This is a genomic window from Streptomyces sp. NPDC004721, from assembly GCF_053601495.1.
On sequence record NZ_JBSGBZ010000009.1, the window covers coordinates 72,071 to 128,595 of the forward strand.

Sequence of the window (56,525 nt, forward strand, 5' to 3'; positions counted from 1 at the left end):
GGGGAACCGAATGCGCATTCGACGAATCCTCGCCGCCGTCAGCGCCACGGCAGCCCTCGCCGGGCTCGGCCTCACAGGCGCCGCCACCGCCACCGCACAGGGTGGTGGCTTCACCACCCCTTCTCAGTGCAGGGAGGGCGGCGGACAGCCCTATCTGCACAACACCGTCAAATGCTGGGGCGGTAAATACGACGGGCTGACTGTCGACTAAACCCCACAAGGCGCCCCGCAGCCACGCGCCGCGGGGCGCTCCCGCGCGAGCGTAGCCGGGAGAGTCGCAGGGACTGTGCCGACCCGTCGGACACACCAGGTCCGAGTCGGCCCGGAAGCACTCGGCGGGCGGGGAGCACCCGAACGCCGTCGCGCGTGAGCGCAATGGGTGGTCTCTTCGTTCCAGGGCCTGTCCGACGGGTCGCGTCACCGACCCCGCACCTGCCAGCCATGTCACCTGAATGGCGCAACATGACGTGCCACCCACATGAGTGAGGATCAAGCTGACTAGTGCACCAACCGAGGTAATCCGTGAAAGGGGAACCGAATGCGCATTCGACGAATCCTCGCCGCCGTCAGCGCCACGGCAGCCCTCGCCGGGCTCGGCCTCACAGGCGCCGCCACCGCCACCGCCGCCACACCCAGCCCCAGCCCTGGTCAACGGTTTGTCACCTCTGAACAGTGCAGGGAGGGCGGCGGAACGGTAGAGGGCTTCGACTGCAAGGGCGGTACATACAACGGCCGGGGGGTCGACTAAACCCCACAAGGCGCCCCGCAGCCACGCGCCGCGGGGCGCTCCCGCGCGAGCGTAGCCGGGAGAGTCGCAGGGACTGTGCCGACCCGTCGGGCACGCTAAGACGTACCCCGGGCCGTCTCTGGGCCGTCAGCGGGTGCTCAACGACGACCAACGCTGACAACCACCGACAGCTAAGTCGCAGGTCTCAGCGTTGATCGATTACGCGGCCGCGGGTCAGAAACCCGGCCCTTCACTTCTTCGGGTACTAGTGCCGCGGCACCAGCTCGGGCACGGGCGGGACCCGTCCGGCGGATCGTCAGGTGGCGCTGACTCCTGGTTAGCGCCACCTGACGGTTAGCGCTGTGCGCGCGTACGCTTGGGTCATGAGCACCCCGCAGACCCAGGACGACCTCCCTTACAGCGTGTTCGCCAGGGCCTGCCCTTCGCGCGGCACGCTGGAGCATGTGACGGGGCGCTGGGGCGGGCTCGCGCTGAGCGCTCTGCACGAGGGCTCGTTCCGCTTCAACGAGCTGCGCCGCCGTGTCGACGGTGTGAGCGAGAAGATGCTGTCCCAGACCCTCCAGGCGCTGGAGCGGGACGGCCTGGTGCATCGCGAGGCCCAGCCGACCAACCCGCCCCGGGTGGACTACGAGCTCACGGCGCTGGGCCGCGAGGTCGCCGAGCGGCTGCTGGCCCTCATCCACTGCGTGGAGGGGCGCATGGACGACGTCCTGGCGGCGCGCGAGCGTTACGACGCCACGCGCGGCGCCCGCTGACACTTCGGGCAGTAGTAGCTGGAGCGGTTCATCCACGGGCGGCGGCGCAGCGGGGTGGCACAGCGGCGGCAGGGCAGGCCCTCGCGGCCGTAGGCGTCCAGGGAGCGGTCGAAGTAGCCGGACTCCCCGTTGACGTTGACGTAGAGGCTGTCGAAGCTGGTGCCGCCGACGGCGAGGGCCTCGTTCATCACGTCCCGGACGTGGGCGAGGAGTTCGGCCGTGCGGGGGCGGGTGAAGGTCGCGGTGGGGCGTTCGTAGTGGACGCGGGTGCGCCACAGGGCCTCGTCCGCGTAGATGTTGCCGACGCCGCTGATCAAGGACTGGTCGAGCAGGGCCCGTTTGATGGTGGTCCGCTTGCGGCGCAGGGCCTGGTGGAAGGCCTCGTCGTCGAACAGCGGGTCGAGGGGGTCGCGGGCGATGTGCGCGATGACGTCGGGCAGTCCGTCGGGGGTGGTGTCGTGCAGCGACAGGCCGCCGAAGGTGCGCTGGTCGACGAAGCGGAGTTCGGTGGCCTCCGCCGCGGAAGCGGCTGATGTCGGCGTGTCGGCGAAGCGGACCCGGATGCGCAGGTGCTTCTCGGTGGGCGCGCTCAGCGGCTGCACCAGCAGCTGGCCGCTCATGCCGAGGTGGGCCAGGATCGCCTGGCCGCTGTCCTGGAGGGGCAGCCACAGGTACTTGCCGCGGCGGCTGGGCAGACCGAGCCGGTGGCCCTGGACGCGGTGCGCGAAGTCCTCCGCGCCGGCCGGGTGGCGGCGTACGGCACGCGGGTGCAGCACCTCGACGCCGGCGACCATCCGGTGCGCGACCCACCGTTCCAGTCCGCGCCGTACGACCTCGACCTCGGGCAGCTCGGGCATGACTCCCCCGTTCACACATCGCGGCCGGTGCGGCCGTCACGGGCCGAGCGCCCGCCCCGGGGCGGGGACGGGCGCTCGGTCGCGTTCTGCTGGGCGCGGCCTGGCGGAGGACCGCCGGACAGCCGTGCTCGGTTTCCCGGTTCTCAGGCGGAGGCCGGCGCCTCATCGGCGCCGTCGGCGGACCCCACCGCCTTGGCGCGCTCGTCCGCTGCGGCCCGGATGGCCCGCCACGCGGACTCCGCGGCCTGCTGCTCCGCCTCCTTCTTGCTGCGGCCGGTGCCGGTGCCGTACGAGACGCCTCCGACGCGGGCGGCAGCAGTGAAGGTCTTCTCATGATCGGGGCCGGTCTCCGTGACCAGGTACTCGGGGACGCCGAGCCCCTCGGTCGCGGTGAGCTCCTGGAGACTGGTCTTCCAGTCCAGGCCGGCTCCGAGGTTGGAGGACTTCTCGATCAGCGGGTCGAACAGGCGGTGCACCAGTTCGGAGGCCGCGTCGAGGCCCTGGTCGAGGTAGACCGCGCCGATCACCGCTTCCAGGGTGTCGGCGAGGATGGACGCCTTGTCCCGGCCGCCCGTGCCCTCTTCACCACGGCCGAGCCGGATGAAGGCGCCCAGGTCGAGGCCACGGCCGACCTCCGCCAGCGCACGCGAGTTGACCACCGCGGCCCGCAGCTTGGCCAGCTGGCCTTCGGGCAGGTCGGGGTGGGTGCGGTACAGCGTGTCCGTGACGACCAGGCCGAGGACGGAGTCACCGAGGAACTCCAGCCGCTCGTTCGTCGGCAGACCGCCGTTCTCGTACGCGTAGGAACGGTGGGTCAGCGCGCGCACCAGAAGGGCGGACTCGAGCTGGTAGCCGAGCCGCCCTTCCAGAAGCGTGTGGGACGAGGCCGTGTTGTCCGACGGAGCACCTGCGCGTCGGCGATTGCCCGCTTCGGCGCCTTCCGCCTTCTTGGCAGTGGACACAGTGCCTCTCACCAGCCGCTCAGACCTCGAGGACCTGGCGCTTGTTGTAGGTGCCGCACGACGGGCACGCGATGTGCTGCTGCTTGGGCTCGTGGCAGCGCTCGCACGCAACCAGGGTGGGGACCGCAGCCTTCCACTGCGACCGGCGGTGGCGCGTGTTGCTGCGCGACATCTTCCGCTTCGGAACAGCCACGGCTACTTCTCCTGCTTCTCGTCGGCGCGTGCTGATCGAGGCGCGCCGCCGCTCATCTCGTCCTTCTCGCCGTCCTTCATGGTGCCGGCGAGTCCCTGCAAAGCCGCCCAACGGATGTCGACGGCGTCGTGGTGGTGGTCCGGGTCGTCCACCAGCCGCGCTCCGCACTCGGAGCACAGACCAGCGCAGTCTTCCTGGCACACCGGCTGCATCGGCAGTGCGAGCACCACCGCATCCCGCAGCAGAGGTTCGAGGTCGAAGAGTCCGTCCTCGAGGAAGAGCCTGTCCTCGTCGTCCTCGTCGTCGGCGGCGTCTTCGTCGGACCGTGCGATCGCACGGCCCCGCTCGTCGGCGTCGGGGTACGAGAACAGCTCCTGGAAGTCCGCGTCGAGTTCGAGCTCGAGCGGCTCCAGACACCTTACGCACTCCCCCTCGGCCTGTGCACGGGCGGTGCCTGTGACGAGCACCCCTTCCATGACCGACTCGAGCCGGAGTTCGAGCTCCACCGGGGCGCCTTCCGGCACTCCGACGACGCCCTGGAGACCGAGGTCCCTGGGGGCGGGGACCGTACGGGTCTGGCGCTGCAGCGCGCCGGGCCGCCGCCCCAGCTCGTGTGTGTCGAACACAAGAGGGTTGCGGTGGTCGAGGCGGGCGTTCTGAGCCATTCCTGCTTTCGGTTTCCGAACTCGGGGGGTCGCTTTCCCGGTGGCGTTCCGGGCAGCGCTGATCGCGGACGTATGCACGACCGAAGAGCCAGGATACTTGACCTTTCGCTCTCGGCCCAATCGGGCGGCCCGCCTAGTGCTGCGATCGGAAAGGTTCACCGGCTCGCGACGCCCGGCACGGCTCCCCCCAAGCTCTTCGAGCAGGGGGACCCCCAGCCGCGTTGTCGCATCACCCGAGTACATCCAGTACGCGGGCGATGCTCCGCCTTGCGATACTCCCCCGCTGCCTGAAGGGCGTGGGAGCTACCCCCAGCACCGGACGCCGCGAGCTTTCCGGCAAACCTTTCCGGTCACAGCACTAGAGGCCGCGGCCCTGTTCGTAGGCGCGCAGCTGCTCGGCGCTGATCATGCTGGTGTCGAAGAGGCTGGTCTCGTCGAGGGCGTGGGTCTGCGGTTGCGCGTACCCGTGGTGGTCCTGGGGGTCCTGCTGCCCCTGCTGGGCCTGGTTCGGGTCGTAGCCGGCCGGCTGCTGGGCGTCGTAGGCCTGGAAGGGGGCGCCTCCCGCCTGGGCGTAGCCGGAGGTGCCGGCGGTGGGGGCGTAGGGGTCGGGCTGCTGGTAGCCGTACTGGTCCTGCTGGCCGTAGCCCTGCTGATAGCCGCCGTACGGATCGCCCTGCTCGGGCTGCTGGTAGCCGTAGGCCGGCTGCGGCTCGTACTGCGGCGAGATGGGCCGCTCGGCGGGCGGGGCCGCCGGGGAGCGCGGGGCCGCCGGGGCGTCGGCCAGGGCCGCGAGGTCGGCGAGGTAGTCGGCGTCGCTGGAGTGCTGGACGGTGGTGGTGTCGTCGGCGAGGGCGCCGAGGTCGTCGGTGGCGATGCGGCCGTGCAGCTTCTGGCGGCCGCGGCCGACGGCCTCCAGGGTCTTGGCGAGGACCGCCTCGAAGGCACCGAGCTTGGCGTCGACGTACGCGTCGGCGTTGCGGCGCAGGGTCTCGGGGTCGTGGCTGCGCTCGGGGGCGTCCTCGTCCTCGTAGCCGTCCTCGTCGAGGCCGGGGCCGGTGCCGAGCAGCTTCTCTCGGCCGCGGCCGACCGAGCCGAGGGTCTTGGTGAGGACGACCTCGAAGTTGGCGAGCTTGGAGTCGACGTAGTCGTCGGCCTCGGCGCGGACCTCCTCGGCCTCCTGCCGGGCCTCGCCGAGGATCCGGTCGGCCTCGGCCTGGGAGCGGCGGGCGACCTCGGTGCCGGAGACCAGCGAGCCGCGCTCGGCGTGGGCGCCCTCGATGATCCGCTCGGCCTCGCGCCGGGCCTCCTGCACCATCTGGTCGCGGTCGCCGATCAGCTCCTGGGCCTGCGCGAGGGAACCGGGCAGGGCCTGGCGCACCTCGTCGAGCAGCGCGAGCAGGTCGGCGCGGTTGACCACGCACGACGCCGACATGGGCATGGACCGGGCGCCGGAGACCGTGGCCACGATCTCGTCGAGCTTCTTCTGCACGTCCACCGTGTGCTCGCCACTCTCTACAGGTGTGTTGGACTACCGATGTGTCGGAGACGGACGGGACGACTGTACGTCCATGAGGTGATCGCCGGACACCGGGTGACGGGCCGTCAGCCGCCTCAGTCCTTCTTCAGCCGCTGGGTGAGGGCCTCGAGGACCAGCGGCGGCACCAGGTGGGAGACGTCTCCACCCCATGCCGCGACCTCCTTGACCAGGGAGGACGACAGGAAGCTGTAGGTGGGGTTGGTGGGCACGAACAGCGTCTCGACGCCGGAGAGGCCGTTGTTCATCTGGGCCATCTGCAGCTCGTAGTCGAAGTCGCTGACGGCGCGCAGGCCCTTGACGATGGCCGGGATGTCGCGCTGCTTGCAGAAGTCGACGAGGAGGCCGTGGAAGGCCTCGACGCGGACGTTTCCGTACTCGGCGGTGACCTGCTGGATGAGGTCGATCCGCTCGTCGATCTCGAACAGGCCCTTCTTCGACTGGTTGATCATCACCGCGACGTAGACCTCGTCGTAGAGACGGGAGGCGCGGGCGATGATGTCCAGGTGTCCGTTGGTGATGGGGTCGAACGACCCGGGGCAGACGGCGCGGCGCACTTGAGATCCCTCGCTCTCCGGTCCGGTCATCGTGCGTCTTCGCACGTAGAGGCGGCGCGACCGTACCAAAACGTCCCTTCGCCGTAGCGACGGGCCCTGATCGCGTCGAACCCTCGCGGCCACGTGAACTCGCCGCCCCTGGTGCTGCGCTCCACGGTGACGAGGGCGCCCTCCGCGAGCCACCCCTCGGTGCGGAGTGTGAGCAGAATCTCGCGAAGATCGTCGTCGGAGACCGCGTACGGCGGGTCGAGGAAGACTATGTCGTACGGCTCCGCCGGGGGCGGCGTGTGGACGATCTGTTCCGCTCTGCCCGCCCGTACGTCGGCGCCGGGGAGGCCGAGCGCCTTGACGTTCTCCCGGACGGTGCGCACCGCTCGCGCGTCGGCCTCCACGAGCAGGGTGTGCCCGGCGCCCCGGGACAGCGCCTCCAGGCCGACGGCGCCCGAGCCGGCGTACAGGTCCAGGACGCGTTCGCCGTCCAGCGGGCCGCCCAGGAGGGACTGCCAGGTGGAGAACAGGCCTTCGCGCGCCCGGTCCGAGGTGGGGCGGGTTCCGTTGCCCGGCGGTACGGCGAGACGGCGTCCGCCGGCCCGGCCGGCGATCACGCGGGTCATGTCTGGTCCTTGCTTGTCGGTGGCGGCCTTGTCGGTGGCGGCTCGGGTGCGGCCGGTCCCAGTCTGTCAGCCCTTCTCCAGGTATTGCTCCCGCTCCTCGTCCAGCAACGCGTCCAGCGCCGTGCGCAGTCCGGGCAGGTGCTCCAGGTCCGGGTCGGCGGCCACCACCGCGGCGGCCTCCTCGCGGGCCTCGGCGATGATCTCCTCGTCGTCGATGACGGCGAGCACCCGCAGGCTGGAGCGGGCGCCGGACTGGGCCTGGCCGAGTACGTCGCCCTCGCGGCGCTGTTCGAGGTCGATGCGGGAGAGCTCGAAGCCGTCGAGGGTGGAGGCCACCGCGTTCAGCCGCTGCCGGGCGGCGCTCGCCTCCGGCATCTCGGTGACCAGCAGGCACAGGCCGGGCGCCGCGCCACGGCCGACGCGGCCGCGCAGCTGGTGCAGTTGGGAGACGCCGAAGCGGTCGGCGTCCATGATCACCATCACTGTGGCGTTCGGCACGTTCACGCCGACCTCGATGACCGTGGTGGCGACCAGGACGTCGGTCTCGCCGGCGGCGAAGCGGCGCATGACCGCGTCCTTGTCGTCGGGCTGCATCCGCCCGTGCAGCACCTCGACCTTCAGGCCGTGCAGGGGGCCCTCGGCGAGCCGGCCCGCGATGTCCAGCACGGCGAGCGGCGGTCGCTTCTCCGCCTCGTCCTCGGCGGACTTCTTCGCGGCGGCCTTCTTCGGGTCGTCCTCCTCGTCCCCGATGCGCGGGCAGACCACGTACGCCTGGTGGCCCTTCGCCACCTCCTCGCGTACCCGCTCCCAGGCCCGGGCGAGGAAGTGCGGTTTGTCGGCGGCCGGGACGACATGGCTGGCGATGGGCGAGCGGCCCGCCGGGAGCTGGTCGAGGACGGACGTCTCCAGGTCGCCGAAGACGGTCATCGCGACCGTGCGCGGAATGGGCGTGGCGGTCATGACCAGCAGGTGCGGGGGTTGCCTGCCCTTGCCGCGCAGGGCGTCGCGCTGCTCGACGCCGAACCGGTGCTGCTCGTCCACCACGACCAGCCCCAGGTCGTGGAACTGGACCTTGTCCTCGATCAGCGCGTGTGTGCCGATGACGATGCCCGCCTCGCCGGTGGCCAGGTCGAGCAGGGCCTGCCGGCGCGCCGCGGCGCCCATGGATCCGGTGAGGAGGACCACCTTGGTGCCAAGCTCGGCACCGCCCAGCATGCCTCCCTCGGCGAGCTCCCCCATCATCTCGGTGACCGACCTGTGGTGCTGCTGTGCCAGCACCTCGGTGGGCGCGAGCATCGCGGCCTGCCCGCCCGCGTCGACGACGGCGAGCATGGCGCGCAGGGCGACGAGGGTCTTGCCGCTGCCGACCTCGCCCTGGAGCAGGCGGTGCATCGGGTGCTCGGTGGCCAGGTCGGCGAAGATCTCGCGGGAGACGTTCCGCTGCCCCTCGGTGAGGGTGAAGGGGAGGCGGTCGTCGAAGGCCGCCAGGAGTCCGTCCGGGACGGCTACGCGGGCGACGGCGGGGAGTTGAGTGTCCGCGTGGCGGCGGCGGGCGAGGGCGACCTGGAGGACGAAGGCCTCGTCCCACTTCAGGCGGGCGTGGGCGTCGGCGATGTCCGCCTTGGTGTGCGGGCGGTGGATCTTGAGCAGGGCCTCGGGGAGGGTGATCAGGCCGCGGCCCGCGCGCAGCGACTCGGGCAGCGGGTCGAGCGCCTCCTGGGCACTGGGCAGGACTGTCTGGACCGCCTTGCCGATCTTCCAGGACTCCAGCTTGGCGGTGGCCGGATACATCGGGATGAGGGCGCCGGCCCAGTTCTCGACCGCTTCTCCGTCCTCGCCCTTCAGCAACTCGTACGCCGGGTGGGCCAGTTGCAGCCGTCGGTTGAAGACCGAGACCTTGCCCGCGAACATCGCGCGCGTGCCCGGCAGGAGTTCCTTGTGCGGCTTGTGCACGCCGTTGCCGAAGAAGACCAGTTGGAGCCGGCCGCTGCCGTCCGTGATCGTCACCTCCAGGCGCTGGCCCTTGCCGCGGGGCGCGCGGGTGGAGGCGAACGTGTGCAGGCGGGCGTCGGCGACCTGGGCGACCACCGTGACGTGCTCGTCCATGGGCAGGTCCGCGAGGTGCGTGAGCTGGCCGCGCTCCTCGTACCGGCGCGGGTAGTGGTGCAGGAGGTCGCCGACGGTGTGCAGGCCGAGGTGCTCGGCCATCACCTTCGCGGTGGCGGGGCCGAGCACTGACTTCAGTGGCTGTTTCAGTGGTTCTTGCAGTGCGGGCACGAGATCCATTGCACACCACGGCACCGACAATCCCGTAGACCTCCCGGGAAACCCCTGGTCAGCCGGTCCGTCCGGGCCTAGGATGACGTGCTCCGGCCATCCCCGCGGCAGCCGCCTCACAGGTGCCGCCCTACCCCGCGCCGACGCGAAGTCCCCCCACCGGCGCTGCGACGATGGACTTCCAGATCTCACAGTCAGCACAGGCATCCCACTCACCACAGTCGTCCCGCCGGCCCGACTCGGCCCATATGTTCCAGGTCGATCTGCGGGGTCTGGTGGACCTGCTCTCGCACCACCTGTACTCCAGTCCCAAGGTCTACCTGCGCGAACTGCTCCAGAACGCCGTGGACGCCATCACCGCCCGGCGCGCGGAGGAGCCCGGCGCCCCCGCGCGCGTACGGCTGTTCGCGGACGGCGACACCCTGCGGGTGGAGGACACCGGCGTCGGTCTCACCGAGTCCGACGTGCACGAACTGCTGGCCACCATCGGCCGCAGCTCCAAGCGGGCCGACGGCCTGCGGGAGGCGCGCTCGGACTTCCTCGGCCAGTTCGGCATCGGCCTGCTGGCCTGCTTCGTGGTGGCCGAGCGGATCCGGGTGGTCAGCCGCAGCACCCGTACGCCCGACGCCCCGCCCGTGGAGTGGACGGCACGCGACGACGGCTCGTACACCGTGCGGACCCTCCCGGACTCCGCCCGCCCGGAACCCGGCACCACCGTGCACCTCCAGGCCCGGGCCGGGGCGGGCCAGTGGCTCACCGAGCAGCGTGTGCTCGCGCTGGCACGGGACTTCGGGTCGCTGCTGCCGTACGACGTCCGGGTGGGCGAGGAGCCGGTCACCGACCTGCCGGCGCCCTGGGACCGGGCGTACCCCTCCCCCGCGGCCCGCCGGGTCGCCCTGGCCCGGTCCTGCCACGAGGCGTTCGGGTTCACCCCGCTGGACACCATCGGCCTGGACGTACCGCTGGCCGGGATCCGCGGGGTGGCGTACGTGCTTCCGTCGGCGGTCAGCCCGGCGCAGCGGGCGGGTCACCGCGTGCACCTGAAGGGCATGCTGCTGACCGAGCGGGCCGAACAGCTGCTGCCCGACTGGGCGTTCTTCGTACGCTGCGTGCTCGACACCGACAGCCTGCGGCCCACCGCCTCGCGGGAGTCGCTGTACGAGGACGAGACGCTGGCCGCCGTGCGCGAGGCGCTCGGGGAGCGGATCCGGTCCTGGCTGACCTCCCTCGCGGCCGGCGATCCGGAGCGGCTGGCGGCGTTCCTCTCGGTGCACTTCCTGGGCGTGAAGTCCCTGGCCCGGCACGACACGGAGATGCTGCGCACGATGCTGCCGTGGCTGCCCTTCGAGACGACCGACGGGCGGCTCTCTCTGGAGGAGTTCGCGCAGCGGCACCCCGTCGTGCACTTCACGCGCACGGTCGAGGAGTACCGGCAGGTCGCGCCGATCGCCTCCGCGCAGGGCATCGGCGTCGTCAACGGCGGCTACACCTACGACAGCGAGCTGCTCGAGGCGCTGCCGTCGGTCCGTCCGGGGACGGTGGTCGCCGAGCTGGACGCGGACACCGTGACCGCGCACCTGGACTCCGTCGATCCGGCCGGGGAGCTGGCCCTGTCGGGCTTCCTGGCCGCCGCGCGGGACCGGCTGGACCCGCTGGGCTGCGACGTCGTACTGCGCGCCTTCCACCCGCTGTCCGTGCCGGCGCTGCACCTGGACGACCGGGCGGCCCGGCACGAGCAGGCCCGTGCCGAGGCCGAGGCGCAGGCCGACGACCTGTGGGCGGGCATCCTGGGCTCGCTGCGGGGCGGCGCCCCGCGCGCGCGTCTGGTGCTCAACCACCTCAACCCGCTGATCCGCCGGATCGGTTCGCTGGGCGACCCGGAGCTGATCGGCACGGCGACCGAGTCGCTGTACGGGCAGGCGCTGCTGATGGCGCAGCGCCCGCTGCGGCCGGCGGACTCGGCGCTGCTGAACCGGGCGTTCATCGGCCTGCTGGAGTGGGCCACGCACAGCGGCACCGACGCGACGGGGACGGCCACCGATGAGTGAGATCACCGACTTCGACTCGCTGCGCCGGGAGATGGCGGCCAACGGCGCGCGGCCGGAGGGCCCGGCCCGCAACGCGCGCGCGGAGCGGCTGCTCGCCGAGGCCGAGAGGCTGAACATCCCGCTCGCCGTGATCGAGGCGCTCGGACACCAGCTGAAGGTCTACAACTACAGCTCCGAGAGGGACAGGATGTTCGTCCCGTTCGCGCGGCTGCTGCGCATGTGGGACGAACGCCCGGAGGACTTCGACGAGTACGAGACCCACTCGCTGCACTGGGTCTTCAAGTGGATGTCGGCGGGCATGCTGCGCCAGCCGCACATCCCGCTGGCCGCCGTCGAGAAGTGGCTCGGCGAGATGGAGCACCGCTACCGGCTCGCAGGCCACTCCGAACGCGCCGTGCGCAGCGCCGAGTTCAGTGTCGCCCGGCACATCGGGGACCTCGCGCGGGCGGAACGGGCGTACGCGGAGTGGCTGGCCGCCGACCGGGACAGCATGGCCGACTGCCACGCCTGCGAACTGCACGACCAGGGCCAGTGGCAGGCCGAGTGCGGCCGGGACGCGGAGGCGGTCGAGCTGTGGCGGCCGGTGCTGGACGGCGAGTTCTCCTGCGCCCACGAGCCGCACGGCGTCCTCGCCTCCTCGCTGCTGCCGCTGCTGCGGCTCGGTCGCCTCGACGAGGCACGCGCCCACCATCTGCGGGGCCTGAGGCTGGTGCGGCCGATGGAGAGCATGCGCGACGCCTACGCCGACCATGTGGAGTTCTGCGCGCTGACCGGCAACGAGGCGCGGGCCCTGGAGCTGCTGGCCGAGCGGCCGGCGTACTTCACGGACGACGGCAACCCGCTCGGCAGGCTGGACTTCCTGGCGGTGGCGGCCCTGCTGATGGACCGGCTGGTCGAGCTGAGGCGGGACGGGCAGGCGGTGCCCGGTCCGGCGGGGCGTGCCTGGACGGCCGGCGAACTCGCCGTGCACGCGCGCGCGGAGGCGTCGGCCCTGGCGGCCTGCTTCGACGAGCGCAACGGCACGTCCCGGGTCGGCGAGTGGGCACGCGCGCGCATGGCGCGGCGCCCGCTGGTGGACCGGCTGCCGCTGGGCGTGCGCACGGCTCGGACCGCCGGCATCGCTCCCGCTCCCGCCGTGCGCGCCCCCGTTGAGGCGGCGGCCGAAGCGGCGGCGCCCGAAGAAGCCGACCTGCCCGCGCTGATCGCGAAGGCGCGGCGGCTGTCGGACACCCTGCGGCCGCACGCCGTGGAGGCGTGGGCGGCGGTCGCGCGGGCCGCGGAGGGCGCCGAGCTGGAGGCCCGGGACCTGGCCGAGATCGCCGACCACGAGGCGATGGACCGGGGCCCCGAGGGCGACGCGCTGTTCGAGCGGGCGGCCGAGCTGTACGCGCGGGCGGGCGATCCGGGCGAGGCGCTGGCGGCACGCTCGCGTGCGGCCTACGTCAGGGCGCTGACCGGCGACGTGGACGGGGCGCTCGCCGCGGTCGCCGAACCCTACGAGCGGGTCCTCGCGCTGTACGCCGAGGAGGCCACCGGCGTACGGCAGGCCGCGTCCGTGGTGATGGGACGGGCGCGGATCCTGATGCGGCCGGTGTACGAGGCCGGAGGGCCCGTGGACCCGGGGACGCTGTCCGCCGCCGAGGAGGCCGCGCGCGAGGTCCTGGCCCTCGTGGAGGGGCACGCCGGGGACGATGTGCGGCTCGCGTCCCGGGCGGCCGAGGCGCGGGCGATGCTCGCCGAGACCGCCGCGCGCACCGGGGACCTCCGGGGGGCCGCGGAGCTGTTCGCGCGGGCGGCGGCCGAGTACGTCGGGGCGGGCCTGCCGTGGTTCGCGGTGGAGTACGAGGCCCGGCTGGCGGCGCTCGCGCACCACCTGGGCGATCCCGAGGGCGCCGAGCGGGCGCTGCGGGCGGCCCTGGAGCACGGCGGGACGCATCTGGAGGCCGTGGGCCGGGCACAGCTGCACCTTCAGCTCGCCGAGGTGCTCGGCGGCCTGGACCGGACCGAGGAGGCGGCGGAACACGCCCTGGAGGCGGCGCACTGGGCCGACGAGGCGGACGAGGGGCCGGCGCTCGGGGCCTGGGCCCGGCAGCAGCTCGGTGGTCTGCTGCTGCGGCTGGGGCGGTGGGCGGAGGCCGCCGAGGTGCTGGAGTCCGCGCTGCCCGACCTGTCCGCCGAGACGCACGGCGACGGGGCCGTCGTACAGACGCAGTGGTGGCTCGGCGACTGTCTGAGCGAGCTCGGAGAGCACCGTGCGGCGGCCGAACGCAGGCTCCAGGCCGCCGAGACCGCCCGGCACTGGCCCGAGCAGCAGGACCACGCGACCCTCGCCCATCTGGCCGCCGAGTCGCTGAGCCGGGCCGGGCTGCACGACGAGGCGGACCGTGCCTACACGCGCGCGGGCGACCTGTGGCGCTCCCTGGGCGACGTGCACGGTCTGGTCCGCGCCCTGCGCGCACGCGCGTGGCTGGCACTGGGCACCGAGGCCGGCTTGGACGCGGCGCGGGAGCTGATGGGGGCCGCCGTCACCGAGTGCGAGGCGGCGCTGGACGCGGTGGACGACACGGCGGCGCGGCAGCGGCTCGTCGTCGAACTCGGGGACACCCACCGGCAGTTCGGTGAGCTGCTCGCGGACAGCGCGGAGGACGAAGGGGACGGGGCCGCGTCCGAGGAGGCCCTGTCCAGGCTGGAGCAGGCGATCGCCGCCTTCGCCCTGCTGGGTCCGGCCGCCCTGCACGACCGGACCGGAGCGGAACTCGCCGCGGGCCGGCTGGCGGCCGACCTGGGCCGCCCCGCAGAGGCCACCGCACGCGCGCGTGCCGTGCTGGCGGCCTACGAGGACGCCGACGAGGAGGACGACCGGACGCCTTCCCGCCGCACGGAAGCCGAAAGACTCCTGCGAGCCCTCGAGGAGGGATCCGAGAACTGAGGCTCACTCCACCCCGATGAGCAGCAGCGCCCCCTGCCGGCCGCCCTGGTAGACCACCGTGTCGACGGCGAGGTAGGTCTCGCGGACGCGGGTCTGGAGGCGGTCCGCGATCGAGTCGGGGGCCTCGTCGCCGAGGACCAGGGTGACCAGTTCGCCGCCGGCCGAGAGCATGCGGTCCAGGACGGTCTCGGCGGTGGCCGCGACGTCCGAGCCGATCACGGCCACGTCGCCGTCGATGAGGCCGAGGACGTCACCGGCCTGGCAGATGCCGGCCGTGGTCCAGGACTGGCGTTCCGCGACGGCGACCTCGGCGTGCCGGGTCGCCCCTGCCGCCGAGGTCATGGCGACGACGTCCTCGTCGAAGCGGCGCCCCGGCTCGTGCACGGCGAGGGCGGCGATGCCCTGCACGGCCGAGCGGGTCGGGATCAGGGCGACGCGGACGCCCTCCCCGCGGGCCTGCTCGGCCGCGGCGGACGCGGTGTGGCGCAGTTCGGGGTCGTTGGGCAGCAGGACCACCTCGCGCGCGTGTGCCCGCCGTACGGCCTCGACGAGTTCTCCACTCGCGAGCTGCTCCCCGGGCCGGGCGAGCACCGCGGTCGCCCCGGCCTCGGTGTAGAGCCCGGCCAGGCCCTCGCCGGGCACGACGGCCACCACGGCGCGCTGGGCCCGTTCCCGGTGCGGCCGCCCGGACCCGCCGGTGTGCGCGTCACCGGCGCCGAAGTGCGTGATCCGGATCCGGTGCGGCCGTCCGGCCTCCACGCCCGCCTCCACGGCGGCTCCGGCGTCGTCGACGTGCACGTGCACGTTCCACAGGCCGTCGCCGCCGACCACGACGAGGGAGTCCCCGAGCCCGTCGAGCCGCTCGCGCAGCCGGGCGACGGCCGCGTCCTCGGCGTCCAGCAGGTAGATCACCTCGAAGGCGGGACCGCTCGCGGGCGGCGCGCAGGCGCCGGGCCCGTCGTCCTCGGCGGCGCACCCGCGCGCGTGGGGCACGACCGGCCGGCCGTCAGCCGTCACTGCGGCTGCCGAGGGGGACGCGCCCTGCTCCGGCGTCCGTCCCGTGAACGTCTCCACCAGGGCCGCGAGGACCGCCACCAGCCCCTGCCCGCCCGCGTCGACCACCCCGGCGCGCTCCAGGACCGCCAGCTGGCCGGGGGTCGCGGCGAGGGCCGCGCACGCTCCCTCGTAGGCGGCCAGCGCGACCGTCCCGCAGTCTCCCTCCGCCCCGGTGACCGCGTCCGCGGCTGCCGAGGCCACGGACAGGACCGTGCCCTCCATCGGATGCGCCACGGCCTGCCGGGCGGAGTCGGCCGCGCGCCGCAGGGCCAGGCACAGGCCGCGCCCGTCGGTGTGCGCGCGGTCACCGTCGGCGGCGAACACCTGGGCCATGCCGCGCAACAGCTGGGCGAGGATCGTCCCGGAGTTGCCGCGGGCCCCGATCAGCGCGCCGTGCGCCATCGCCCGCGCGGCGTCGGCCAGGGAGGGGCCGGAGGAAGTCCCGTCGGTCCCGCCGCCCACCTCGTACGCGGCGAACACGGCCTCCACCGCCGCCGCGGCGGACTCCACGGTCAGATACAGGTTGGTGCCGGTGTCCCCGTCGGCCACGGGGTAGACGTTGATCGCGTCGATCTCCTCGCGCGCGCGCCCCAGCGCCCGCAGCGCCAGTCCGCACCAGGCGCGCACCGCCGGCGCGTCGAACGTCTGCGGCACCTGCGCCACCTGCGCCTCCCTGAGCTGCTGGACTGGACGCAGCGTAGACCCCGGGGCGGTGTCGGACGGAAGAGGGCCCGCGCGGACCCCGGAGCCACCATGGTAGTTTCGCCCTACGGACGCAGCCGTTGTATGCTGCTCCGGTTGCCCGATCCTGATCGGGCTCTCCCCCTGGCAACGCCACTCGGATTTCAAGTTTCAAGAGCATTTTCTGAGCCTGAGATCTTGATCCCGGCATGCCGGGATCAACCGTAAGTGCATCTGAAGTCTTTGGAGTGACCCGTGGCTGCCAACTGCGACGTCTGCGGCAAGGGGCCGGGCTTCGGCAACAACATCTCGCACTCGCACCGCCGTACGTCCCGTCGCTGGAACCCGAACATCCAGCGTGTGCGTACCGTGGTCGGCGGGACGCCGAAGCGCGTGAACGCCTGCACCTCGTGCATCAAGGCCGGCAAGGTCTCGCGCTGACGCACAGCAACAGCTAAGCGCGCGGCCACCGCTGGTTCGCTGCACTGAGCCGGTCCACCTCGGTGGACCGGCTTTTTGCCGTACCCTCGCACGCCATGCCCGCACACGCCGTACCCGCGCACCGGGACCGCCGGTCGGTGCGCGGGCCGCGCGACTACCCCGCCTGAGACCCGCGCAGGGCCCACCCGTGGTCCACGGGCCCGATCCCCCCGCCGAGCGCGAAGCCGGCCGCGATCGCCCCGGTGACGTACTCCTTGGCCGCCGCCACTGCCTCCGGCACGGAATCGCCCTTCGCCAGCTGCGAGGCGATCGCGGAGGCGAGGGTGCAGCCGGTGCCGTGCGTGTGCCGGTTGTCGTACCGGGGGGCGCGCAGCCAGTGCTCCTCGGCGCCGTCGGTGAGCAGGTCCACGGCCTGGTCACCGCCGTCCCGCACAGTCCGGTTCCCGCCCTCCCACCCGGTGTCCCCGGCGAGGTGGCCGCCCTTGATCAGCACCCACTTCGGCCCGAACGCCAGCACCGCCTCCGCGGCCTCCCGCATCTGCTTCTCCGTCCGCACCCGGACGCCGGTCAGCTGGGCCACCTCGTCGAGGTTCGGCGTGGCCACGGTCGCCACCGGCAGCAGCCTGGTCCGTACGGTCCGAAGGGCGGACGCGGCAAGGAGCGAGTCGCCGTGCTTGGAGACGCCGACCGGGTCGACGACTGCGGGCGCGTCGGTCCCGGCGATCAATTCGGCGACGGCCCCGGCCAGTTCCGCCGAGGCCAGCATCCCGGTCTTGACCGCCTGGACGCCGATGTCGTCCACGACGCTGCGGAACTGGGCCCGGACCGCCTCCACGGGCAGTTCCCACGCGCCCTGCACGCCGAGGGAGTTCTGCGCGGTGACCGCGGTGATCACGCTCATGCCGTGCACACCGAGGGCGAGCATCGTCTTCAGGTCGGCCTGGATGCCGGCGCCGCCGCCGGAGTCGGAGCCCGCGACGGTCAGCACCCGGGGAGGGGCGGCGGTCATGACTCGATGTCCCCGAAGTGGTCCCAGCCGCCCTTGCTGGTCCACGGCGCGCCGTCGACCGTGACCTGGGGCAGGGCCGAGGGGCTGAGCACTTCGCCGATCACCTTCCAGCGGGCCGGCAGCTTCACGTCCGGGGGGAAGGCCGCCACGATCGCGTGGTCCTCTCCCCCGGTCAGCACCCACTGCAACGGGTCGACTCCGACGGCCTGCCCGATGTCGTTCATCTGCGAGGGGATGTCTATGGCTCCGGAGCGGATGTCGATGTGGACCTTGCTGGCCTCCGCGATGTGCCCGAGGTCGGCGATCAGTCCGTCGCTGACGTCGCACATCGCGGTGGCGCCGAGCCCGGCGGCCGCGGGACCCGCGTGGTACGGCGGCTCGGGGCGGCGGTGGGCCTCGACGAAGGCGCGGGGCGAGCGGAAGCCCCGGGAGAGCACCGCGTATCCGGCCGCGGACCAGCCCAGCCAGCCGGTCACCGCGATCAGGTCGCCGGGTTGTGCGCCGGCGCGGGTGACGGGCTCGTGGTTGCGCAGATCACCGAGCGCGGTGATCGACACCATGATCGTGTCGCCGCGCACCACGTCGCCTCCGACGACGGCGGCCCCGGCGACCTGGCACTCGTCGCGCAGCCCGTCCATCAGCTCGGTGGGCCAGGTGACCGGGAGCTCGGTGGGGACGACCAGGCCGAGCAGCAGCGCGGTCGGCACGGCGCCCATGGCGGCGATGTCCGCGAGGTTCTGGGCGGCCGCCTTGCGGCCCACGTCGTAGGCCGTGGACCAGTCCCGGCGGAAGTGCCGCCCCTCCAGGAGTATGTCGGTGCTCGCCACGACCCTGCGGTCGGGGGCGGCGACCACCGCGGCGTCGTCGCCGGGGCCGACCCGGACCGCCGGGGTGGTGGTGAGACGGGAGGTGAGCTCCCTGATGAGCCCGAACTCCCCGAGCTCACCAACAGTGCCCTTCATCGACCTTTCGCCCCTTCTGTCCCTGTACGTTCCCGGTCGCGCTTCAACGCGGTCCTCGCTACGGTCGAGGTGACCGTCAACTTCTGTCCTACCTGCACCCCGTCGCGTGCGTCACGGTCTTCCCGGGTCTCCCCACGGCGTGTGACGACGCGATACCGTGGCGTTCCTTTTCCCCACATGATCCTCGTGGCCGCCCTGGAGGTTCCGTGGTACAGGCGTACATCCTGATCCAGACGGAGGTCGGCAAGGCGTCGACCGTCGCCGAGACGATCAGCAAGATCCCTGGGGTGATCCAGGCCGAGGACGTGACGGGACCGTACGACGTCATCGTGCGCGCCCAAGCCGACACCGTGGACGACCTGGGCCGCATGGTGGTCGCGAAGGTCCAGCAGGTGGACGGCATCACGCGCACTCTGACCTGCCCGGTCGTGCATCTGTAGCCCCCGTCTACCCTTGGCCGGTGAGCTTCTTCCGTCACCGGCTTCTCGGCCTGCCCGTTCTCGCCGCGCTGATCACCGCCGCGGGCTGTTCCCCAAGCGACGACAGCGCCACCGTGGCGGTTCCCAGCCCACGGCCGTCGGTTGCCGAACTGTGCCGGAATCTGGACAGGGAACTGCCTGGGAAAGTGGACGGACTGAGCCGCGAGGACCCCCGGCCCGCCTCCGGGCTGACCGCGGGCTGGGGAAGCCCGGCGATCATACTGCGCTGCGGTGTCCCGCGGCCCGCCGCGATGGACGATCCGGAGGCCGACGGGGCCGAGGTGAACGACGTGGGCTGGCTGCTGCAGAAGCAGGGGGACGGGTCGTTCCGCTTCACCACCACGCTGCGCCTTGCCTATGTGGAGGTGACGATCCCCGCGGGGCGGACGGACCACGGGGTGGCGCCGCTGGTCGATCTGGCCCCGGCCGTGAAGAAGGCGATCCCCAAGGGGATCGCCGACTGAGCGCCCGACACGCGCCGCGGGGGCCCTGGACGCCTGCCGGCACCCGCCGCCCCCTGGGCGCGCGTCCTCAGCGCAGGCCCGTCGAGCGGCGCAGCGCCGCCTGGATCAGCCGGTCCACCAGTTCCGGGTAGCTGATCCCGCTCGCCTGCCACATCTGCGGGTACATCGAGATGGGCGTGAAGCCGGGCATCGTGTTGATCTCGTTGATCACGAACTCGCCGTCCTCGGTGAGGAAGAAGTCCGCACGGACCAGGCCCTCGCAGGAGACCGCCTCGAACGCCTCCACCGCGAGCCGCCGCACCTCGGCGGTCTCCTCGTCGGTCAGCGGGGCGGGCACGACGCCGGGCGTGGAGTCGATGTACTTGGCCTCGAAGTCGTAGTACGCGTGCGCCTCGGGCGGCGGGATCTCGGCCGGTACGGAGGCCCGCGGGCCGTCCTCGAACTCCAGCACCCCGCACTCGATCTCACGGCCGCGCAGCGCGGCCTCCACGAGCACCTTCGGGTCGTGCCGCTGGGCCTCCTCGACCGCCTCGTCCAGGCCGGAGAGGTCGTCGACCTTGGTGATGCCGATCGACGAACCGGCGCGCGCGGGCTTCACGAACAGCGGCCAGCCGTGCTCGCCTGCGAAGTCGACGATCTTCTTGCGGGCGGCGGACGGGTCCTGCGCCCACTCGCGCGGCCGGATCACCACGTACGGGCCGACCTTGAGCCCGAAGGAGGTGAACACCCGCTTCATGTACTCCTTGTCCTGGCCGACGGCCGAGGCGAGCACGCCCGAGCCCACGTACGGCACGCCGGACAGCTCCAGGAGGCCCTGGAGGGTGCCGTCCTCGCCGTAGGGGCCGTGCAGCACCGGGAAGACCACGTCGACCTCGCCGAGCGCCTTGGGCACCGAACCGGGCTCGCTGTAGACGACTTCGCGGTTGGCCGGGTCGACGGGGAGCACCACGCCGCCCTCGGCGGAGTCGGTGAGTTCCTCGACGCTCGGGGTGCGGCCCTCGGTGATGGCCATGCGCTCCGGCTCGTCGGCGGTCAGCGCCCAGCGGCCGTCGCGGGTGATGCCGATCGGCAGGACCTCGTACTTGGTCCGGTCGATGGCGCGCAGCACCGCGCCCGCGGTGACCACGGAGATGCCGTGTTCGGAGCTGCGGCCGCCGCACACGACGGCCACGCGGGGCTTGCGGGACGGCTGCTCGGGGCTCTGGGGGAGGTTCTCGCTGCTCATATCGCGATGAGAGTACCCGCTGGTATCCACGACGTCAGTGCCCGCATGGGCACCGTAGCTCAGCGTCGCACGGACGGTCGCGCAACGTGATGCGGACGGCCGAACGGTGCCGGTTTCAGCGGCGTTCGGGCTTGGCGCTGCGCGACATCAGCTCCCGGAGGGCCACCACGGGCGGCTTGCCCTCGTGCACGATGCCGACGACGGTCTCCGTGATGGGCATGTCGACGCCGTGCCGGCGGGCCAGATCCAGCACCGACTCACAGGACTTGACGCCCTCGGCGGTCTGCTTGGTGACCGCGATGGTCTCCTGGAGGGTCATGCCCTTGCCGAGGTTGGTGCCGAAGGTGTGGTTGCGCGACAGCGGCGAGGAGCAGGTGGCCACCAGGTCGCCGAGACCGGCGAGTCCGGAGAAGGTCAGCGGGTCGGCGCCCAGGGCCATGCCCAGCCGGGTGGTCTCGGCGAGGCCGCGGGTGATGAGCGAGCCCTTGGCGTTGTCGCCGAGCCCCATGCCGTCCGCGATGCCGACGGCCAGACCGATCACGTTCTTGACGGCGCCGCCGAGTTCGCAGCCGACCACGTCGGTGTTGGTGTACGGCCGGAAGTACGGGGTGTGGCAGGCGGCCTGCAACCGCCGGGCCACCGCCTCGTCGGTGCACGCGACCACGGCGGCGGCCGGCATGCGGGCGGCGATCTCCCGGGCCAGGTTGGGCCCGGTGACGACGGCGACGCGGTCGGCGCCGACCTTGGCGACGTCCTCGACGACCTCGCTCATCCGCATGGCCGAGCCCAGTTCGACGCCCTTCATCAGGGAGACGAGGACCGTGTCCGGGGCGAGCAGCGGCGCCCATTCGGCGAGGTTGGCCCGCATGGTCTGCGAGGGGATGGCGAGCACCGTGAAGTCGGCGTCGCGGGCGGCCTCGGCGGCGTCGGCCGTGGCCCGCAGGTTCTCCGGGAGTTCGACTCCGGGCAGGTAGTCGGGGTTGGTCCGGGTGGAGTTGACCGCGTCGACGAGTTCGGCGCGGCGGGCCCACAGGGTCACCTCGCAACCGGCGTCGGCGAGGACCATGCCGAAGGCGGTGCCCCACGATCCGGTACCGAAGACGGCCGCCTTGACCGGCTTGCTCACGTGCCCTGCCCCTCTTCCTGTACGGATTCCCGCACGGCCGGCCCGCGCTGCGCGGCCGGCACGGTCCTGCCCTGGTTCTGCGACTCGGTGCGGCGGCGCTGCTCGATCCGCTCCCGGCGCGGATCGTACGGCTCGGCGGGCGCCTTCTCGCCGCGGATCTCCTCCAGTCGGCGGGTGATGGCCGCCATGATGACCTCGGTCGCCTCCTTAAGCAGTTCCGGGGTCATCTCCTGGTCGTAGAAGCGCGAGAGGTCCACGGGCGGTCCGGCCAGCACGTGGTGGGTCTTGCGGGGCAGCAGGTGGGGCTTCTTGGCGTAGGGCGGCAGCAGTTCGTTGGCGCCCCACTGGGCGACCGGAATCACCGGGCACTTGGTCTGGAGGGCGACCCGGGCGGCGCCGGTCTTGCCGGTCATCGGCCAGCCGTCGGGGTCGCGGGTGAGGGTGCCCTCGGGGTAGAACGCGACGCACTCGCCGCGCTCCACGGCGTCGATGGCGGCCCGGAACGCGCTCAGCGCGTCCGTGCTCTCGCGGTAGACGGGGATCTGCCCGGTGCCGCGCATCGCAGCGCCCACCAATCCCTTCTTGAAAAGCCCGCTCTTCGCCAGGAATCGCGGCACGCGGCCGGTGTTGTACTGAAAGTGGGCGTACGCGAAGGGGTCGACGTGCGAATTGTGGTTCACCACGGTGATAAATCCGCCGTCGGCCGGAATGTTCTCCATTCCGCGCCAGTCCCGCTTGATCAGAACCACCAGTGGCGGTTTGCAGATCACCGCTGCGAAGCGATACCAGAAGCCGATTCTGCGGCGGGGCACGCGGACACCTTCCTCTAGGGCCTGGGGGGCCGCACAAGTGTCGCCCCAGGCCGCCTGTCTGTCGAGAACACCGTACGCCCGCACGTCACCGGACAGCGCTCTTGGAAGGAGCTTCGCGCCCCTCCCCTTCACGGTCCCTCGGACGGTCCGGGGGGACTCCGGGAGACAATGACGACCACACGAGAGGGGCGGAACGCCGGTGCAGTGGACCTTGGTCATCCCCCTGAAGCCCCTGACCCGGGCCAAGAGCAGGCTGTCGGACACCGCGGGCGACGGGGTGCGCCCCGGCCTGGCCCTCGCCTTCGCCGTGGACACGGTGGCGGCCGCGCTGGCCTGCCCATCGGTGGCGGATGTGGCGGTCGTCACGGACGACACCGAGGCCGGGCGGGAGCTGGCGGCGCTGGGCGCCCGGATCGTCGCCGACGAGCCGCGGGCCGGCCTGAACGCCGCGCTCGCGCACGGAGCGGCGGCGGTACGGGCCTCGCGCCCCCGAAGTCCGGTGGCGGCCCTGAACGCCGATCTCCCCGCGCTGCGGCCCACGGAATTGGCCCGGGTTCTGGAGGCGGCCGCACAATTCCCGCGGGCATTTCTCGCGGATTCCGCGGCCATCGGCACGACTTTGCTTGCGGCGTCCCCCGGGCATCCGCTGCTCCCGGCTTTCGGCACCGATTCACGGGCCCGCCACCGGGCGTCCGGCGCGGTGGAACTGTCCCTTCAGGCGGTGGAATCCGTACGCCGGGACGTGGACACCGGGCACGACCTGCGGGCTGCTCTGACCCTCGGAGTGGGACCGCGGACGGCCGCCGCCGCCGCGCGACTGCCGGTCCCGGGACAGTAGGCTGCCGTCATGCACGCGACCGCATACACGTACGACCCCGAAAGCCGCAGCGGGCAGGTGCTCCTGGACGACGGCACCCCGGTGCCCTTCGACGCGCCGGCGTTCGACGCGGGCGGTCTGCGGCTACTGCGGCCGGGGCAGCGGGTGCGGATCGAGACCGAGGGCGAGGGGAACGGCCTGCGGATCACCCTGGTGACGCTGCAGACCTTCTGAGCAGGCAGGAAGACCGTCCGGCCGGCGCGAGGGGCCTTCCCCGCCTGGCGGACCGGGCCGAGGGTGCCCGAACACGCCGCGGGCCGGGCTCCCTCGGGAGTCCGGCCCGGCGCGTGAGTACCCCGCGCCGCTACTTGCCGCGGGCGGTGGTCTTCTTGGCGGTGGTCTTGCGGGCGGTCGACTTCTTGGCGGGGGCCTTCTTGGCCGTCACCTTCTTCGCCGGCGCCTTCTTGGCCGTGGTCTTCTTGGCGGCGGCCTTCGTGGCCGTCGTCTTCTTGGCGGCCGCCGTGGTCTTCTTCGCCGCCGCGGTGGTCTTCTTCGCGGCCGCCGTGGTCTTCTTCGCCGCCGCGGTGGTCTTCTTCGCGGCGGTCTTCTTCGCCGCCGCGGTGACCTTCTTCGCCGCGGCCTTCTTGCCGGCGGCCTTGGCAATGGTGGCGGTCGGGCCGGACAGGCTGCCCTTGGGCGCCTTCTTGACCGCGATGTCGTGCTTCGGGAGCTTCTTCGAGCCGCTCACCAGGTCCTTGAAGCCCTGGCCGGCCCGGAAGCGGGGAACGGAGGTCTTCTTGACCCGCACCCGCTCACCCGTCTGCGGGTTGCGCGCATAACGGGCGGGACGGTCGACCTTCTCGAAGGACCCGAAGCCGGTGACCGAGACCCGGTCTCCCGCGACGACCGCGCGGACGACGGCGTCCAGCACCGCGTCCACGGCGTCGGCAGCCTGCTGGCGGCCGCCCATCTTGTCGGCAATCGCTTCTACGAGCTGCGCCTTGTTCACGTCTTCCCCTTCGGAGACCTTGCCAGAACGAAAGTGTTCAAGCGTTTTCGCACGTTAGGCAGATATATACCGCAAATCAAACACGAAACGGGCTAATCACCCTTGTGCCGCAACGGACTCGGCAGCCTCGGGCTGTTCAGCCTTCCTCGCCGGGGATTCGCCCCTGGTCGAGGTCTGCCGTGAACCTCTCCAGACGCCTTGTCGCACCGGCGAGATCGTGCTTGGCCGCGGCCGTAATGACCAGCAGCTTCCGGGTCAGCGCCATCCGTACGCTCTCCGGGACTTGCAGTGCGCGCACTCTTTCGTGCGCTTCCTTGAGCTGGGCCGCGACTGCCGTATAGAGCTCGAGTTGGCCGTCGTTGTCCATGCACAGATTGTGCCATCTGGGGCGAGTTGTCGCCTGCGCTGGGGGGCAACTGGCGCCTGTGACGGCCATCCGGGCGGCTGCGGCGGGCGGGGTCCGGGACCTCGTCTACCCCGGCAATAACCCACTTAACGTGGGAAGTTGAGTGCCCCGACGGCGGCGCGCCGGGTGGTACGGACGCCAAAACGGCTGTACCCCCGATCGCCTCGATCGGGGGTACAGCGGGGTCGTACGGTGGCCGAAAGTCGACTTGCCACAGCGCCGGAGAGCGGTGTCCGGCTCGGCGGCCGATCATCGGCCGGGGCCGTGGATCAGACCGGCAGGGTGCGCGGCTTGAAGGCCGGGCGCTTCGCCTCGTAGGCGGCGATGTCGGACTCGTTCTGGAGGGTGATGGAGATGTCGTCCAGCCCGTTCAGCAGCCGCCAGCGGGAGTTCTCGTCCAGCTCGAAGGAGGCGGTGATCCCCTCGGCGCGCACCTCGCGGGCGACCAGGTCGACGGTCACCTCGGCCTCGGGGTCCTTCTCGGTGAGCTCCCACAGCGCGTCCACGACCTTCTGGTCCAGGACCACGGTCAGCAGACCGTTCTTCAGCGAGTTGCCGCGGAAGATGTCCGCGAAGCGGGAGGAGATCACGGTCTTGAAGCCGTAGTTCTGCAGTGCCCAGACGGCGTGCTCGCGGGAGGAGCCGGTGCCGAAGTCGGGGCCGGCGACCAGGACCGTGGCACCGTGGCGCTCCGGGCGGTTGAGCACGAACTCGGGGTCCTTGCGCCAGGCCTCGAACAGCCCGTCCTCGAACCCGTCGCGGGTGACTTTCTTGAGCCAGTGGGCGGGGATGATCTGGTCGGTGTCGACGTTGCTGCGGCGCAGCGGGACGGCCCGGCCGGTGTGGGTGGTGAAGGCTTCCATGATTCTCAGACTCCAGCGGGCGTGGGGACGTCGGACAGGTCGGCCGGGGAGGCCAGGTGGCCGAGGACCGCGGTGGCCGCGGCGACCTGCGGGGAGACCAGGTGCGTGCGGCCGCCCTTGCCCTGCCTGCCCTCGAAGTTGCGGTTGGAGGTGGAGGCGGAGCGCTCGCCGGGGGCGAGCTGGTCGGGGTTCATGCCCAGGCACATCGAGCAGCCCGCGTGCCGCCATTCGGCGCCGGCCTCCTTGAAGACCACGTCCAGGCCCTCGGAGACGGCCTGGAGACCCACGCGCGCGGAGCCCGGGACGACCAGCATCCGTACTCCGTCGGCGACTTTGCGGCTCCGCAGGATCTCGGCGGCGGCACGCAGGTCCTCGATGCGGCCATTGGTGCAGGAGCCTACGAAGACGGTGTCCACACCGATGGAGCGCAGCGGCTGTCCGGCCTCCAACCCCATGTATTCCAGGGCCTTTTCGGCGGACAGGCGCTCCGATGCGTCTTCGTACGAAGCCGGGTCGGGGACGGCGGCCGAAAGCGGCGCGCCCTGGCCGGGGTTGGTGCCCCAGGTGACGAACGGGGACAGTGCGGCGGCGTCGATGACGACCTCGGCGTCGAAGGCGGCGTCGTCGTCCGAGCGCAGGGTCTTCCAGTACGCCACGGCGGCGTCCCAGTCCTCGCCCTGGGGGGCGTGCGGGCGGCCCTGGAGGTAGGCGAAGGTGGTCTCGTCGGGGGCGATCATGCCCGCGCGGGCCCCGGCCTCGATGGACATGTTGCAGATGGTCATGCGGGCCTCCATCGAGAGCTTCTCGATGGCGGAGCCGCGGTACTCCAGGATGTAGCCCTGGCCGCCGCCGGTGCCGATCCTCGCGATGATCGCCAGGATCAGGTCCTTGGCCGTGACGCCCTCGGGCAGTTCGCCCTCGACCGTGATCGCCATGGTCTTCGGGCGGGCCATCGGCAGGGTCTGGGTGGCGAGCACGTGCTCGACCTGGGAGGTGCCGATGCCGAACGCCAGCGCGCCGAAGGCGCCGTGCGTGGAGGTGTGCGAGTCGCCGCAGACCACGGTGGTGCCCGGCTGGGTCAGGCCCAGCTGCGGTCCCACCACGTGGACGACGCCCTGCTCGACGTCGCCCAGCGGGTGCAGCCGCACCCCGAAGTCGGCGCAGTTCTTGCGCAGCGTCTCCAGCTGGACGCGGGAGACGGGGTCCGCGATGGGCTTGTCGATGTCGAGGGTCGGGGTGTTGTGATCCTCGGTCGCGATGGTCAGGTCGAGCCGGCGCACGGTGCGGCCGCTCTTGCGCAGGCCGTCGAAGGCCTGGGGGCTGGTCACCTCGTGCAGCAGGTGCAGATCGATGAAGAGGAGGTCGGGCTCGCCCTCGGCGCGCCGGACGACGTGGTCGTCCCAGACCTTCTCCGCGAGTGTCCTACCCATCGCTTTCCCTCCGGCCGGACGCCAAGGGCGCCGGCCCAACTAGAGATCTTGAGGATGCGGCACCCGCGCCCCCCTCCGGGCGTCCGCCGCCGAGCCCGCCGGTCCACGGGCCGCCATGACTTCCAGAGTGGCGTGTTCCACGGAAAATTGAACTTGCGTTTCACAGAGTGAGACGCAAGTATCGTTGCATGGACAACAGTAGCGGCGTCGGCGTTCTGGACAAGGCAGCCCTTGTCCTGAGCGCTCTGGAGTCCGGTCCGGCCACCCTCGCGGGTCTGGTCGCGTCCACCGGACTGGCACGACCCACGGCCCACCGGCTGGCCGTGGCGCTGGAACACCACCGCATGGTGGCGCGCGACATGCAGGGCCGGTTCATCCTCGGCCCGCGCCTCGCGGAACTGGCCGCGGCCGCGGGCGAGGACCGCCTGCTGGCCACCGCCGGGCCGGTGCTCACACATCTGAGGGACGTGACGGGCGAGAGCGCGCAGCTCTACCGCCGCCAGGGCGACATGCGCATCTGCGTCGCCGCGGCCGAGCGCCTGTCCGGCCTTCGGGACACCGTCCCGGTCGGCTCCACGCTCACGATGAAGGCGGGTTCGTCGGCGCAGGTCCTGATGGCCTGGGAGGAGCCGGAGCGGCTCCACCGCGGCCTCCAGGGCGCCCGCTTCACGGCGACGGCCCTGTCGGGCGTACGGCGCCGCGGCTGGGCCCAGTCGATCGGCGAGCGCGAGCCGGGCGTCGCGTCCGTCTCCGCGCCCGTGCGCGGCCCCTCCAACCGCGTGGTGGCCGCCGTCTCGGTCTCCGGCCCCATCGAGCGCCTCACCCGCCACCCCGGCCGCATGCACGCCCAGGCGGTCATCGACGCCGCCGCGCGCCTGTCCGAGGCCCTGCGCCGCTCCGGCTGACGCAGGAAAGACCGCAAGGGCCGGCCTCAACGCCGCGGCAGGCCCTTCCGGCAGCCGACTCCCCCACCCGAACCACCGCCCGGCTCCGGCCGGGACCCGACGACAGGCAGGCACCCGCCCCTCCCCAGCCCACGGGGGCGGGGGCAGGAACTCCGCGGAAACGCCGAAGGGCCCTCCCGAGGGAGGGCCCTTCCGACTGCGTACCCCCGACCGGATTCGAACCGGCGCTACCGCCTTGAGAGGGCGGCGTGCTAGGCCGCTACACAACGGGGGCGTGGACACTGCGTTTCCGCAGGTCCGAGCTGGTCTACCTGGACTCGAACCAAGACTAACTGAACCAGAATCAGTCGTGCTGCCAATTACACCATAGACCAATGATGGTTTAGACCAGTCGTACCCCCGACCGGATTCGAACCGGCGCTACCGCCTTGAGAGGGCGGCGTGCTAGGCCGCTACACAACGGGGGCCTTGATCCCTGGAATACTCCTGAGATCCGTACCCCCGACCGGATTCGAACCGGCGCTACTGCCTTGAGAGGGCAGCGTGCTAGGCCGCTACACAACGGGGGCCTGCGGATGAGATCCGCGGTGCAGATGAGCTCTGCGAGCTGGCCTACCTGGACTCGAACCAAGACTAACTGAACCAGAATCAGTCGTGCTGCCAATTACACCATAGGCCACTGGAAAGCAAGACCCTTTGGGGATCCTGTCCTAGTGTTGCACCCGCGGTTCCGGACCTTCGGCCCGCGCCCCGCGGCGCAGGAAGAACATTACCTGAAGGTGGACGGGGCTCCAAAACGAGTATCGGAGCCGAGGATCGCGGGCAGTTCGGCGAGCGAGGCGATCCGGTGTCGGCCCGCGCCGTCGTGGTCTGCGGCGTGCACGCCCGCGCGGTCGATCCAGACCGACAGCAGCCCGGCCTCGGCGGCGCCCCGCCCGTCGATCTTCGGGTGGTCGCCGACGTACGCCACCTGGTGCGGGCCGAGTTCCAGGGCCTCGCAGGCCGCGTGGAACGCCCTCGGCTCCGGCTTGGACACCCCGAGTTCGGCGGCGCACAGTACGGTCTCGAAGCGGTCGCGCACGCCGAGGGTGCGCAGCTTGCGCTCCTGGACGTGGATGCTGGAGTTGGACAGCACGGCGTGTCGGTGGCTGGCGGCGAGCGCGTCCAGGACGGGCAGCACGTCCGGGAAGAGCGCCCAGGCGGCCTCGTAGTGGCCCAGGTAGCGCTCGAACCACGCGTCGATCACGTCGTCGGTCAGCTCCGGCTGGGCGAGGAAGTCCCGCACCCGGTCCCGCCGCTGCTCCTCGAAGGTCGCCTCCCCCGCCGAGAACCGCGCCCACTGCGCGTCGGTGATCCGCCGCCAGTGGGCCAGGGCCTCCTCCACGGTCCCGTGTCCGTCCAGCAGCCCCTCGGCCACCAGGTGCGCCCGCATGCCGGCCCGGTCGGCGGTCGTGTAGTCGAAGAGGGTGTCGTCGACGTCCCACAGGACCGCTCTGATCGCCATGCCACCGACGGTACCGTCCGGACCGCCGCGCGGGGGCGGGCCGCTGAGAGATCCGTTCCCGGCGGGCGGTGCCGAACGCCGAGGGGCGGCACCCCGGCCGGGCGCCGCCCCTCGCGCGTACCTGTGACAGCCGTATCCGTGACGGCCGTGTCCGTGTCAGCGCCGCACGCTCACGCCGCCAGCTTCGCCAGCGCCGCGTCGATGCGGGCCAGGGTCGTCTCCTTGCCCAGGACCTCGAGGGACTCGAAGAGGGGCAGGCCGACCGTGCGGCCGGTGACGGCCACGCGGACCGGGGCCTGGGCCTTGCCGAGCTTGAGGCCGTGGGCCTCGCCGGCGGCCAGGACGGCCTCCTTCAGGGAGTCGGGGGAGGTCCAGTCGGCCGACTCCAGCTTCTCCCGGGCGGTGCGGAGCAGGGCGTCCGAGCCCTCCTTCATCGCCTTGGTCCAGCTCGGCTCGTCGAAGACCGGCTCGGGCAGGAACAGGAAGTCCACGTTGTCCGTGATCTCGGACAGGACCTTCAGACGCGTCTGCGCCTGCGGCGCGATCGCCTGCCACTTGGTCTCGTCGAAGTCCTCCGAGGCCCAGGGGGCGGAGGGAGCCTGGAGCCAGGGGCGGCAGCGCTCGGTGAAGTCCTTCACGTCGAGCAGCCGGATGTGGTCGGCGTTGATCGCCTCGCACTTCTTCAGGTCGAAGCGGGCCGGGTTGGGGTTCACGTCCGCGATGTCGAAGGCCGCGACCATCTCCTCCACGGAGAAGATGTCCCGGTCGGCGGAGAGCGACCAGCCGAGCAGGGAGAGGTAGTTGAGCAGGCCCTCGGGCAGGAAGCCGCGCTCGCGGTAGAGGTTCAGCGACGACTGCGGGTCGCGCTTGGAGAGCTTCTTGTTGCCCTCGCCCATCACATACGGCAGGTGGCCGAAGGCCGGGGTCTCCTTGGCGATGCCCAGCTCCATCAGCGCCTTGTACAGGGCGACCTGCCGCGGGGTGGAGGAGAGCAGGTCCTCGCCGCGCAGGATGTGGGTGATCTCCATGAGCGCGTCGTCGACCGGGTTGACCAGGGTGTACAGCGGGGCGCCGTTGGCGCGGACGATGCCGTAGTCCGGGACGTTCTCCGGGGTGAAGGTCAGCTCGCCGCGGACCAGGTCGGTGAAGGTGATCGTCTCGTCGGGCATGCGGAAGCGGACGATTGGCGCCCGGCCCTGGGCCTTGTACTCCTCCACCTGCGCGGCGGTCAGGTCGCGGCAGTGGCCGTCGTAGCCGGACGGCTTGCCGGCCGCGCGGGCGGCCTCGCGGCGGCTGTCCAGCTCCTCCTGGGAGCAGTAGCAGTGGTAGGCGTGGCCGGCCTCGAGCAGCTTGTGGGCGACGTCCTGGTAGATGTCCATGCGCTGCGACTGCCGGTACGGCGCGTGCGGTCCGCCGACCTCGGGGCCCTCGTCCCAGTCGAAGCCCAGCCAGCGCATCGCGTCGAGCAGCTGGTTGTAGGACTCCTCGGAGTCGCGGGCCGCGTCGGTGTCCTCGATGCGGAAGACCAGAGTGCCCTGGTGGTGCCGGGCGAACGCCCAGTTGAACAGGGCGGTGCGAACCAGGCCCACATGGGGGTTACCGGTGGGCGACGGGCAGAAACGGACGCGTACGGGGGAACCGGATGCGCTAGCCACGCTTGACAACCTTGTTGGTGAGAGTGCCGATGCCTTCGATGGTGACGGCGACCTCGTCGCCGACGTTGAGGGGGCCGACCCCAGCCGGGGTGCCCGTGAGGATCACGTCGCCGGGGAGCAGCGTCATGGCCTCGGAGATGTTGACGATCAGATCCTCGATCGGGTGGATCATCTCGCTGGTGCGGCCCAGCTGCCGCTGCTCGCCGTTGACGGTGAGCTGGATGGTCAGGTCGGCCGCGGCGGTGAGGTCGATGTCCGTCTCCACCCAGGGGCCGAGCGGGCAGGAGGTGTCGAAGCCCTTGGCCCTGGCCCACTGCTTCTCGCGCCGCTGCACGTCGCGGGCGGTGACGTCGTTGGCGCAGGTGTAGCCGAAGATCACGTCCTTGACGCGCTCGCGCGGGACCTCGCGGCACATGCGGCCGATGACCACGGCCAGCTCGGCCTCGTGGTGCAGCTCCTGGGAGAAGGAGGGGTACTGGATCGGGTCGCCGGGGCCGATCACCGAGGTGGACGGCTTGAAGAAGGCGAACGGCGCGTCGGGCACCTCGTTGCCGAGTTCGCGTGCGTGCTCGGCGTAGTTGCGGCCGAAGGCCACGACCTTGTTGGGGAGCACCGGCGGCAGCAGCCGTACCTTGCTCAGCGGCACCCGGGTGCCGGAGAGCTCGAAGTCCGCGAACGGGATGCCCTTGATGATGTCGAGGACGAGTTCGTCCGGCTTGTCGCCCTCGACCGCGCCGAAGGCGACGTTCCCGTCGATGGAGAACCTGGCGATGCGCACGGGTTGCTTGGCCCCTTGACTGAAGCGGCTGGAGTCTGACGCTCCAGGCTAACGCGGCCGGGGCCCCGGACCTCGCGCAATTACGGCGCGCGGGGCACGAAGGCGGGGCCGCCCCGCGTGCGGGACGCCCCTGAATCTCCGTCCGCGACCGGACCGCGCGCTACTCCGCGACGGCGGCCGCCACGGGCACCTCCATGAGGACGGTGCGCCGGGGGTTGGCGGTGTGCTCGGGAAGGGAGACGGAGTGCTCCGGCTGCTCCGGCGTCGGCAGCGCGTCGGCTCCTTCGAGGTGCATCAGCGTCGTGCGCCGGGGGTTGGCTATGGTGCGGAACATCATCGTCGTCTTCACGGTTGTACGAGACCTTGTCGTCTTCGGGCACCGGGAGGTCCGCATGACCCCCGCGCGGGCGCCGGTTGTCGGATTTGCCATCCCTGTAAAGCGTCAGGCTAAACATTCAATTCCCGGCCGAAGGCGTGAAGAGCCCGTGATGTCGGTGTGAGTTTGCTCACGAACACCTCGACAATCCAGACAATTCATGAGCGCTTCACCTGCCGCCGAATCGGACATTGACCCATTGAAGCCATCATTCCGCTCCCGATCATGGCGACTGGGACACCTCAAGTGACTCGCGGGTACGTAGCGAAATGTCCCCTATACGGGAGATCACTTTCCACATCAGGTAATCCGTCACTCACGGGCTGTCACGGAGGTCACAGCCTGGTCCACATGCCTTGTTGGAGATCCGGCACTGTGCTGGAATGCCACGGACCGCCGCAGGATCGAGCCGGCGCGCAGGGGGCGCAACGCAGCGCCGAGTGGCGGCGAGAAGGGGGAACCAGCGCCGGTCACCCACGACCATCCGGGAAGTGTGTTCAGGGCGCTTCCCACAACGCCGACACCGTCCTTCCGCTCGCGCGGAGGGGCGCCTGGTCCAGAGGTTGCGACGCTAGTGCAGGGACGTTTCAAGAGGGATGGCAGCGCTTCGGCGGAGCCGGAGCCGCACGGCGGGACTGGCCCCATGGCCGTCAGCTCCTCGCCCCAGCACGCCCAGAACCCGGCCCCGGCCGGCGACGGCGCAGAGCGCCCCGGACGCTCGGGCACGACCGGCCCGACGGGTGCGTCGGCGTCGTCGAGCCAGGCTCCGGCGGCCAAGCAGACAGGGAGCCAGGGTCCGTCGGGCCCCGGCTCGCGCGTGGCCCTGCGCAACTGGCGCATCTCCACGCGTCTGGTGTCGCTGCTCGCCCTGCCCGTGGTCGCGGCGACCTCGCTGGGCGGGATGCGCATCAGCCAGAGCATGGACGACATCCAGCAGCTCGACAACATGAAGCTGCTGACGGACATGACCAAGCAGGCCACCGAACTGGCCGCCGCGCTCCAGGAGGAGCGCGACCAGTCCGCCGGCCCGCTGGCGCAGCGCTCCAGCGCGGCCGCCATCACCATCAAGGGCTACCGGGACCGGACCGACCGGGCCCGGGACAACTTCGTCTCCGCGTCCGAGGAGATCGACGCCGCCAGCAAGAACGGCAACCTCCTTGGCGTCCGCGACACCCTCGTCGGCCTGGCGAGCGACCTCAACGGCCTCACCAAGATCCGCAAGGACGCGTACCAGTCCCAGGAGAACTCTGCCCGAACGGTCGAGAGCTACCACCGGCTCATCACCGAGCTGCTCGCCCTCTCCCAGGACATGGCCGAGGCGACCAGCAACCCGCAGATGATCCAGCGCACGCGCGCCCTGGCCGCCTTCTCCTCCGCCAAGGAGTACGCGTCCGTCCAGCGCGCCGTCATCGCCGCCGCGCTGCCGGCCAACAACACCAGCGCCGGCAAGCTCTCGGAGAACGACCGCCTCTACGCCCAGCAGGCGCTGGAGAGCCAGATCTCCGACCTCAACGGCTTCCGCAACATCTACGGGGACGGCTCCGAGGAGCTCATCAAGCCCATCGCGGAGGGCAACCCGACGATCCTGTCCGCGGACACCTACGCCAAGCGCGTCCTGGACCGCCCCGAGGGCCTGGCGCAGGCACCCAAGCGCTCCTACCGCGACTGGGTCGACGACAGCTCCACCAAGATCCAGCAGATGAAGAACATCGAGCACACGCTGCTCGAGGAGATGGAGCAGAAGGCCCGCGAGCTGCGCAGCGCCACCGAGTACGACGCCATCGTCTCCGGTGTGCTGATCCTGCTCGTGCTCGGTGTGTCGCTGGTCGGCGCCTTCGTCGTGGCCCGCTCCATGATCCGCTCGCTGCACCGGCTCCAGGAGACCGCCACCAAGGTCGCCCAGGACCGCCTGCCCGAGCTGGTCCGTCAGCTGTCGGAGTCCGACCCGCAGGACGTGGACACGTCCGTGGAGTCGGTCGGTGTGCACTCCCGGGACGAGATCGGCCAGGTGGCCGCGGCCTTCGACGACGTGCACCGCGAGGCGGTCCGCCTCGCCGCCGAGCAGGCCCTGCTGCGGGGCAACGTCAACGCGATGTTCACCAACCTCTCGCGCCGCTCCCAGGGTCTGATCCAGCGCCAGCTGTCGCTGATCTCCGAGCTCGAGTCCCGCGAGGCCGACCCGGACCAGCTGTCCTCGCTGTTCAAGCTCGACCACCTCGCCACGCGCATGCGCCGTAACGGTGAGAACCTCCTCGTCCTCGCAGGTGAGGAGCCCGGCCGCCGCTGGACCCGTCCGGTCCCGCTGGTCGACGTGCTCCGCGCCGCCGCGTCCGAGGTGGAGCAGTACGAGCGCATCGAGCTGGCCTCGGTGCCGGGCACCGAGGTCGCCGGCCGGGTCGTCAACGACCTCGTGCACCTGCTCGCCGAGCTGCTGGAGAACGCGACCTCGTTCTCCTCGCCGCAGACCAAGGTCAAGGTCACCGGTCACGCGCTGCCTGACGGCCGGGTGCTGATCGAGATCCACGACACCGGTATCGGTCTGTCCCCGGAGGACCTCGCCGCGATCAACGAGCGGCTCGCCTCGCCGCCCACCGTGGATGTGTCGGTCTCCCGCCGCATGGGCCTCTTCGTGGTCGGTCGTCTGTCCCAGCGCCACGGCATCCGCATCCAGCTGCGCCCCTCCGACTCCGGTGGTACGACGGCTCTGGTCATGCTGCCCGTCGACGTCGCCCAGGGCGGCAAGAAGCCGGGCGCGGGCAAGCCCGGCGGCCCGTCCGCGGGTGGTCCGGCGGCCGCTGCCGCCGCCGCCGGCGCCGCTGCGGCCCGCCGTCAGAGCGGTCAGCAGGGCGGCGGAGCCCTCGGTGCGGGCGGTCAGCAGGGCGGGGCAGGCCGGCTCGGTGCCGGAGCCGCTCCCCGCGGCCAGGTCGGTGGCGGCCAGGGTCCGCGGGCCGCGCTGCCCGGCGCCGGCCGCCAGGGCGGTCCGAACGGACCGCGCGGCCAGCAGGGTCCGGGGCAGCCGCAGCAGGGCCGCCCGGCAGCGTCGGGCATGGCCGGCGGCTTCGGCGGCCAGGCACCCGGCGGGCCGCAGGGTCCGCAGGGTCCCGGTGCGGGCGCTCCACAGGGCTTCGGTGACGGACACCGCCAGGACGCCTTCGGCAGCGCACGCGGTGGCGTGCCCCCGCAGCGCGGAAACGGCGGAGAGACGGGCCGGCAGCCGCAGCTGCCGCCGCGCGGTGGCGCGCGGGCGGAGCTGCCGGGCGGCAACGGGCCGTCCCGTACGCCGGGTTGGGGCGACGAGAACGCTCAGGGCCGGGCCGCTCTGGACGCGCCGCGCGGCCACGACGAGCAGGACCCGTCGCAGACCTCCCGGATGCCGCGGATCGACGACCGGCAGGGGCCCGGCTCGACGGCCGAGATTCCCCGCTTCGACGACCGTCAGGGACCGGGCTCCGCAGCGGATACCTCGGCGTTCCCCCGCCCCGACTTCAACGCCCCCCACCCGGGCGCCAACGACGCCCAGAACACGGGCCAGTTCGTCCGCCCGGACGTCTACGGCCAGGGCGGGCAGAACAACCCCGCCGACACGGGCCGGTTCGCCGCCCGGCAGGGGTACGACAACGCCTCCACCGGGCAGTTCGCCGCCCAGCAGGGGTACGACAACGGCTCCACCGGGCAGTTCGCCCAGCCCGGACACGACAGCGGCTCCACCGGGCAGTTCGCCGCCCAGCAGGGGTACGACAACGGCTCCACGGGCCAGTTCACCCAGCCCGGGCACGACAACGGCGCGCCCGGCCGCAACGCCCACCCGGGCGGCGCCGCCGACTTCGGCGGCCTGCGCGGTCCGGCCGCCCAGCGGCCCCAGCAGCGTCCCGCCCGCCCGGAACCGGGCAACGCGGCCGCCCCGCAGCAGCGGCCGGACGACGCCTGGGCCCTGCCGCCGGCCCCGGGTCCCGGCGACGGCCGTACACCGCTGTTCGACACCCTGGAGACCAACTGGTTCCGCGGTGACCGGCATCAGCAGAGCAGCGAACCGGCTCCGGCCTCGCCGCCGCAGCAACAGCAACAGCCGCAGACTCCTGCGGCCCCCCAGCGTCCCGCCGCCTCCACCTGGCGCACCTCGCCGAACGACGACCTCGTACGGCAGGCCGAGCGTGTCAGGCAGCCGGCTGCGGGCGGTGTCACCACCTCCGGCCTGCCGCGCCGGGTGCCCCGGGCCAACCTCGTCCCGGGCACGGCTCAGCAGCAACAGCACCAGAGCGGTCCGCAGGTCTCGCGTTCGCCTGACGACGTACGCGGCCGGCTGACCAATCTCCGTCGGGGCATCGCACAGGGCCGTCAGGCCGGCACAGGTCAGACGGGCAGTTTCCCGAGCCCCACTCACCAGCAGGAGCGTTAGTTGAGTCCGATGAGCCAGGCGGCACAGAACCTGAACTGGTTGATCACCAACTTCGTGGACAACACCCCCGGGGTGTCCCACACCGTCGTGGTGTCCGCCGACGGACTCCTACTGGCGATGTCCGAAGGGTTCCCCCGCGACCGCGCCGACCAGCTCGCGGCCGTGGCGTCCGGTCTGACCTCGCTGACCGCGGGGGCCTCCCGGATCTTCGAGGGCGGCGACGTGTCGCAGACGGTCGTCGAGATGGAGCGCGGCTTCCTCTTCCTGATGTCCGTCTCGGACGGGTCGTCCCTGGCGGTTCTGGCCCACCCCGAGTGCGACATCGGCCTCGTCGGCTACGAAATGGCGCTGCTCGTCGACCGCGCGGGGGCGGTCCTCACACCCGACCTGCGCGCCGAACTACAGGGCAGTCTGCTGCACTGACCGGCTCCGGCACCATCCACCTCACCAAATCACCGTCCGGCCGCCACAATCCCCCCACCGGCCCCGTCAGACGGCTTGACTGACCGACTTGCTGTCCCGCCCGGAGGATTCATGACCCCGCCCCCCGCCTCTCATGATCCGTACGCTGAGCCGTACGGGGATGAGGGCGACCAGCCGCTGGTACGTCCTTATGCGATGACCGGCGGCCGGACCCGGCCGCGCTACCAGCTCGCCATCGAGGCACTGATCAGTACGACGGCCGACCCGGCAGCGCTGATGGGACTGCTCCCGGAGCACCAGCGGATCTGCCACCTGTGCCGCGAGGTGAAATCCGTGGCCGAGGTCTCGGCGCTCCTCGCCATGCCGCTGGGCGTGGCCAGGATCCTCGTAGCGGACCTCGCGGAGGCCGGCCTGGTGGCCATCCACCAGCCGGGCGGGGACGAGAACAACGGTGGCGCACCGGATGTGACGCTGCTCGAAAGGGTGCTCAGTGGACTTCGCAAGCTCTGACGGGGGCCGGGCGACCACCTCCGCGAAGATTGTGGTGGCGGGCGGCTTCGGCGTGGGCAAGACCACGTTCGTGGGTGCCGTCTCGGAGATCAACCCGCTGCGCACGGAGGCCGTGATGACGTCCGCTTCGGCGGGCATCGACGACCTCACCCACACCGGGGACAAGACCACCACCACGGTGGCCATGGACTTCGGCCGCATCACGCTCGACCAGGACCTGATCCTCTACCTGTTCGGCACCCCCGGTCAGGACCGCTTCTGGTTCATGTGGGACGACCTCGTCCGCGGCGCCATCGGCGCCGTCGTACTCGTCGACACCCGCAGGCTCGCCGACTGCTTCCCCGCCGTCGACTACTTCGAGAACAGCGGACTGCCCTTCGTCATCGCCCTCAACGGCTTCGACGGCCAGCAGCCCTACACCCCCGACGAGGTCCGCGAAGCACTCCAGATCGGCCCCGACGCACCCATCATCACCACGGACGCCCGCCACCGCGCCGACGCCAAATCCACCCTCATCACCCTGGTGGAACACGCCCTCATGGCCCGGCTGAGGTAGCCGAAGCACCACGAGTAGCCCCCAAGTTGGCAGCGCTATACGGCAGTTGTCGTAGATGCACCGGAGCCGGCTGTGTCCTTTGACACGGTCGGCCCCGGTGTTCATAACGTTTCGGCAGAGGAATCGCGTGGTATGGCCACGCGTCGCGCACATACGGTGCCGCTGTGCGCACATTCCCCCGGTTTTTTGCCGGGGCTAGCTCTTTATGACCGTTTTATGTGGGACGTGCGTCACGTGGAACCACTCGTTTCCACTGTTTGGAAGAGCGCATGTTGACGTGCTGGAATGCCTGAACTACCCAATGGTCAAAGACGTACTCACCGGTAGTGGCCGCCTATGGCGGACAGGGTTCTGAGACACTGCGGCACAACGAAGGTGCCGACCGCCGAGAGGTTGTTGGTCGAGTGAGGCGAAGCAAGAACGGCCCCGAGCCGTCGGCCCGGGGCAATTTCACCCCGCCGCCGCGCGGAGCGGCGCCCGCGCACGTGCCCGGTTCGGAGCCGACGGCCGCGCCCACCGCGAGCGGTGGCCGTTTCTCCCCGCGCAACTGGCGGGTGCCGACCCGGCTGAACGCCATCCTGCTCCTGCCCGTGCTGGTCGGCCTGGTCATGGGCGGTTTCCAGGTCAACAGCTCGATCAACACCTGGCAGAACGCGCAGGACGCCGAGCACACCGCTCGCCTGGTGCAGGCCTCGCTGGCCTACGCCGACGCCATCTATCACGAGCGCGACGTCAGCGCGGCCCCCCTGCTCCAGGGCAAGGGCCAGAACGACCCGACCGTCACCGAGGCACGCGAGGTCACCGACAAGGCCGCCGACGCCTTCGACCGGGCCGCGCAGTCCATGCCGCACAAGGCCGGGCTGGATCGCCGGCTCAAGCTGTTCCGCGACGCCGAGCCCGAGCTGCAGAAGCTGCGCGCCGCTTCATTCACCTCCAAGCTGCCCGGCGTGCAGACCGAGGAGGGCTACGTCAAGGTCGCCCACCCGCTGATGGAGTTCGCCAACGAACTCGGCCTGGGCACCGGCAACATCACCTCCTACGGCCGTACCGTCTACGCCATCTCGCTGACCAAGGCCGCGCTGTCGCTGGAGCGCTCGATCGGCATGCACCTGCTGATCAAGCCCGGCCCCGACGCCACCAGCCTGGCCGGCCAGCGCGTCGCCCTGTCCTCCTACGCCTACCTCGAGGGCATCGCCGTCGAGGAGTACATCGGCGGCGGCACCCAGGAGGACGCGGACAAGCTGGACGCGCTGAAGAAGGAGATCCAGGCCAACGCCGCGACCATGGCCCAGCAGGCCAAGGCCAAGGACCCGAACTACGTGGCCCCGCCGCAGGATCCGACCCAGATGGTCACGGCGCTGGCCACGCTGAAGGGCACGGACCCGGCCGAGCGCGCGGCCCTGGCGCAGAAGGGCATCACGCCCGAGAACTGGTGGGCGGTCAACACCCTCAAGTTCGACGCCTACGGCCAGATCGAGTCGGACTTGGCCGACACCGCGGTGAACGAGGCGGCCTCGATCGCCGACAACGCCAAGCAGTCGACGTTCATCACCGGCGCGATCGTCCTGGTCGCCCTGCTCGCCGCCTTCATCCTGGCCACTCTGGTGGCCCGCCAGATGAGCCGCTCGATGCGCCGGCTGCGCAACGCCGCCTTCGGTATCGCCGAGCAGCGCCTGCCGATGCTGGTCGACCAGCTCTCGCGCACCGACCCCGGCCGCGTCGACACCCGGGTCGCGCCGATCCCGATCACCTCGACCGACGAGATCGGCGAGGTCGCCCGTGCCTTCGACCAGGTGCACCGCGAGGCCGTCCGGCTCGCCTCCGAACAGGCCCTGCTGCGGGGCAACATCAACGCGATCTTCACCAACCTCTCGCGCCGCAACCAGTCGCTGATCGAGGGTCAGCTGACCCTGATCACCGATCTGGAGAACAACGAGGCCGACCCGGACCAGCTGGAGAACCTCTTCCGCCTGGACCACCTGGCGACCCGTATGCGCCGCAACGGCGAGAACCTCCTCGTCCTCGCCGGCGAGGAGCCCGGCCGCCGCTGGGACCAGCCGGTCCCGCTGGTCGACGTGCTGCGCGCCGCCTCCTCCGAGGTGGAGCAGTACGAGCGCATCGAGCTCTCCGGCGTACCCGAGGCCGAGATCCACGGCCGCGCCGTGACCGACCTCGTGCACCTGCTGGCCGAGCTGCTGGAGAACGCCACCACCTTCTCCTCGCCGCAGACCAAGGTCCGGGTCACCGCGACCCGGCTGCCCGACGGCCGGATCATGGTCGAGATCCACGACAAGGGCATCGGCCTGACCGCCGAGGACTTCGCGGACATCAACCACAAGCTGGCCAACCCGCCCACCGTGGACGCCGCGATCTCCCAGCGCATGGGCCTGTTCGTGGTCGGGCGCCTCGCCGACCGGCACGGCATCCGCGTCCAGCTGCGCCCCTCCGGCGAGCAGGCCGGCACCACCTCGCTGGTCATGCTGCCGGACGCGATCACCCACGGGGGTGGCGGCGAACAGGCGCTGGACCGCGACGACTTCACCGTCTCGCAGATCATCCCGGAGCAGAAGATCCCGGGCGAGGACTTCGGGGCTCTCCCGCCGATGCGCACCGCCGCGGAGCTCGGCTTCGACGACAGCCGGTACGCCGACGCCCCGGACGGCTCCCAGGAGCTGGACCCCGTCGGCCGCTCCCTCAAGCGCGAGGAGCGCCGCGCCGCCCTGGAGGCCCAGACGCACGACCGGCCGGCGGGCCCGGAGACGGCCGAGCCGACCGGGTACCGCGGCGAGCACACCGGGCAGCGGCAGCCGTACGACACCGGCCGGATGCCCTTCCCGGAGCAGGGCGGGTACGACCCGCAGACGCCGTACGAGGAACCGCAGCGCTCTGCGTACGACCAGCAGCAGACGGCGTACGACGAGCAGGTCCGGCCGGCGTACGACGAGGGGTACTACGCGCCGAACGGCGGTATGCCGCAGGGCGATGCCTACTCGTCCAACGGCGGCTACCCCGACCCCGGCTATGCGGAGCCCGGACAGCAGGAGCCCGCGTCGGCGCACGCCGCGGCGCCGGAGGCGTTCGCCGGCTTCCAGGAGCAGTCCTACCAGGACGACTGGCCGCAGCCGGACGGATACCGGAACGGCTACCCGGACCAGTACGCTCCGGAAGCGGAATCCACGCAGGCCGCTGACGTGACCGAGGCGGACCACGTAGGCTTCGAGCGTCCTGGACCGGCCCCCTCCGCCGCCCACGAGCTGACCGACGCCGGGCTGCCCCGACGCGGATCCGTCGCGAGCGGTTCGAACGGCGCGGGGCCCCTGGACCAGGAAGCACCGACCCAAACTTCGGAGAGCGACGGCGACGCCTGGCGTTCGGCGAACGACAATCGCTGGCAGCAGGCCTCGCAGCTCCGCAAGCCCAAGGCAGGCGGAGTGACCTCCTCCGGACTGCCGCGGCGTGTGCCCAAGGCCAACCTGGTCGAAGGCACCGCGGAATCAACCCCGCAGGGAGGCCCACAGGTCTCCCGCGCCCCCGAGGACATCCGGGGCAGGCTGAGCAACCTGCGCCGGGGCGTCCAACGAGGACGCAGCGCAGGAATTGACAAGAACGGCCAGGCCACAAGGAATGAACACAGTGGTCCTGACAGCACCTACAACCAGGAGCGTTAGTGTGAGCCCGATGAGCCAGGCGGCACAGAACCTGAACTGGTTGATCACCAACTTCGTGGACAACACCCCCGGGGTGTCCCACACCGTGGTGGTCTCCGCCGACGGACTCCTTCTGGCGATGTCCGAAGGCTTCCCCCGCGACCGCGCCGACCAGCTCGCGGCCGTCGCCTCTGGTCTGACCTCGCTGACCGCCGGTGCCTCGCGCATCTTCGAGGGCGGCAGCGTGAACCAGACGGTTGTGGAGATGGAGCGGGGATTCCTCTTCATCATGTCCATTTCCGACGGTTCTTCGCTCGCGGTCCTCGCACACCCTGATGCGGACATCGGCCTCATCGGGTACGAGATGGCCCTTCTGGTGGACCGTGCGGGCACGGTCCTGACGCCGGATCTCCGTGCGGAACTCCAGGGGAGCCTTCTCAACTAACAGACAGCCGGTGCGTTTTGGCGTCCCGGGGCCGTAAGGTTTCGGGACGCGGCTTCCACCCGTTGGATGCCCGGCACAGTCGGAGGAGGAGAGAACGTGGCAACACCCCCAGGCGGTTCGTCTTCGGGTAACTGGTCGTATGGCCCTGCCCAGGGCCCGAACGACGGTTCGGCGAATCCGTACGGCTTCCCCTCCACCCCCCACCACCGGCAGCCATACGCGCCGCAGGGACCCGGTCCGTCACCGTACGACCAGCCGCCCGCGCCGCGCATCCAGCCGGTCCAGCCCCAGCGACGCACCCCTGAACCGGCGCCCGCGGGGGCGTCGAACAACCCCCTGGTGCGCCCGTACGCCATGACGGGCGGCCGCACCAGGCCGCGGTACCAGCTCGCCATAGAGGCGCTGGTGCACACCACCGCGCAGCCGCACCAGATGCAGGGCCAGCTGCCCGAACATCAGCGGATCTGCCATCTGTGCCGCGAGATCAAATCGGTGGCCGAGATCTCGGCCCTGCTTTCGATCCCTCTCGGCGTGGCCAGGATCCTCGTCGCCGACTTGGCGGAGGCGGGCCTGGTCGCCATCCATCAGCCCGGCGGCAACGAGAACGCCGGTGGCCAGCCAGACGTGACACTGCTCGAAAGGGTGCTCAGTGGACTTCGCAAGCTCTAGCGGCGGTCCTTCCCGCTCCACCACCTCCGCGAAGATTGTGGTGGCGGGCGGCTTCGGCGTGGGCAAGACCACGTTCGTCGGCGCTGTCTCGGAGATCAACCCGCTGCGCACGGAGGCCGTGATGACGTCCGCTTCGGCGGGCATCGACGACCTCACCCACACCGGGGACAAGACCACCACCACGGTGGCCATGGACTTCGGCCGCATCACGCTCGACCAGGACCTGATCCTCTACCTGTTCGGCACCCCCGGTCAGGACCGCTTCTGGTTCATGTGGGACGACCTCGTCCGCGGCGCCATCGGCGCCGTCGTACTCGTCGACACCCGCAGGCTCGCCGACTGCTTCCCCGCCGTCGACTACTTCGAGAACAGCGGACTGCCCTTCGTCATCGCCCTCAACGGCTTCGACGGCCAGCAGCCCTACACCCCCGACGAGGTCCGCGAAGCACTCCAGATCGGCCCCGACGCACCCATCATCATCACCGACGCCCGCCACCGCGCCGACGCCAAATCCACCCTCATCACCCTGGTGGAACACGCCCTCATGGCCCGGCTCCGCTAGTGCTGCGACCGGAAAGGTTCACCGGCTCGCGACGCCCGGCAAACTTTTCCGGCCACAGCACCAGCACTCGGGACGAACAAGCAGGCGGCCCTCCCTCATGGGAAGGGCCGCCTGCTTTCTTGCCGGCCCAAGTGGCTCGACCACAGCACGAGTACGACGGAAGAGGGCCCCTCCCAGCGGAGGGGCCCTCTTCCGTCGTGGGCGGCCGGCTCGACCGGCGGCCGGTCTAGCCGTGCCAGCTGTGCGGGGCGCGGAAGCCGTTCTCGCGCTCCAGGCGGCGCCAGCCGGCCTTGGCGCGACCGCGGTGGGCCGGGGTCGTGTCGGCGGGGCGGGCCGCGGCGCGGGCCAGGAGGATGGCCGTGATGGCGGCGACCTCCTCGGGCTCGGCGTGGCCCTTCTCGACGCGGATGTCTACGTTGTCCATGGGTGTCAGTCTCCGTGGCTGAGGGGTCCGCGGGATGACCGCGGCGAGTCCGCTGGGTTACTGCGGGGGGTTGCCGTGCTTGCGGGAGGGCAGGTCGGCGTGCTTCGCGTGCAGCATCGCCAGGGACTTGACCAGGACCTCGCGGGTGTCCGCCGGGTCGATGACGTCATCCACCAGACCGCGCTCGGCCGCGTAGTAGGGGTGCATCAGCTCGGCCTTGTACTCCTTGACCATCTTCTGCCGCATGGCCTCGGGGTCCTCGGCCCCGGCGATCTGGCGGCGGAAGATGACGTTGGCCGCGCCCTCGGCGCCCATCACGGCGATCTCGTTCGTCGGCCAGGCGTAGGTGAGGTCGGCCCCGATCGACTGGCTGTCCATGACGATGTAGGCACCTCCGTACGCCTTGCGCAGGATCAGCGAGATCCTCGGCACGGTGGCGTTGCAGTAGGCGTAGAGCAGCTTGGCGCCGTGCCTGATGATTCCACCGTGCTCCTGATCGACGCCGGGCAGGAAGCCGGGTACGTCCAAAAGAGTGACGATGGGGATGTTGAAGGCGTCGCACATCTGCACGAAGCGGGCGGCCTTCTCGCTGGCCTCGATGTCCAGGACACCCGCCAGGACCTGGGGCTGGTTGGCGATGATGCCGACGACCTGACCGTCCAGACGGCCCAGCGCGCAGATGATGTTCCGCGCCCAGCGCTCGTGGACCTCCAGGTACTCGCCGTCGTCGACGATCTCCTCGATGACCTTGACCATGTCGTAGGGCCGGTTGCCGTCGGCCGGGACCAGGTCGAGCAGGACCTCGGAGCGGCGGTCGACCGGGTCGGCCGACTCCACCCGCGGCGGGTTCTCCCGGTTGTTCTGCGGGAGCAGGGACAGGAGGTAGCGCACCTCGGCGATGCACGTCTCCTCGTCGTCGTAGGCGAAGTGGCACACACCGGAGGTCTCGGCGTGCACGTCCGCGCCGCCCAGGCCGTTCTGGGTGATCTCCTCGCCGGTGACCGCCTTGACCACGTCCGGGCCGGTGATGAACATCTGCGAGGTCTCGCGGACCATGAAAACGAAGTCCGTGAGCGCGGGGCTGTAGGCGGCGCCGCCGGCGCACGGGCCGAGCATCACGCTGATCTGCGGGATGACCCCGGAGGCCTTGGTGTTGCGCTGGAAGATGCCGCCGTAGCCGGCCAGGGCGGAGACGCCCTCCTGGATCCGGGCGCCGGCGCCGTCGTTGAGGGAGACCAGCGGGGCACCGGCCGCGATGGCCATGTCCATGATCTTGTGGATCTTCTTGGCGTGGGCCTCGCCCAGCGCGCCGCCGAAGATGCGGAAGTCGTGGGCGTAGACGAAGACCGTCCGGCCCTCCACCGTGCCCCAGCCGGTGATCACACCGTCGGTGTACGGCTTCTTGGCCTCGAGACCGAACCCGCTCGCCCGGTGCCGGCGCAGCTGCTCGACCTCCTGGAAGGAGTCCGGGTCCAGGAGCAGTTCGATCCGCTCCCGCGCGGTCAGCTTGCCCTTGGCGTGCTGTGCCGCGGTCGCCTTCTCGCTGGGGCCCGCCACCGCCTGCGCACGGATCCCGTGCAGCTCGGCGACCCGCCCGCGCGCGTCCGCCGGATCACCCGTCGTCTCTTCCAAAACGGTCATGTAGCGACCTTACGAAGGACACCTGGGAAACCGGGCCGTTGACTCCGTACAGTCTCCGACCCGTTTTCCTGGTGCCACTGAACAGAACCATGGCGGCTTGCAGCCCTTCCAACTGTTCAGAGGGCTTCCGCGTTGTGGGGATGCCACAAAGTCACGGCATGGGAGTCTGCTCACATTCGGATCGGGCACATGCCCTCGCTGGAGTGACGCGCATACCCGGACGGCGGCGGGCTCGCACAGAGCGTAGCCGCCGTCCGGGGGTGTGACGGCGGCGGGTCAGCAGCCGCCGCAGTTGTAGTACAGGACGTCCCAGTGGTTGCCCTCGTCGGCGTAGATGTTGCCGGAGCCCGACTGGTACTGGGGGGCGCCGTCGCCGCGCAGGCCGATGTAGGCGAAGTAGTTCTTGATGTAGTTGGTCACGCAGGTGTTCTTGCCGTAGTCGAGCTTGTAGCCGTTCCAGTGGGAGTAGGTGCCGGAGGCGTGACCGGTCTCGGTGCCGCCGGTGATGTTGAGGGCGCAGCCGCTGGCCCGCTTGAGGGTCTGGGCCCCCTGTGCGGTGGCGAGGTTGAGCTGGTCGAAGGACGTGCAGGTCGAGACGTTGCGGTTGGAGCAGTTGCCGGACGAGGACCAGGTGATGCCCACGTCGCGGAACATCTGGGTGGCGGTGGCGTGGCTGATCTTGGTGGCGGCGGAGGCGTCGGTGGCCGTGCCGATGACCGCGACGCCGGGGGCGACGACCAGGGCGAGGGCGGTGACTGCCGCGCGGACCTTGGTGAGCTTGCTGACCTTCGTGGTCTTCATTGGGGAACCTTTCCTGCTGTCGGCCGTGCATCCTGTGGGGCGGCTGTGCAGGTGGTGCAGGGAGATAGTGCCCGAGGTCTACGCGCGTCCGCCAGAGGGCGTAAACGATTACCATGCGCGATCCGGCAAACACGTGCCGGATGATGTTGAAAGTCGAACGGAATAGGTCTACGGTCGTACTCGTTCACCTCGTTGAATCTTCAACTTACTCGGCGCTCTGTCTCCGCGCCGAGCGACCCACCGTCCCCAAGGAGCACCTCATGGGCATCTTCGGCCGCAAGAACGACACCGCCGCCACCACCACCGCCGCCCCGGCCGCCGTGAACCCGGACCTGGCCGCGCTCACCGGCGACTACACGATCGACCCGTCCCACTCCACGCTCGGCTTCGTCGCGCGGCACGCCATGGTCACGAACGTCAAGGGCAAGTTCAACGACTTCACCGGCAGCCTGCACCTGGACGGCACCGACCCCGCCGCTTCCACCGCGTCCATCGACGTCAAGATGGAGAGCATCGACACGGGCTCCGCGGACCGCGACGGCCACCTGAAGAGCGCGGACTTCTTCAAGACCGAGGAGTTCCCGCAGATGACCTTCCGCTCCACCAAGGCGGAGGCCGTGGGCGGCGACGACTACCGCATCACCGGCGACCTGACCATCCTCGGCGTGACCAAGCCGCTCACCATCGAGCTGGAGTTCAACGGCGCCGCCAAGGACCCGTTCGGCAACGAGCGCGTCGGCTTCGAGGGCAAGGCCGAGATCCTGCGCTCGGAGTGGGGCCTGACCTGGAACGCGGCCCTGGAGACCGGCGGCGTCCTGGTCTCCGACAAGATCAAGCTGAACTTCGACATCTCGGCCGTCAAGAACGCCTGAGCCGGGCTCAGAAGCCGCCCCCGAAGTCGCCGCCTCCCCCACCGAAGTCGCCTCCCCCTCCGTCGCCGAAGCCGCCGCTGAAGTCGCCCGGGTCGAAGTCCGCGCCCGACAGGTCGCCGCCCTGGTAGGCGCCGAAGTCGCCGTAGCCGGTGCCGTAGCCGGCCGCGTACGACGGGGTGGCCATCATGCTGCCGAGCAGCGTGCCGACCAGGAGGCCGGGCAGGAGGCCGCCGCCGAAGTAGCCGCCCGCCCAGGGACCGTACGCGGGGCCGGCGTCCCAGTAGGGGCGCCGGCCCCCGTCGGTATCGACCTCGCGGACGTGCGGGTCGCGGCCGTCGGCCAGGCGGGCCTGGTCGGCGGCGCACACCGGGACCTGACGGGGCGACCCGCCCGGGGGCGTCCAGGTGGCATCGGTCACCGAGGGACCGTGGCGCGGGTCGAAGAAGCAGGGCGGCCGGCGCTCGGGCAGCGGACGGCCCTCGCGGCGCGCGGCGAGCTGCGCGAGCGAGAACCGCCCGTCCTCCAGAGCCTGGGTCACCGCCCGCACGTCCTCCGGCCTGCGGGCGTCGACCATGTACTGCTTGGCCTGCTCGTAGGCGTCCAGCGCGCGCTCGTAGTCCGCGCGCATGGCGTCGTCCGCGCCGACCTCCGCGGGATGGAAGTCGAGGCGGTCCAGCTCCTCGCCGAAGGCGGTGATGTCCTCGTCGACGACGACCCGCAGTTTCTCCAGCGCGGCCCGCTGCTCCGCCTCCTGGCGGCTCCTGCCGCGCCGGACCAGGGCGTACGCACCCACACCGCCCGCCACCAGGACCGCGCCGGCGGTGATCAGCGCCGTGTTCGAGACCGTTCCGCCGTGCCCGGCGCCGCCCCAGGTGGAGGGCGCCCTGCCGCCCATGTTGGCCAGGGCGCGGTCGGTGAAGTCGGTGAGCTGGGTCCGGGGGCTCTCGCCCTGGACGCTGGTGACGAGATTGCTCACGGCGGTGCGCGACAGTACCGAGGAGTCGGCACGGGCGTCGAACCGGTCGCCGAGGCGGACGGCGTAGGCGCCGGTGATGCCGGTTGCCGTGCGCAGCTCGGTGAACAGGTTCCGCGTCGGGTAGTTCGCGGGCAGGACGACGATGAACAGGGGTTTTCCGGCGTCCTTGATCCGCCGGGTGAGCGCGGCGGCGTCGGCGGACGGCAGCTGGGCGGACGCGGCCGGGTCAACGTAGACCGGACCCTTGCGGAGCGCCTCGGCGATCGCGGAGACGCTGGTGGCCGCCGCGACCCGCGGCACGCCACCCGGCGCCGGCGCCCGGGGCACGCCGTCCGGCAGGACGTTCACGACCGGTGCGGCCACGGACCGGGTGGGCGCGGCCGCCGCCCCGGCGCCCGCGGGTCCCACCGCCGCGACGGAGGCCGGCACCGCGACGGCCGCCACGGCGGCGGCGAGGGTGAGCAGCGGGCGGAGAAGAACTCGGGCCGGGGTGACGACCTTCATGCTTCGAAGCTACCCGAAGGTGGACAAAACCGGTTCTTCAGACGGCGGCCGTGTACGGAGTGGGGGCGTCCAGCGCACCCGCGCGGGACGCCCCCACCAACCGGTCACGCGGCCGTGCAGGCCTTCGTGAGCTGTTCCACCGCCGCCCCGTACCGTCCGGTTACAGGCAGGTGATCCGCGTCGGCGAAGGGTTTCGCCAGCGCCGCGCTCATCCGCCCGTCCGCCTTCTGCTGGACGATCAGCCGGGCCTTGGTGACCAGTTCGCGGCCCACGGAGTCGGCGCCCACCCGCTCGGCCGCCCGTGCCGCGAGGCCGAGCGCCTTGAGCGTCGCCGTGCCGCCGGCCGGGACGCCGGTGAGCGTGGTCAGGCCCCAGCCGTAGGGGAACTGCGGGTCGTACGCCGTGTCGCCCACGTTGATCGGGAGCTGCTCCTGCGACTTCGGCCAGGTCACCGGAGCTGCCCGGTGAGGGGCCGGGTGCCGTAGAGCACGTCGGCGGGCTGTCCGGCGAAGGGCACCTCGCCCTCGAAGCGGTCGATGGACACGGGGGCGGGGACTGGGTCGTCGGCCGCGTGCGCCGACGCGAACGGGATCAGGGCGGCGAGCAGCCCGGCGGAGACGAGCAGGACGGTTCTTCGCATGGACGGGCCTTCCCTCGGCTCTGGGACTTCCCTGGACTCGTGATTCACTCACGACTTAGATCACGCCTTGAGTGAACTAGCGTCAGCCGGCTGCCGTCAAGACTTCACGCCGGACCAGGGACGGCCCCAACTCACAGCTGGATGCGTGCAGTTGTTGCTTCGGCTCCTGAACACGCACCCTCTTGACTCGGCCCCGAAGCCGTCATTTACTCACCGCTCGCACGCCCCTGTCCCCCACCTCACGAAGGGCGGCACCCGATGCACCCCTTTCCCGACAGACGCGGTTTTCCCGGCAGGCGCGGTCGTGCGCTGCGGCTGCTGCTCGCCGGACTGCTGTCCACGGCGGGCCTGACGGCCCTGGGCGCCCCGGCCGCGCAGGCGGCGGGCGAGCCCGTCACCGCCTGGCTGACCACGACCGACGACTCCGGCGGGCGCCACGTGGTGCGCGGCCTCGAACCGCAGACGCCGTTCGCCTTCCAGTCCGGCACCGGAGGCGGCGGTGAGAACATCACCGTCGACGAGAACACCCGCTACCAGACCTTCACCGGCGGCGGCGCCTCCTTCACCGACACCGCGGCCTGGCTGATGAACAGCAGCGGCGCGCTGTCGCAGGCGACCCGGGACGCGACCATGCGGAAGCTGTTCTCGCCCACGGACGGGATCGGGCTCTCCTTCCTGCGCAACCCGATGGGCGCCTCCGACCTGGCGCGCAACGGCTACACCTACGACGACGTGCCGGCCGGGCAGAGCGACCCGTCGCTCGCGAAGTTCTCCATCGCCCACGATCTGGCCGACGTGGTGCCGCTGACCCGGCAGGCGCTCCAGCTCAACCCGGCGCTCACGGTGATGGCCTCGCCCTGGACCGCGCCCGCCTGGATGAAGGACAGCGGGCAGCTGGGCGGCGGCTGGCTGAAGGCGGAAGACTACGGGGCGTACGCCGCGTACTTCGTGAAGTACCTCCAGGCCTACCGGGACCAGGGCGTCCCGGTCGCCTACGTGACCGCGCAGAACGAGCCCACCTGCTGCTCCGGCTACCCCTCGATGAGCTGGAACGCCAGCGGCCTGGCCTACTTCACCAAGAGCGAGCTGCTGCCCAAGCTCCGGTCCGCGGGCCTGTCCACCAAGGTGCTGGCGCACGACTGGAACTGGGACACCTACGACTCCTACGCCGCCCAGACGGTGGACGACGCGGCCGTCCGCGCGCACCCGAACTTCGGCGGTATCGCCTGGCACGGCTATGGCGGCAACGTCGCCCAGCAGACCACCGTGCACAACCGGTATCCGCAGCTGGACGCCTTCGGCACCGAGCACTCGGGCGGCACCTGGATCGGCCACCAGCAGCGCGAGGACATGCTCAACATCGTGGACTACACCCGGAACTGGGCGAAGTCGGTGACCAAGTGGTCGCTGGCGGTGGACCAGAACATGGGGCCGCACAACGGCGGTTGCGGCACCTGCACCGGGCTGGTCACGGTGCACAACGGCGACGGCCGGTCGGGGCAGGTCGACTACGCGGTCGAGTACTACGACATGGGGCACCTGACGAAGTTCGTACGGCCGGGCGCGCAGCGGATCGCGTCCACCGCCTCCTCGACGGTGCCCAACGTGGCCTGGCGCAACCCGGACGGCGGCAAGTCCCTGATCGCCTACAACGACGCCACCACCGCGAAGACCGTCACGATCAACTGGGGTTCGCAGCACGCCACCTACTCGCTGCCGGGCCGGACGTCGGCGACCTTCACCTGGTCCGGGACGCAGTCGGGCGGCGGGAGCCGGTCCGGCGCGTTCGTCGGGCTCGCGGGCAAGTGCCTGGACGTGGCGGGCGGTTCGACGGCGAACGGCACGGCGGTGCAGCTCTACGACTGCAACTCCAGCGCGGCCCAGCAGTGGACGGTCCAGCCGGACGGGTCGGTGCGGGCGCTGGGCAAGTGCCTGGACGTGGCGTCGGCGTCGACCGCCAACGGGGCGAAGGTGCAGCTCTACGACTGCAACGGCACCGGGGCCCAGCAGTGGTCGTACAACGCCTCGACCGGTGACGTGGTGAACCTCGCCGCCGACAAGTGCCTGGACGTGACCGACAACTCCTCGGCCAACGGGGCTCGGGCGCAGATCTGGTCGTGCACGGGTGCGGCGAACCAGAAGTGGCGGTTGCAGTAGGAACGCCCGGCCGGCCGGGAGCTCCCGGCCGGCCGGACACCGGTCGCGGCACCGGGCCGGCGGCTCCCCGCGGACGTATCGTCGGGGGTGTCCCCGTGCCCGACATGACCACCCCGACCAGGAGCGCCGGCATGACCACACCTCGGGACCTGTTGATCGTCAGCATGGACGTCCCGTCCGAGCGCCCCGTCGAGCAGGGCGATCTGTCGCTCGCGCTGGCGGGCGCCGAACTGGCCGACCTTCTCGCCGCCGGGGCCGCCGGCCTGGACGGCGACCGCGTCGTGCCGCTCCCCCGGCGGGACACCGGTGACCGCCTCCTGGACCAGGCGGCGGCGTCGCTCGACGACCGGCCGCCGTACGAGTCCGTCGCGGACTGGCTGTGGCGCCGCGGCGAGGGCCTGGCCGTGGCCTACATCGACGCTCTGGACGCGGAGGGGCAGCTCACCGGGCGGCGGCACCGCTGGATGCCCGCGCGCGGCGACCGGAAGGTGCCCGCCGACACACCGGCGCGGCGCGCGGCGGCCGAGCGCTGGTCCTCCCACGACCCCGTCATCGCGGGGCTCGCGGCCGCCGTGGGCATCGAGACCGAGCCGGGCGCCCCGCTCACCGCCCCGGACGACGACGCCCTGGTCACCGTGCTGGCCACCGTCAACGACGCGGTGACGGAGCTGGAGGCCGTACGGCAGCGGCGGCGCATCGAGAACGCGGCCTTCGACAACATCTGGCGCGCTCCCTGATACCCGCGCTCCCTGATACCGGGGGCAGGCCGGTCACCGCGTCGGCCGGCCGATGCCCAGCAGGTTCCCCTCGCTGTCCCGGAACCAGGCTCCGCGCTCCCCGCGTGCGCCCTTGCTCGGGTAGTTCCCCTCGACCTCGGCGATGCCGTCCCGGGTGCGGAACCCGGGCCTGTCGACCTCCTCGAAGACGACGCCGCGCCGCCGCGGCTCCGACACGGCCGCCTCGATGTCGTCGACCTCCCACGCCATCCGGGTGAACGTGCCGGGCGAGGCCCCGGTGGAGAGGAAGAGCACGAAGTACGTCTCCTCGCACCGGTACAGCAGCCCGCCCGGCCGTTCCTCGACGGGCCGCAGCCCCAGCTTGTCGGCGTAGAAGCGCCGGGCCCGGTCCAGGTCCCGGGCCGGGAGCCGGGTCGTCACACGTCCCCTCGCCAGAGAGCCGCCGGAGAGCCGATGTCGTCCGCGTCCATGTCTCCACTGTGCCGCAGCGGGCGGCGGGCCCGGGGTCCGTTCGGCTACTTCGCCGGTTCCACGCCCGCGCGCAGCAGGCCGTAGGTGTACGCGTCCTCCAGGGCCTGCCAGGAGGCCGCGATCACGTTGTCGGCCACGCCCACCGTGGACCACTCGCCCTGGCCGTCCGAGGTGGAGATCAGCACACGGGTGGTGGAGGAGGTGCCGTGCTTGCCCTCCAGGATGCGGACCTTGTAGTCGACCAGGCCGAGGGAGGCGAGCTCGGGGTAGATCTTCTCCAGGGCCACGCGCAGGGCGCGGTCGAGGGCGTTCACCGGGCCGTTGCCCTCGGCGGTGGCGACGATGCGCTCGCTCTTGGCCCACAGCTTCACCGTGGCCTCGTTGGCGTGGGTGCCGTCGGGGCGGTCCTCGACGATGGCCCGCCAGGACTCGACGTCGAAGTACGTCAGCGGCCTGCCCTCGGCCTCGGCGCGCAGCAGCAGTTCGAAGCTCGCGTCGGCCGCCTCGTAGGTGTAGCCCTTGAGCTCGCGCTCCTTGACCCGCTCGACCACGCGGCCGACCAGCTCGCGGTCGTCGCCGAGGTCGATGCCGAGTTCCTTGCCCTTGAGCTCGATGGAGGCGCGGCCGGCCATGTCGGAGACCAGCATGCGCATGGTGTTGCCGACCTGCTCGGGGTCGATGTGCTGGTAGAGGTCCGGGTCGACCTTGATGGCGGAGGCGTGCAGGCCGGCCTTGTGGGCGAAGGCGGAAACACCCACATAGGGCTGGTGGGTGGAGGGCGTGAGGTTGACGACCTCGGCGATGGCGTGCGAGATGCGGGTCATCTCGCGCAGCCGGCCGTCGGGCAGCACCCGCTTGCCGTACTTCAGCTCCAGGGCCGCGACCACCGGGAAGAGGTTGGCGTTGCCGACCCGCTCGCCGTAACCGTTGGCCGTGCACTGCACGTGGGTGGCGCCGGCGTCGACGGCCGCGAGGGTGTTGGCGACCGCGCAACCGGTGTCGTCCTGGGCGTGGATGCCGAGGCGGGCGCCGGTGTCCGCGAGGACGGTCGAGACAACCGCCTGGACCTGGGCGGGCAGCATGCCGCCGTTGGTGTCGCAGAGGATCACCACGTCCGCGCCGGCCTCCGCGGCGGTGCGGACAACAGCCTTGGCGTACTGGGGGTTGGCGCGGTAGCCGTCGAAGAAGTGCTCGCAGTCGACGAAGACCCGGCGGCCCTCGGCGCGCAGGTGGGAGACGGTGTCGCGGACCATCTCCAGGTTCTCCTCCAACGTGGTGCGCAGCGCCAGCTCCACATGCCGGTCGTGCGACTTGGCGACCAGGGTGATCACCTCGGCGCCGGAGGCCAGAAGCGCCCTGACCTGGGGATCGTCCGCCGCCTTGGCGCCGGCCCGGCGGGTCGCCCCGAAGGCGACGAGCTTGGCGTGCCGGAAGTCGATCTCCTGCATGGCGCGGGCGAAGAACTCGGTGTCGCGCGGGTTCGCGCCGGGCCAGCCACCCTCGATGAAGCCCACGCCGAAGTCGTCCAGGTGCCGAGCGATGGCCAGCTTGTCGGCGACCGTGAGGTTGATCCCCTCACGCTGGGCGCCGTCGCGCAGGGTGGTGTCGAAGACGTGGAACGAATCGTCGAGCTGGCTGGATGCGGTCATGGTCTCAAGGCTCCTGTTTGCAATCTCGGTCTTGCCGTCAATGACCGGCTCCACCGTCCCCCCAATAGTCCCTCGCGCAGCGGTCCCGGCTGTGGGTGGGCCAGGAAAACGAAAGACCCCTCGCGGGTGCGAGAGGTCTGCGCGCGGGTCGAGGACGACGATGGCCGCCCGTACCTGGTCGTACGTGGCGGTCACTGCGGACCGGCGCGCCTGCTGCCAATAATCATGGCGTACGAGAGCACGGAGGCAGTTTGGCACAGTCCCGCGCTCGTCGGACATCGCGTCTCAGGATGCGGGCGTCAGCCTGGACGTCTCCGCGGCCTCCACCCGCGTCAGATCCAGGTCCCTGGTCTCCCGCATGGCGATGTAGACCACGAGCGAGACGGCCGCGCAGGCCGCCACGTACCAGAAGAATCCGGACTCAGCGCCGGCGTTCTTGAACCACAGGGCGACGTACTCTGCGGTGCCGCCGAAGAGGGCGTTGGCGAGGGCGTAGGGCAGGGCCACGCCGAGCGCGCGCACGCCCGTGGGGAACAGTTCCGCCTTCACGCACGCGTTGATCGAGGTGTAGCCGGTGACCACGACCAGGGCGAGCAGGGACAGTCCGAGCGCCGGCCAGAAGCCGTCCGCGCGCCGCAGCAGGGTCATGATCGGCACGGTCAGGACCGTCGAGCCGACGGCGAAGGTGATCAGCAGCGGCCGGCGGCCGATCCGGTCGGACAGTCGCCCGGCGAGGGGCTGGAGGCAGGCGAAGACGATCAGCGCGGTGAAGGAGACGAGGGTCGCGGTCTGCTTGGGCAGGCCCGCGGAGTTGGCCAGGTACTTCGTCAGATACGTGGTGTACGTGTAGTACGCCACGGTACCGCCCATGGTCAGGGCGATCACCAGGAACGCCTCCCGCTTGTGCCGCCACAGCGCGCGCAGCGTGCCGCGCTCCTCGCCGCCGGTGGCGTCGGCCTCGTACACCTCGGTCTCCAGCATGCTGCGGCGCAGGTAGAAGACCACGGCCGCGCCGAGCGCGCCGACCACGAACGGGATGCGCCACCCGTAGCTGTGCAGGGCCTCGTCGGACATGGTGCGCTGGAGCAGGATCTGCAGGCCCAGGCCGAGGATCTGGCCGGCGGTCATGGACACGTACTGGAAGCTGGAGGCGAAGCCGCGGTGGCGCGGGGCGGAGGCCTCGGTGAGGTAGGTGGCGCTGGCCGCGTACTCGCCGCCCACGGACAGTCCTTGGAGCAGGCGTGCGGCGAGCAGGACCAGGGCGCCGCCGTAGCCGGCGACGGCGTAGGTCGGTGCCACGGCGATGAGGACGGCGGACGCCGACATGAGGGTGACGGTCAGGGTCAGGGCCGCCTTGCGGCCCCTGCGGTCGCCGACCCTGCCGAGCAGCCAGCCGCCGACCGGGCGCATGAAGAAGCCGACGGCGAAGATGCCCGCGGTGTTCATGAGCTGGGCGGTCGGGTTCCCGTCCGGGAAGAAGGCCCCGGCGAAGTAGGTGGCGAAGCTGGCGTAGACGAACCAGTCGTACCACTCCACCATGTTTCCGGCCGAGCCGATCCAGATCTTCTTCCAGTGCTGTCGTCCCATGAGCCGTCACTGCCCCGGCCGGGCGGTGGGAACGCGCCGGAATCGGCCAAACGGAGCGGTCAGTTCAGGCGTCGTACGAAGACGTCCGGGACGCCGTTGGTGTCGTGCGGCACCAGGTCGGCGGCCGGGGAGGAGAAGACGACGGCGTGGCCGTTGCGGTCGAGTGCGCGGGGGAGGGCGGTGGCGCCCGCCGGGGCCACCGGGTGCCGCCTGCCGGACGGCAGGGCGAGCAGGTAGAGTCCGCCGTCGCCGGACAGCAGCACGTGCCGCAGCGAGCCGTCGGCGGCGACCGCCGCGGTGCCGGCCGCCTGCCGGACGCGTCCGGTGCGCAGGTCCTGGAGGTACGCGGTGGTCGTCCCCTCGGCCGCCGCGGCGTTGAACAGGGCGCGGCGGCCGTCGTCGGAGAGCCGGACGAGCGTGGCCGAGAAGCCGCTGCCGATGTCGGACTCGTGTCCGTCGCGGACGACGTGGATCCGCCCCTCGGTGCCCTGGCCCGTGCGGGCCGCCACGCTGTAGGCGACCGTGCGGCCGTCGGCGCTGAGCCAGGCGTCGCGGATCAGGCCCTCGGGCGGCAGCGGCGAGACCTGCCGGTCGGTTCCGGTGTCCAGGTCGCGGACGAGGAGCACGCGTGCGTAGTCGTCGCCGTGGCGGTTGCCGAGGGTGTACGCCACGTGCCGGCCGTCGGCGCTGATCGCGACGGCGGTGCCCAGCTCGTAGGAGG

The 56,525-nt window shown here is 71.4% G+C and carries 51 protein-coding genes, 5 tRNA genes and 1 pseudogene (1 of these 57 cut by a window edge); 21 read left to right on the forward strand and 36 right to left on the reverse strand.

The genetic code is table 11. From position 1 onward, the window contains the following. Positions 1-211, forward strand: a 211-nt coding sequence (locus tag ACWEK3_RS10510) for a hypothetical protein (protein WP_453249489.1), incomplete at its 5' end; no start/stop codon positions are given. Between the two features lie 899 nt (positions 212-1,110). Further along, a complete protein-coding gene (locus ACWEK3_RS10515; RefSeq protein ID WP_453249490.1) occupies positions 1,111-1,503 on the forward strand; it encodes a winged helix-turn-helix transcriptional regulator in 393 nt (130 codons plus the stop codon). On the opposite strand, the gene mutM is transcribed toward ACWEK3_RS10515, so the two are convergent. From mutM to recG, 8 genes are all read right to left on the reverse strand, one after another. Further along, complete coding sequence (gene mutM, locus ACWEK3_RS10520; protein WP_453249491.1) at positions 1,476-2,360, reverse strand: bifunctional DNA-formamidopyrimidine glycosylase/DNA-(apurinic or apyrimidinic site) lyase; 885 nt, start codon at positions 2,358-2,360, stop codon at positions 1,476-1,478. The two genes, ACWEK3_RS10515 and mutM, sit on opposite strands and share 28 nt — an antisense overlap. A 143-nt stretch (positions 2,361-2,503) precedes the next feature. Then, on the reverse strand, positions 2,504-3,334 hold the full coding sequence (rnc, locus tag ACWEK3_RS10525; protein WP_453249492.1) for a ribonuclease III: 831 nt from the start codon (positions 3,332-3,334) through the stop codon (positions 2,504-2,506). A gap of 7 nt (positions 3,335-3,341) precedes the next feature. Beyond that, entirely contained in the window at positions 3,342-3,515 is a 174-nt protein-coding gene (gene rpmF, locus ACWEK3_RS10530) for a 50S ribosomal protein L32 (protein ID WP_003951102.1), read from the reverse strand. A 2-nt stretch (positions 3,516-3,517) separates the two neighbouring features. Continuing rightward, complete coding sequence (locus ACWEK3_RS10535; protein ID WP_376405242.1) at positions 3,518-4,180, reverse strand: YceD family protein; 663 nt, start codon at positions 4,178-4,180, stop codon at positions 3,518-3,520. Positions 4,181-4,538: 358 nt separating this feature from the next. After that, on the reverse strand, positions 4,539-5,675 hold the full coding sequence (locus ACWEK3_RS10540; protein ID WP_453249493.1) for a DivIVA domain-containing protein: 1,137 nt from the start codon (positions 5,673-5,675) through the stop codon (positions 4,539-4,541). Between the two features lie 116 nt (positions 5,676-5,791). After that, positions 5,792-6,271, reverse strand: coding sequence for a pantetheine-phosphate adenylyltransferase (gene coaD, locus ACWEK3_RS10545; protein ID WP_365421794.1), 480 nt, complete (start codon positions 6,269-6,271; stop codon positions 5,792-5,794). Positions 6,272-6,297: 26 nt separating this feature from the next. Next, entirely contained in the window at positions 6,298-6,885 is a 588-nt protein-coding gene (gene rsmD, locus ACWEK3_RS10550; protein ID WP_450544821.1) for a 16S rRNA (guanine(966)-N(2))-methyltransferase RsmD, read from the reverse strand. Between the two features lie 66 nt (positions 6,886-6,951). Beyond that, positions 6,952-9,171: an ATP-dependent DNA helicase RecG gene (gene recG / locus ACWEK3_RS10555; protein ID WP_453249494.1), complete on the reverse strand. Its 2,220-nt coding sequence runs from the start codon at positions 9,169-9,171 to the stop codon at positions 6,952-6,954. A gap of 164 nt (positions 9,172-9,335) precedes the next feature. Here recG and ACWEK3_RS10560 point away from each other — a divergent pair, with 164 nt between their 5' ends. Then, positions 9,336-11,210 carry an HSP90 family protein gene (locus tag ACWEK3_RS10560; RefSeq protein ID WP_453249495.1) on the forward strand — a complete coding sequence of 625 codons (1,875 nt, stop codon included), beginning with the start codon at positions 9,336-9,338 and terminating at the stop codon, positions 11,208-11,210. Then, positions 11,203-14,139 (forward strand): tetratricopeptide repeat protein, encoded by a 2,937-nt coding sequence (locus tag ACWEK3_RS10565; protein ID WP_453249496.1) that lies wholly within the window; start codon positions 11,203-11,205, stop codon positions 14,137-14,139. The genes ACWEK3_RS10560 and ACWEK3_RS10565 overlap by 8 nt, the downstream gene beginning before the upstream one ends. Before the next feature lie 3 nt (positions 14,140-14,142). Here the strand turns inward: ACWEK3_RS10565 and ACWEK3_RS10570 are convergent, their stop codons facing one another. Beyond that, positions 14,143-15,858 (reverse strand): DAK2 domain-containing protein, encoded by a 1,716-nt coding sequence (locus ACWEK3_RS10570; protein WP_453249497.1) that lies wholly within the window; start codon positions 15,856-15,858, stop codon positions 14,143-14,145. A gap of 273 nt (positions 15,859-16,131) precedes the next feature. Between ACWEK3_RS10570 and rpmB the strand changes: the two genes are divergently transcribed. Continuing rightward, on the forward strand, positions 16,132-16,317 hold the full coding sequence (rpmB, locus tag ACWEK3_RS10575) for a 50S ribosomal protein L28 (protein ID WP_003993230.1): 186 nt from the start codon (positions 16,132-16,134) through the stop codon (positions 16,315-16,317). Between the two features lie 154 nt (positions 16,318-16,471). Here the strand turns inward: rpmB and thiD are convergent, their stop codons facing one another. Beyond that, complete coding sequence (gene thiD, locus ACWEK3_RS10580; RefSeq protein WP_450544812.1) at positions 16,472-17,326, reverse strand: bifunctional hydroxymethylpyrimidine kinase/phosphomethylpyrimidine kinase; 855 nt, start codon at positions 17,324-17,326, stop codon at positions 16,472-16,474. After that, positions 17,323-18,288 carry a thiamine-phosphate kinase gene (locus ACWEK3_RS10585; protein WP_365421759.1) on the reverse strand — a complete coding sequence of 322 codons (966 nt, stop codon included), beginning with the start codon at positions 18,286-18,288 and terminating at the stop codon, positions 17,323-17,325. The genes thiD and ACWEK3_RS10585 overlap by 4 nt, the downstream gene beginning before the upstream one ends. Before the next feature lie 206 nt (positions 18,289-18,494). Here ACWEK3_RS10585 and ACWEK3_RS10590 point away from each other — a divergent pair, with 206 nt between their 5' ends. Then, positions 18,495-18,728: an Lrp/AsnC family transcriptional regulator gene (locus ACWEK3_RS10590; RefSeq protein WP_003997603.1), complete on the forward strand. Its 234-nt coding sequence runs from the start codon at positions 18,495-18,497 to the stop codon at positions 18,726-18,728. A 20-nt stretch (positions 18,729-18,748) separates the two neighbouring features. After that, a complete protein-coding gene (locus ACWEK3_RS10595) occupies positions 18,749-19,231 on the forward strand; it encodes a DUF3515 domain-containing protein (RefSeq protein WP_450544810.1) in 483 nt (160 codons plus the stop codon). 67 nt (positions 19,232-19,298) lie between these two features. Here ACWEK3_RS10595 and ACWEK3_RS10600 read toward each other — a convergent pair whose 3' ends face one another. The 3 genes from ACWEK3_RS10600 to ACWEK3_RS10610 all read right to left on the reverse strand — a co-directional run bounded on the left by ACWEK3_RS10600 (position 19,299) and on the right by ACWEK3_RS10610 (position 22,394). Continuing rightward, positions 19,299-20,456, reverse strand: coding sequence for a D-alanine--D-alanine ligase family protein (locus ACWEK3_RS10600; protein WP_450544808.1), 1,158 nt, complete (start codon positions 20,454-20,456; stop codon positions 19,299-19,301). A 115-nt stretch (positions 20,457-20,571) separates the two neighbouring features. Next, positions 20,572-21,582: an NAD(P)H-dependent glycerol-3-phosphate dehydrogenase gene (locus tag ACWEK3_RS10605; RefSeq protein WP_390723602.1), complete on the reverse strand. Its 1,011-nt coding sequence runs from the start codon at positions 21,580-21,582 to the stop codon at positions 20,572-20,574. Next, entirely contained in the window at positions 21,579-22,394 is an 816-nt protein-coding gene (locus ACWEK3_RS10610; protein ID WP_361416343.1) for a lysophospholipid acyltransferase family protein, read from the reverse strand. The genes ACWEK3_RS10605 and ACWEK3_RS10610 overlap by 4 nt, the downstream gene beginning before the upstream one ends. 199 nt (positions 22,395-22,593) lie before the next feature. Here ACWEK3_RS10610 and cofC point away from each other — a divergent pair, with 199 nt between their 5' ends. Together cofC and ACWEK3_RS10620 are read left to right on the forward strand one after the other, a co-directional pair. Then, a complete protein-coding gene (gene cofC / locus ACWEK3_RS10615; protein WP_450544806.1) occupies positions 22,594-23,232 on the forward strand; it encodes a 2-phospho-L-lactate guanylyltransferase in 639 nt (212 codons plus the stop codon). 9 nt (positions 23,233-23,241) lie between these two features. Further along, positions 23,242-23,445 carry a hypothetical protein gene (locus ACWEK3_RS10620; protein ID WP_141358005.1) on the forward strand — a complete coding sequence of 68 codons (204 nt, stop codon included), beginning with the start codon at positions 23,242-23,244 and terminating at the stop codon, positions 23,443-23,445. A 130-nt stretch (positions 23,446-23,575) separates the two neighbouring features. On the opposite strand, the gene ACWEK3_RS10625 is transcribed toward ACWEK3_RS10620, so the two are convergent. From ACWEK3_RS10625 to leuC, 4 genes are all read right to left on the reverse strand, one after another. Further along, positions 23,576-24,220 (reverse strand): HU family DNA-binding protein, encoded by a 645-nt coding sequence (locus tag ACWEK3_RS10625; protein WP_376544798.1) that lies wholly within the window; start codon positions 24,218-24,220, stop codon positions 23,576-23,578. Positions 24,221-24,356: 136 nt separating this feature from the next. Beyond that, on the reverse strand, positions 24,357-24,587 hold the full coding sequence (locus tag ACWEK3_RS10630; protein WP_361416336.1) for an SCO5555 family protein: 231 nt from the start codon (positions 24,585-24,587) through the stop codon (positions 24,357-24,359). A gap of 308 nt (positions 24,588-24,895) precedes the next feature. Next, positions 24,896-25,489 (reverse strand): 3-isopropylmalate dehydratase small subunit, encoded by a 594-nt coding sequence (gene leuD / locus ACWEK3_RS10635; RefSeq protein ID WP_376544794.1) that lies wholly within the window; start codon positions 25,487-25,489, stop codon positions 24,896-24,898. Between the two features lie 5 nt (positions 25,490-25,494). Further along, positions 25,495-26,919 carry a 3-isopropylmalate dehydratase large subunit gene (leuC, locus tag ACWEK3_RS10640; protein ID WP_453249498.1) on the reverse strand — a complete coding sequence of 475 codons (1,425 nt, stop codon included), beginning with the start codon at positions 26,917-26,919 and terminating at the stop codon, positions 25,495-25,497. A gap of 188 nt (positions 26,920-27,107) precedes the next feature. Here leuC and ndgR point away from each other — a divergent pair, with 188 nt between their 5' ends. Continuing rightward, entirely contained in the window at positions 27,108-27,824 is a 717-nt protein-coding gene (ndgR, locus tag ACWEK3_RS10645; RefSeq protein ID WP_141358015.1) for an IclR family transcriptional regulator NdgR, read from the forward strand. Between the two features lie 201 nt (positions 27,825-28,025). Here ndgR and ACWEK3_RS10650 read toward each other — a convergent pair. The 9 genes from ACWEK3_RS10650 to ACWEK3_RS10690 all read right to left on the reverse strand — a co-directional run bounded on the left by ACWEK3_RS10650 (position 28,026) and on the right by ACWEK3_RS10690 (position 32,110). Next, positions 28,026-28,098, reverse strand: a tRNA-Glu gene (locus tag ACWEK3_RS10650). Positions 28,099-28,126: 28 nt separating this feature from the next. After that, positions 28,127-28,198: transfer RNA gene (locus tag ACWEK3_RS10655), tRNA-Gln, on the reverse strand. A gap of 20 nt (positions 28,199-28,218) precedes the next feature. Then, positions 28,219-28,291, reverse strand: a tRNA-Glu gene (locus tag ACWEK3_RS10660). 29 nt (positions 28,292-28,320) lie between these two features. Then, positions 28,321-28,393: transfer RNA gene (locus tag ACWEK3_RS10665), tRNA-Glu, on the reverse strand. 38 nt (positions 28,394-28,431) lie between these two features. Further along, positions 28,432-28,503 (reverse strand) — tRNA-Gln (locus ACWEK3_RS10670). A 90-nt stretch (positions 28,504-28,593) separates the two neighbouring features. After that, positions 28,594-29,328 (reverse strand): HAD family hydrolase, encoded by a 735-nt coding sequence (locus tag ACWEK3_RS10675; protein WP_453249499.1) that lies wholly within the window; start codon positions 29,326-29,328, stop codon positions 28,594-28,596. A gap of 170 nt (positions 29,329-29,498) precedes the next feature. Next, the gene (gene gltX / locus ACWEK3_RS10680; RefSeq protein ID WP_453249500.1) at positions 29,499-30,983 is read right to left on the reverse strand and encodes a glutamate--tRNA ligase; all 1,485 of its coding nucleotides are present in this window, start codon (positions 30,981-30,983) and stop codon (positions 29,499-29,501) included. Continuing rightward, complete coding sequence (locus ACWEK3_RS10685; RefSeq protein WP_141358021.1) at positions 30,976-31,761, reverse strand: fumarylacetoacetate hydrolase family protein; 786 nt, start codon at positions 31,759-31,761, stop codon at positions 30,976-30,978. The genes gltX and ACWEK3_RS10685 overlap by 8 nt, the downstream gene beginning before the upstream one ends. A 160-nt stretch (positions 31,762-31,921) precedes the next feature. After that, on the reverse strand, positions 31,922-32,110 hold the full coding sequence (locus ACWEK3_RS10690) for a hypothetical protein (RefSeq protein WP_376553899.1): 189 nt from the start codon (positions 32,108-32,110) through the stop codon (positions 31,922-31,924). 601 nt (positions 32,111-32,711) lie between these two features. Between ACWEK3_RS10690 and ACWEK3_RS10695 the strand changes: the two genes are divergently transcribed. The 8 genes from ACWEK3_RS10695 to ACWEK3_RS10730 all read left to right on the forward strand — a co-directional run bounded on the left by ACWEK3_RS10695 (position 32,712) and on the right by ACWEK3_RS10730 (position 43,345). Continuing rightward, the gene (locus ACWEK3_RS10695) at positions 32,712-36,533 is read left to right on the forward strand and encodes a nitrate- and nitrite sensing domain-containing protein (protein WP_453249501.1); all 3,822 of its coding nucleotides are present in this window, start codon (positions 32,712-32,714) and stop codon (positions 36,531-36,533) included. A 9-nt stretch (positions 36,534-36,542) separates the two neighbouring features. Further along, positions 36,543-36,956, forward strand: coding sequence for a roadblock/LC7 domain-containing protein (locus ACWEK3_RS10700; RefSeq protein ID WP_007503778.1), 414 nt, complete (start codon positions 36,543-36,545; stop codon positions 36,954-36,956). Between the two features lie 111 nt (positions 36,957-37,067). Beyond that, a complete protein-coding gene (locus ACWEK3_RS10705; protein WP_141358025.1) occupies positions 37,068-37,466 on the forward strand; it encodes a DUF742 domain-containing protein in 399 nt (132 codons plus the stop codon). Further along, positions 37,447-38,022, forward strand: a complete 576-nt coding sequence (locus ACWEK3_RS10710; protein ID WP_361416320.1) for a GTP-binding protein — start codon at positions 37,447-37,449, stop codon at positions 38,020-38,022. The genes ACWEK3_RS10705 and ACWEK3_RS10710 overlap by 20 nt, the downstream gene beginning before the upstream one ends. Before the next feature lie 404 nt (positions 38,023-38,426). After that, positions 38,427-41,690 carry a nitrate- and nitrite sensing domain-containing protein gene (locus ACWEK3_RS10715; protein ID WP_453249502.1) on the forward strand — a complete coding sequence of 1,088 codons (3,264 nt, stop codon included), beginning with the start codon at positions 38,427-38,429 and terminating at the stop codon, positions 41,688-41,690. A 10-nt stretch (positions 41,691-41,700) separates the two neighbouring features. Then, on the forward strand, positions 41,701-42,114 hold the full coding sequence (locus ACWEK3_RS10720) for a roadblock/LC7 domain-containing protein (protein WP_055493648.1): 414 nt from the start codon (positions 41,701-41,703) through the stop codon (positions 42,112-42,114). Between the two features lie 96 nt (positions 42,115-42,210). Then, a complete protein-coding gene (locus ACWEK3_RS10725; RefSeq protein ID WP_376553909.1) occupies positions 42,211-42,783 on the forward strand; it encodes a DUF742 domain-containing protein in 573 nt (190 codons plus the stop codon). Next, positions 42,764-43,345 carry a GTP-binding protein gene (locus tag ACWEK3_RS10730; RefSeq protein WP_361416314.1) on the forward strand — a complete coding sequence of 194 codons (582 nt, stop codon included), beginning with the start codon at positions 42,764-42,766 and terminating at the stop codon, positions 43,343-43,345. The genes ACWEK3_RS10725 and ACWEK3_RS10730 overlap by 20 nt, the downstream gene beginning before the upstream one ends. Positions 43,346-43,571: 226 nt before the next feature. On the opposite strand, the gene ACWEK3_RS10735 is transcribed toward ACWEK3_RS10730, so the two are convergent. From ACWEK3_RS10735 to ACWEK3_RS10745, 3 genes are all read right to left on the reverse strand, one after another. Beyond that, positions 43,572-43,769 (reverse strand): acyl-CoA carboxylase subunit epsilon, encoded by a 198-nt coding sequence (locus tag ACWEK3_RS10735; protein ID WP_225079617.1) that lies wholly within the window; start codon positions 43,767-43,769, stop codon positions 43,572-43,574. Between the two features lie 57 nt (positions 43,770-43,826). After that, positions 43,827-45,410, reverse strand: a complete 1,584-nt coding sequence (locus ACWEK3_RS10740) for an acyl-CoA carboxylase subunit beta (protein ID WP_390723592.1) — start codon at positions 45,408-45,410, stop codon at positions 43,827-43,829. A gap of 276 nt (positions 45,411-45,686) precedes the next feature. After that, the gene (locus tag ACWEK3_RS10745; protein ID WP_390873636.1) at positions 45,687-46,211 is read right to left on the reverse strand and encodes a hypothetical protein; all 525 of its coding nucleotides are present in this window, start codon (positions 46,209-46,211) and stop codon (positions 45,687-45,689) included. Positions 46,212-46,471: 260 nt separating this feature from the next. Between ACWEK3_RS10745 and ACWEK3_RS10750 the strand changes: the two genes are divergently transcribed. Continuing rightward, positions 46,472-47,083 carry a YceI family protein gene (locus ACWEK3_RS10750; protein ID WP_390723590.1) on the forward strand — a complete coding sequence of 204 codons (612 nt, stop codon included), beginning with the start codon at positions 46,472-46,474 and terminating at the stop codon, positions 47,081-47,083. Positions 47,084-47,090: 7 nt separating this feature from the next. On the opposite strand, the gene ACWEK3_RS10755 is transcribed toward ACWEK3_RS10750, so the two are convergent. Together ACWEK3_RS10755 and ACWEK3_RS10760 are read right to left on the reverse strand one after the other, a co-directional pair. Further along, complete coding sequence (locus ACWEK3_RS10755; protein ID WP_453249503.1) at positions 47,091-48,563, reverse strand: hypothetical protein; 1,473 nt, start codon at positions 48,561-48,563, stop codon at positions 47,091-47,093. 104 nt (positions 48,564-48,667) lie between these two features. Beyond that, positions 48,668-49,059 (reverse strand): annotated as a pseudogene (locus tag ACWEK3_RS10760) (glycosyl hydrolase); the annotation flags it as partial. Positions 49,060-49,461: 402 nt separating this feature from the next. Between ACWEK3_RS10760 and ACWEK3_RS10765 the strand changes: the two are divergent. After that, positions 49,462-51,360, forward strand: a complete 1,899-nt coding sequence (locus tag ACWEK3_RS10765; RefSeq protein WP_453249504.1) for a ricin-type beta-trefoil lectin domain protein — start codon at positions 49,462-49,464, stop codon at positions 51,358-51,360. A 131-nt stretch (positions 51,361-51,491) separates the two neighbouring features. Next, positions 51,492-52,097 carry a GPP34 family phosphoprotein gene (locus ACWEK3_RS10770; RefSeq protein ID WP_450544170.1) on the forward strand — a complete coding sequence of 202 codons (606 nt, stop codon included), beginning with the start codon at positions 51,492-51,494 and terminating at the stop codon, positions 52,095-52,097. A gap of 33 nt (positions 52,098-52,130) precedes the next feature. Here the strand turns inward: ACWEK3_RS10770 and ACWEK3_RS10775 are convergent, their stop codons facing one another. From ACWEK3_RS10775 to ACWEK3_RS10790, 4 genes are all read right to left on the reverse strand, one after another. Then, a complete protein-coding gene (locus ACWEK3_RS10775; RefSeq protein WP_453249505.1) occupies positions 52,131-52,517 on the reverse strand; it encodes a VOC family protein in 387 nt (128 codons plus the stop codon). A 95-nt stretch (positions 52,518-52,612) separates the two neighbouring features. Next, positions 52,613-54,217: a citramalate synthase gene (gene cimA, locus ACWEK3_RS10780; RefSeq protein ID WP_453249506.1), complete on the reverse strand. Its 1,605-nt coding sequence runs from the start codon at positions 54,215-54,217 to the stop codon at positions 52,613-52,615. A gap of 285 nt (positions 54,218-54,502) precedes the next feature. Beyond that, positions 54,503-55,804, reverse strand: a complete 1,302-nt coding sequence (locus ACWEK3_RS10785; protein ID WP_453249507.1) for an MFS transporter — start codon at positions 55,802-55,804, stop codon at positions 54,503-54,505. Positions 55,805-55,863: 59 nt separating this feature from the next. After that, positions 55,864-56,525 carry the 3' portion of a TolB family protein gene (locus ACWEK3_RS10790; RefSeq protein WP_453249508.1) on the reverse strand. 424 nt of this gene lie beyond the right edge of the window, so only the last 662 of its 1,086 coding nucleotides appear in the window; its start codon lies off the right edge, out of view; its stop codon occupies positions 55,864-55,866.

Bases quoted from the DNA above. Each gene is read 5' to 3' on its own strand.
- ACWEK3_RS10515 (WP_453249490.1), top strand. From the start codon at position 1,111: ATGAGCACCCCGCAGACCCAGGACGACCTCCCTTACAGCGTGTTCGCC.
- mutM (WP_453249491.1), bottom strand. From the start codon at position 2,360: ATGCCCGAGCTGCCCGAGGTCGAGGTCGTACGGCGCGGACTGGAACGG.
- ACWEK3_RS10535 (WP_376405242.1), bottom strand. From the start codon at position 4,180: ATGGCTCAGAACGCCCGCCTCGACCACCGCAACCCTCTTGTGTTCGAC.
- rsmD (WP_450544821.1), bottom strand. From the start codon at position 6,885: ATGACCCGCGTGATCGCCGGCCGGGCCGGCGGACGCCGTCTCGCCGTA.
- recG (WP_453249494.1), bottom strand. From the start codon at position 9,171: ATGGATCTCGTGCCCGCACTGCAAGAACCACTGAAACAGCCACTGAAG.
- ACWEK3_RS10560 (WP_453249495.1), top strand. From the start codon at position 9,336: ATGGACTTCCAGATCTCACAGTCAGCACAGGCATCCCACTCACCACAG.
- ACWEK3_RS10565 (WP_453249496.1), top strand. From the start codon at position 11,203: ATGAGTGAGATCACCGACTTCGACTCGCTGCGCCGGGAGATGGCGGCC.
- thiD (WP_450544812.1), bottom strand. From the start codon at position 17,326: ATGACCGCCGCCCCTCCCCGGGTGCTGACCGTCGCGGGCTCCGACTCC.
- ACWEK3_RS10585 (WP_365421759.1), bottom strand. From the start codon at position 18,288: ATGAAGGGCACTGTTGGTGAGCTCGGGGAGTTCGGGCTCATCAGGGAG.
- ACWEK3_RS10600 (WP_450544808.1), bottom strand. From the start codon at position 20,456: ATGAGCAGCGAGAACCTCCCCCAGAGCCCCGAGCAGCCGTCCCGCAAG.
- ACWEK3_RS10620 (WP_141358005.1), top strand. From the start codon at position 23,242: ATGCACGCGACCGCATACACGTACGACCCCGAAAGCCGCAGCGGGCAG.
- ACWEK3_RS10630 (WP_361416336.1), bottom strand. From the start codon at position 24,587: ATGGACAACGACGGCCAACTCGAGCTCTATACGGCAGTCGCGGCCCAG.
- leuD (WP_376544794.1), bottom strand. From the start codon at position 25,489: ATGGAAGCCTTCACCACCCACACCGGCCGGGCCGTCCCGCTGCGCCGC.
- leuC (WP_453249498.1), bottom strand. From the start codon at position 26,919: ATGGGTAGGACACTCGCGGAGAAGGTCTGGGACGACCACGTCGTCCGG.
- ndgR (WP_141358015.1), top strand. From the start codon at position 27,108: ATGGACAACAGTAGCGGCGTCGGCGTTCTGGACAAGGCAGCCCTTGTC.
- ACWEK3_RS10675 (WP_453249499.1), bottom strand. From the start codon at position 29,328: ATGGCGATCAGAGCGGTCCTGTGGGACGTCGACGACACCCTCTTCGAC.
- ACWEK3_RS10700 (WP_007503778.1), top strand. From the start codon at position 36,543: ATGAGCCAGGCGGCACAGAACCTGAACTGGTTGATCACCAACTTCGTG.
- ACWEK3_RS10705 (WP_141358025.1), top strand. From the start codon at position 37,068: ATGACCCCGCCCCCCGCCTCTCATGATCCGTACGCTGAGCCGTACGGG.
- ACWEK3_RS10720 (WP_055493648.1), top strand. From the start codon at position 41,701: ATGAGCCAGGCGGCACAGAACCTGAACTGGTTGATCACCAACTTCGTG.
- ACWEK3_RS10735 (WP_225079617.1), bottom strand. From the start codon at position 43,769: ATGGACAACGTAGACATCCGCGTCGAGAAGGGCCACGCCGAGCCCGAG.
- ACWEK3_RS10740 (WP_390723592.1), bottom strand. From the start codon at position 45,410: ATGACCGTTTTGGAAGAGACGACGGGTGATCCGGCGGACGCGCGCGGG.
- ACWEK3_RS10745 (WP_390873636.1), bottom strand. From the start codon at position 46,211: ATGAAGACCACGAAGGTCAGCAAGCTCACCAAGGTCCGCGCGGCAGTC.
- ACWEK3_RS10750 (WP_390723590.1), top strand. From the start codon at position 46,472: ATGGGCATCTTCGGCCGCAAGAACGACACCGCCGCCACCACCACCGCC.
- ACWEK3_RS10755 (WP_453249503.1), bottom strand. From the start codon at position 48,563: ATGAAGGTCGTCACCCCGGCCCGAGTTCTTCTCCGCCCGCTGCTCACC.
- ACWEK3_RS10765 (WP_453249504.1), top strand. From the start codon at position 49,462: ATGCACCCCTTTCCCGACAGACGCGGTTTTCCCGGCAGGCGCGGTCGT.
- ACWEK3_RS10770 (WP_450544170.1), top strand. From the start codon at position 51,492: ATGACCACACCTCGGGACCTGTTGATCGTCAGCATGGACGTCCCGTCC.
- cimA (WP_453249506.1), bottom strand. From the start codon at position 54,217: ATGACCGCATCCAGCCAGCTCGACGATTCGTTCCACGTCTTCGACACC.
- ACWEK3_RS10785 (WP_453249507.1), bottom strand. From the start codon at position 55,804: ATGGGACGACAGCACTGGAAGAAGATCTGGATCGGCTCGGCCGGAAAC.